Source organism: Stenotrophomonas sp. STEN008, assembly GCF_056760435.1.
The window spans coordinates 1-41,413 of sequence record NZ_JBRRET010000034.1 but is presented as its reverse complement, the minus strand read 5'-3'; the positions used below and the strand labels follow the sequence as shown (position 1 = coordinate 41,413).

General features: G+C 67.4%; 32 protein-coding genes and 7 tRNA genes. 24 read left to right on the top strand and 15 right to left on the bottom strand.

All coding sequences use genetic code 11. The annotated features are described in order from the left end of the window. Positions 1 to 159: 159 nt before the first annotated feature. On the bottom strand, positions 160 to 2,955 hold the full coding sequence (locus ACVOME_RS14865) for a beta-glucosidase family protein (protein WP_111185970.1): 2,796 nt from the start codon (positions 2,953 to 2,955) through the stop codon (positions 160 to 162). A gap of 334 nt (positions 2,956 to 3,289) precedes the next feature. Between ACVOME_RS14865 and ACVOME_RS14860 the strand changes: the two genes are divergently transcribed. The 5 genes from ACVOME_RS14860 (at position 3,290) to ACVOME_RS14840 (ending at position 9,673) form a co-directional block, all read left to right on the top strand. Beyond that, complete coding sequence (locus tag ACVOME_RS14860; protein ID WP_053517644.1) at positions 3,290 to 3,724, top strand: VOC family protein; 435 nt, start codon at positions 3,290 to 3,292, stop codon at positions 3,722 to 3,724. A 210-nt stretch (positions 3,725 to 3,934) separates the two neighbouring features. Next, the gene (gene imuA, locus ACVOME_RS14855; protein WP_193396818.1) at positions 3,935 to 4,549 is read left to right on the top strand and encodes a translesion DNA synthesis-associated protein ImuA; all 615 of its coding nucleotides are present in this window, start codon (positions 3,935 to 3,937) and stop codon (positions 4,547 to 4,549) included. Between the two features lie 9 nt (positions 4,550 to 4,558). Continuing rightward, complete coding sequence (locus ACVOME_RS14850) at positions 4,559 to 5,968, top strand: Y-family DNA polymerase (protein ID WP_481505228.1); 1,410 nt, start codon at positions 4,559 to 4,561, stop codon at positions 5,966 to 5,968. A 6-nt stretch (positions 5,969 to 5,974) separates the two neighbouring features. Next, complete coding sequence (locus ACVOME_RS14845; RefSeq protein WP_481505227.1) at positions 5,975 to 9,085, top strand: error-prone DNA polymerase; 3,111 nt, start codon at positions 5,975 to 5,977, stop codon at positions 9,083 to 9,085. Positions 9,086 to 9,166: 81 nt separating this feature from the next. Continuing rightward, positions 9,167 to 9,673, top strand: coding sequence for a hypothetical protein (locus ACVOME_RS14840; protein WP_180876978.1), 507 nt, complete (start codon positions 9,167 to 9,169; stop codon positions 9,671 to 9,673). Between the two features lie 14 nt (positions 9,674 to 9,687). Here the strand turns inward: ACVOME_RS14840 and ptsJ are convergent, their stop codons facing one another. Next, positions 9,688 to 10,971, bottom strand: coding sequence for a MocR-like B6 salvage transcription factor PtsJ (gene ptsJ, locus ACVOME_RS14835; protein WP_164151872.1), 1,284 nt, complete (start codon positions 10,969 to 10,971; stop codon positions 9,688 to 9,690). 76 nt (positions 10,972 to 11,047) lie between these two features. Here ptsJ and ACVOME_RS14830 point away from each other — a divergent pair, with 76 nt between their 5' ends. From ACVOME_RS14830 to ACVOME_RS14795, 8 genes are all read left to right on the top strand, one after another. Continuing rightward, on the top strand, positions 11,048 to 11,821 hold the full coding sequence (locus tag ACVOME_RS14830) for a YggS family pyridoxal phosphate-dependent enzyme (protein ID WP_481505226.1): 774 nt from the start codon (positions 11,048 to 11,050) through the stop codon (positions 11,819 to 11,821). Then, positions 11,818 to 12,519, top strand: a complete 702-nt coding sequence (locus tag ACVOME_RS14825) for a glutamine amidotransferase (protein ID WP_053517657.1) — start codon at positions 11,818 to 11,820, stop codon at positions 12,517 to 12,519. The genes ACVOME_RS14830 and ACVOME_RS14825 overlap by 4 nt, the downstream gene beginning before the upstream one ends. After that, positions 12,516 to 12,740, top strand: coding sequence for a hypothetical protein (locus ACVOME_RS14820; protein ID WP_053517658.1), 225 nt, complete (start codon positions 12,516 to 12,518; stop codon positions 12,738 to 12,740). Before ACVOME_RS14825 ends, ACVOME_RS14820 begins: the two co-directional genes overlap by 4 nt. 134 nt (positions 12,741 to 12,874) lie before the next feature. Beyond that, positions 12,875 to 13,384: an RNA polymerase sigma factor gene (locus tag ACVOME_RS14815; protein ID WP_053517659.1), complete on the top strand. Its 510-nt coding sequence runs from the start codon at positions 12,875 to 12,877 to the stop codon at positions 13,382 to 13,384. Then, the gene (locus tag ACVOME_RS14810; RefSeq protein WP_481505225.1) at positions 13,381 to 14,307 is read left to right on the top strand and encodes a FecR family protein; all 927 of its coding nucleotides are present in this window, start codon (positions 13,381 to 13,383) and stop codon (positions 14,305 to 14,307) included. The genes ACVOME_RS14815 and ACVOME_RS14810 overlap by 4 nt, the downstream gene beginning before the upstream one ends. A 64-nt stretch (positions 14,308 to 14,371) precedes the next feature. Beyond that, positions 14,372 to 16,843, top strand: a complete 2,472-nt coding sequence (locus tag ACVOME_RS14805; protein WP_263174742.1) for a TonB-dependent receptor — start codon at positions 14,372 to 14,374, stop codon at positions 16,841 to 16,843. A gap of 10 nt (positions 16,844 to 16,853) precedes the next feature. Further along, a complete protein-coding gene (locus tag ACVOME_RS14800; protein WP_053517664.1) occupies positions 16,854 to 17,630 on the top strand; it encodes a ChaN family lipoprotein in 777 nt (258 codons plus the stop codon). After that, positions 17,623 to 18,336, top strand: coding sequence for an energy transducer TonB family protein (locus ACVOME_RS14795; protein WP_481505224.1), 714 nt, complete (start codon positions 17,623 to 17,625; stop codon positions 18,334 to 18,336). The genes ACVOME_RS14800 and ACVOME_RS14795 overlap by 8 nt, the downstream gene beginning before the upstream one ends. Before the next feature lie 126 nt (positions 18,337 to 18,462). On the opposite strand, the gene ACVOME_RS14790 is transcribed toward ACVOME_RS14795, so the two are convergent. From ACVOME_RS14790 to ACVOME_RS14765, 6 genes are all read right to left on the bottom strand, one after another. Continuing rightward, a complete protein-coding gene (locus tag ACVOME_RS14790) occupies positions 18,463 to 20,751 on the bottom strand; it encodes an Orn/Lys/Arg family decarboxylase (RefSeq protein WP_065175308.1) in 2,289 nt (762 codons plus the stop codon). Between the two features lie 20 nt (positions 20,752 to 20,771). After that, the gene (gene adiC, locus ACVOME_RS14785; RefSeq protein ID WP_053517667.1) at positions 20,772 to 22,124 is read right to left on the bottom strand and encodes an arginine/agmatine antiporter; all 1,353 of its coding nucleotides are present in this window, start codon (positions 22,122 to 22,124) and stop codon (positions 20,772 to 20,774) included. Between the two features lie 77 nt (positions 22,125 to 22,201). Beyond that, positions 22,202 to 23,632 carry a DcaP family trimeric outer membrane transporter gene (locus ACVOME_RS14780; RefSeq protein WP_481505223.1) on the bottom strand — a complete coding sequence of 477 codons (1,431 nt, stop codon included), beginning with the start codon at positions 23,630 to 23,632 and terminating at the stop codon, positions 22,202 to 22,204. Positions 23,633 to 24,091: 459 nt separating this feature from the next. Then, positions 24,092 to 24,934, bottom strand: a complete 843-nt coding sequence (gene dsbG, locus ACVOME_RS14775) for a thiol:disulfide interchange protein DsbG (protein WP_180876965.1) — start codon at positions 24,932 to 24,934, stop codon at positions 24,092 to 24,094. A gap of 30 nt (positions 24,935 to 24,964) precedes the next feature. Beyond that, the gene (locus ACVOME_RS14770; protein ID WP_053517677.1) at positions 24,965 to 25,768 is read right to left on the bottom strand and encodes a TlpA disulfide reductase family protein; all 804 of its coding nucleotides are present in this window, start codon (positions 25,766 to 25,768) and stop codon (positions 24,965 to 24,967) included. 83 nt (positions 25,769 to 25,851) lie between these two features. Then, positions 25,852 to 26,925, bottom strand: coding sequence for a GlxA family transcriptional regulator (locus ACVOME_RS14765; RefSeq protein WP_074899185.1), 1,074 nt, complete (start codon positions 26,923 to 26,925; stop codon positions 25,852 to 25,854). 181 nt (positions 26,926 to 27,106) lie between these two features. Between ACVOME_RS14765 and ACVOME_RS14760 the strand changes: the two genes are divergently transcribed. The 7 genes from ACVOME_RS14760 (at position 27,107) to ACVOME_RS14730 (ending at position 28,444) form a co-directional block, all read left to right on the top strand. Further along, the gene (locus ACVOME_RS14760) at positions 27,107 to 27,505 is read left to right on the top strand and encodes a heavy metal-responsive transcriptional regulator (protein ID WP_065175310.1); all 399 of its coding nucleotides are present in this window, start codon (positions 27,107 to 27,109) and stop codon (positions 27,503 to 27,505) included. A 110-nt stretch (positions 27,506 to 27,615) separates the two neighbouring features. Then, a tRNA-Ala gene (locus tag ACVOME_RS14755) sits at positions 27,616 to 27,691 on the top strand. A 54-nt stretch (positions 27,692 to 27,745) separates the two neighbouring features. After that, a tRNA-Glu gene (locus ACVOME_RS14750) sits at positions 27,746 to 27,821 on the top strand. A 180-nt stretch (positions 27,822 to 28,001) separates the two neighbouring features. Continuing rightward, a tRNA-Ala gene (locus ACVOME_RS14745) sits at positions 28,002 to 28,077 on the top strand. 49 nt (positions 28,078 to 28,126) lie between these two features. Beyond that, a tRNA-Glu gene (locus ACVOME_RS14740) sits at positions 28,127 to 28,202 on the top strand. Positions 28,203 to 28,244: 42 nt separating this feature from the next. Continuing rightward, positions 28,245 to 28,320 (top strand) — tRNA-Ala (locus ACVOME_RS14735). A 48-nt stretch (positions 28,321 to 28,368) separates the two neighbouring features. Beyond that, positions 28,369 to 28,444: transfer RNA gene (locus ACVOME_RS14730), tRNA-Glu, on the top strand. A gap of 38 nt (positions 28,445 to 28,482) precedes the next feature. On the opposite strand, the gene ACVOME_RS14725 is transcribed toward ACVOME_RS14730, so the two are convergent. After that, the gene (locus ACVOME_RS14725) at positions 28,483 to 28,899 is read right to left on the bottom strand and encodes a GNAT family N-acetyltransferase (protein ID WP_065182734.1); all 417 of its coding nucleotides are present in this window, start codon (positions 28,897 to 28,899) and stop codon (positions 28,483 to 28,485) included. 77 nt (positions 28,900 to 28,976) lie between these two features. Between ACVOME_RS14725 and ACVOME_RS14720 the strand changes: the two genes are divergently transcribed. Next, the gene (locus ACVOME_RS14720) at positions 28,977 to 29,933 is read left to right on the top strand and encodes an SOS response-associated peptidase family protein (RefSeq protein ID WP_053520435.1); all 957 of its coding nucleotides are present in this window, start codon (positions 28,977 to 28,979) and stop codon (positions 29,931 to 29,933) included. A gap of 40 nt (positions 29,934 to 29,973) precedes the next feature. On the opposite strand, the gene ACVOME_RS14715 is transcribed toward ACVOME_RS14720, so the two are convergent. Continuing rightward, positions 29,974 to 30,354, bottom strand: a complete 381-nt coding sequence (locus ACVOME_RS14715; protein WP_053520434.1) for a response regulator — start codon at positions 30,352 to 30,354, stop codon at positions 29,974 to 29,976. Between the two features lie 140 nt (positions 30,355 to 30,494). Between ACVOME_RS14715 and ACVOME_RS14710 the strand changes: the two genes are divergently transcribed. Further along, a tRNA-Leu gene (locus ACVOME_RS14710) sits at positions 30,495 to 30,580 on the top strand. 205 nt (positions 30,581 to 30,785) lie between these two features. After that, the gene (locus ACVOME_RS14705; RefSeq protein WP_481505222.1) at positions 30,786 to 32,222 is read left to right on the top strand and encodes a GGDEF domain-containing protein; all 1,437 of its coding nucleotides are present in this window, start codon (positions 30,786 to 30,788) and stop codon (positions 32,220 to 32,222) included. Here ACVOME_RS14705 and ACVOME_RS14700 read toward each other — a convergent pair. Continuing rightward, entirely contained in the window at positions 32,219 to 34,054 is a 1,836-nt protein-coding gene (locus tag ACVOME_RS14700; protein WP_346480736.1) for a methyl-accepting chemotaxis protein, read from the bottom strand. The two genes, ACVOME_RS14705 and ACVOME_RS14700, sit on opposite strands and share 4 nt — an antisense overlap. A 424-nt stretch (positions 34,055 to 34,478) precedes the next feature. Here ACVOME_RS14700 and ACVOME_RS14695 point away from each other — a divergent pair, with 424 nt between their 5' ends. Then, the gene (locus ACVOME_RS14695) at positions 34,479 to 35,567 is read left to right on the top strand and encodes a DUF5694 domain-containing protein (protein WP_481505221.1); all 1,089 of its coding nucleotides are present in this window, start codon (positions 34,479 to 34,481) and stop codon (positions 35,565 to 35,567) included. A 9-nt stretch (positions 35,568 to 35,576) separates the two neighbouring features. Here the strand turns inward: ACVOME_RS14695 and ACVOME_RS14690 are convergent, their stop codons facing one another. The 4 genes from ACVOME_RS14690 to ACVOME_RS14675 all read right to left on the bottom strand — a co-directional run bounded on the left by ACVOME_RS14690 (position 35,577) and on the right by ACVOME_RS14675 (position 41,095). After that, on the bottom strand, positions 35,577 to 35,816 hold the full coding sequence (locus tag ACVOME_RS14690) for a hypothetical protein (protein WP_283219418.1): 240 nt from the start codon (positions 35,814 to 35,816) through the stop codon (positions 35,577 to 35,579). A 63-nt stretch (positions 35,817 to 35,879) separates the two neighbouring features. Beyond that, a complete protein-coding gene (locus ACVOME_RS14685; RefSeq protein WP_481505220.1) occupies positions 35,880 to 38,075 on the bottom strand; it encodes a PAS domain S-box protein in 2,196 nt (731 codons plus the stop codon). Positions 38,076 to 38,283: 208 nt separating this feature from the next. Then, the gene (locus tag ACVOME_RS14680; protein WP_481505219.1) at positions 38,284 to 40,671 is read right to left on the bottom strand and encodes a Tex family protein; all 2,388 of its coding nucleotides are present in this window, start codon (positions 40,669 to 40,671) and stop codon (positions 38,284 to 38,286) included. A gap of 208 nt (positions 40,672 to 40,879) precedes the next feature. Further along, positions 40,880 to 41,095, bottom strand: coding sequence for a hypothetical protein (locus ACVOME_RS14675; protein ID WP_005410085.1), 216 nt, complete (start codon positions 41,093 to 41,095; stop codon positions 40,880 to 40,882). Between the last annotated feature and the right edge of the window lie 318 nt (positions 41,096 to 41,413).

Below are 41,413 nucleotides of genomic sequence, written 5' to 3'. Positions count from 1 at the left end.
GGGGGCGGGGGGGGGGGGGGGGGGGGGGGGGGGGTGGGGGGGGGGGGGGGGGGGGGGGCGGGGCGCCGCCCCCCCGGCGGGCGGCGCCGGCGCCCCCTGGCCGCAAACAGACACGGCCCCTTGCGGGGCCGTGTCTGCAAGCGTGAGTACCACGCGGTGTCAGCGCAGCACCTGCTCCACCAGCTGCACGTCCGCGCTCTGCAGCGGTTCGGCGGCATTGCGCGACAGCTGCACCTGGTAGGTGCCACCTTCAATCTTCCACTGGCGGGCCTGCGCATCGTAGTGGGCCAGGGTCTTCGGCTCGGCTTCGATACGGATGCGGCGCTGCTCACCCGGCTGCAACTGCACCTTGTCGTAGCCGATCAGCCGGATCGGCGTGCTGCTGCCCGCCGGCAGCTTCAGGTACAGCTGGGCCACATCGGCACCGGCGCGCTTGCCGGTGTTGCGGATGTCCACGCTGGCGACCAGGCGCGAACCTTCCACGCTCACCTTCAGGTTGTCGTAGGCAAAGGAGGTGTAGGACAGGCCATGGCCGAAGGCGAAGGTCGGAGTCAGGCCCTTGGCGGCCATCCACTTGTAGCCGACGTTGGCGCCTTCGATATCGAAATCGAACACATCACCGAACGGTTTGGCCGGCTTGAAGCCCAGGCCATCGATATGCGGGCGCGGCAGCTGCGACTCGTCCGTCACCCAGGTCACCGGCAGGCGGCCGGACGGATTGGCCTGGCCGGTCAGCAGTGCGGCGATGCCCTCGCCACCGCGGATGCCGGGATACCAGGCCTGCAGCATCGCCGGCACCTGCGCCAGCCACGGCGTGCGCACCGGGCCGTTGGTTTCCAGCACCAGCACGGTCTTCGGGTTGGCCTTGGCCACCGCCGAAATCAGCGCATCCTGATTGTCCGGCAGCTGCATGTCCGGCAGATCCACCGATTCGGCGGCCCACTGCGTGGCGAACACGATGGCGACATCCGCCTGTGCGGCGGCCTTGGCTGCAGCCGCGGCATTGTTGCCGTCCACATACGCGATGGTGGCGTCCGGGCGCGCTGCACGCAGCGCCTCCAGCGGCGAGGACGGATGGAACATCACCGGGCCCGGCCAGGTGGTCGGCATCACGCCCGGCACCGCGTTGGTGCCCTTGGCGGTCACGCCCACCATCGACGAACCGCCACCACCGATCACGCCCTTGTCGGCATGGCCGCCGATGATGACGATGCGCTTCACGCTGTCGGCCAGCGGCAACAGGTTGCCTTCATTGCGCAGCAGCACGCTGCCCTCTTCCACCGTGCGCTGTGCCACGGCAAAACCGGCCTCGGCATCAACCTTCTGGTGCTGCGGCGGGTTGTCGAAGTTGCCGTGCAGGAACATCGTGCGCAGGATGCGCGCCACCATGTCGTTCAGGCGCGCCTGCGGCACCACGCCGCCGTGCACGGCCAGGCGCAGCGGCTCGTCGAAGAACACCGCCGCGTCGAACACTTCACCGGCCGACTGCTGGTCCAGGCCGGCCAGCGCCGCCTTTGAGCCACTGTGCACGCCACCCCAGTCGGACATCACGAAACCAGGGAACTTCCATTCCTGCTTCAGCACCTGGTTCATCAGGTAGCCGTTCTCGCAGCCGTAGGTGCCGTTGATCTTGTTGTACGAGCACATCGCCACGCCCGGGCGGCCGGTCTCCAGCGCGATCTCGAAGGCCAGCAGGTCGGACTCGTGCATGGCCTGTTCGCCGATGCGTACGTCATGGAAGTTGCGGCGGGTCTCCATGTCGTTCAGCGCGAAGTGCTTCATCGAGGAGATCACGTGCTGGCTCTGCACGCCCTGGATCAACGCGCCGACCATCGAGCCTGCCAGCAGCGGATCTTCGCCGGCGTACTCGAAGTTGCGGCCGTTGCGCGGATCGCGCTGCAGGTTGACGCTGCCGGAAAGCAGGATGTTGAAACGCTGCTGCCAGGCCTCGCGGCCCATCGTCGCGCCGCCTGCGAAAGCCACTTCGCGGTTCCAGCTCGATGCGGTGGACGGGCCGGAGGGCATGGCGGTGGCGAAGTCGCCGGGCCGGATTCCGCCGGGGTTGGTCACACCGACGCCGGCGTCGGCCGACTGCTGCGAGGGAATGCCCAGGCGTGGCACGCCCGGCACGAAACCGGCCGAACCGACCGCGCCGTCCGGCAGCGGGCCGCCGTCCTTGCCCAGCCCGAAGTAGCTGTGCAGCATCTGGAATTTCTCATCCTCGGTCATCGCCTTCAGCAGCAGCGCAGCGCGGGCGTCGGCGTTGAGGGTGGTGTCCATCCACGGCGCATCACCCCCCTTGTCGGCGGCATAGGCCAGGGTCAGCAGGGTCGCGCGCAGGGCGCTGCCCTCAACCTTGAACGGCGCACTGCTGGCGGCCTGGAAGCCATCGCTGAAGTAGCTGGCATCGGCTTCCGGGGCCACCCGCGCCGGATCGAAACCGGCAGCCTTGGCGGAATCGCCAGCAACAGCGCCGAGCAGCACCGCCGGCGCACCCAGCCTCGAACGCGACACCAGGGCCGGCAACTGCAGGGCACCCGCGCCGGCATCGGTGTAGACCGCAACGGTGTGGCGACCGTCATCCAGGCGCAGGTAGTTCAGCCCCGGCTGGTCCGGGCCGGATTCCGCCGCGATCGGCAACCGGGTCAGCACGGCCTGACCGCGCTGGGTCCGACCATCGTCCTTCCCGGCGGCGATGAAGCGGTATTCGTAGCCCAGGCCATCAGCCAGCAGCTGCAGCGGATCGACCTGGTCGATGCTGCGCTGCACCTGCCGCACACTCACGGCATCCACCTGCAGGGATCCAAGCTGGGTGGCCAGGGCCGGCATCGCTTCGGCCGGCGGCGCCTGCTCCAGGGTCAACACGGTGAACGCGGCGGGATCGGCCCACGCCGGCGCGATGACGGCGGCGGACACGGCGAGGGACAGGGCAAGCGGCTTTGTAAACGTTTTCATCGACGGGCGTAATTCCGTTGCCAAGGCAATCGGTCCAGGGAAAATGCCGCCGAAGGGTGCAGCGTTCATGCCGTACAGGCGTTGCCGGGCAACACCTCAGGCCGGAGGGCGGACCGGTCTGCGCGCGGGACCCTCCTCCCGGCGTGACAACCTGCCTGCCCGGGCCACGCACGTGGCCCAACCTGTGAAGATTGTGCGAGGGCGTTCATGCCTGTCAACAGGACCTAAGGCACAGGCCAGCCCCTGCACGCCGGTTATCAGTCCATCACCGGCGGTCATCAGTGGGGTGCGCGGCGCTGCCGATAATGGAAGCCCCTGGCCACGGATCACGCCCATGAACGTACATCGCGACTTCGACCATCTCTGGCGCGACCGCTGTGACACCTCCAGCCAACGCAGCCCGCGCGTGCTGATCCGCGTATTCGTCGCTCCCGGCGAACTGGAGCGCAGTGTGGCGTTCTACGAGCAGCTGCAGGGTGTGGTCGCCGATGCCGGGTTTCCGTTTCCCGATGCAGGACTGCGCCTGGCCATGGTCGGTGCCTTCCTGTTGATCGAAGGCAGCGAGACCGCACTGGCACCCTTCACCTCGACCACGGGCACCCTGCTGGTCGACGATGTCCGGCCCTATCACGACAAACTGATCGCTGCCGGGGCCGAGATCATCTTCCCGCTGCAGATCGTCCCGACCGGTGCGGCGTTCAATGCAGTCCATCCCGATGGCACCGTGGTCGAGTACGTGCACCATCGCCCGGATCCGCAGGGGCGGTGAGTGCGGGGCACGTTGATCGATGAACCGCGCCCGCTCTTCAGCAACCTGAAACGCGGCCCCCGAATTCATTAGTAATTCTACTCACGAGGCGAGTAGCATGTCCGGTCTCAGCCTTTGATACCGGCCTGTCGATACTCGCTCCATGCCAGCCGTTTCCGACAACTATTGTCGCTCTCAGCCAGCCCCCACGCGTTTCCGGACGGTGGGCTGATGGGTGCGGTCATTGCCCTCGACCGTCTCCTGGACGGTCGCCAGCTATGGCGCGGTCCGGCGCGGCACGGCCCGGCCAGCGACCATCTGGCCAGTGGCCACCCCGCCCTGGATGCACGCCTGCCCGGGGGGGGATGGCCGGCCAGCGGGCTGTGCGAGGTGCTGCAGGGCGCGCCGGGTGTAGGCGAACTGGCGCTGGTCTGGCCGGCATTGGCAAAGCTGAGCCGCCGCGAGCGGCCGATCGTGCTGGTCGCGCCGCCTTACCGGCCGCATGCGCCGGCCTGGGCCGCGGCCGGGCTGGATCTGGCGCAGCTGCAGATCATCCAGGCCGGGCCGAAGCAGGCGCTGTGGGCCACCGAACAATGCCTGCGCTCGGCGGCCTGCGCGGCAGTGCTGTGCTGGCCACAGCAGGTCGACGACCGCGCCCTGCGCCGCCTGCAGGTAGCCGCCGACAGTGGCCAGTGCCTGGGCTTCGTGTTCCGCGAGGCGCGTGCGGCCCGCAACCCGTCCCCGGCCAGCCTGCGCCTGCAGCTCGACCACGGCCAGGTCCGGGTCCTGAAGTGCCGTGGCGGATTGCCGCCGGCACAGCCGCTGCCACTGGCCATCGCCCACTGAGGCGGCCGCATGGACTGGGCCTGCCTGTTGTTGCCGCAGTTGGCGCTGGATTGCGTGCTGCGCCTGCAAGCGGATCCGCAGCGGCCACTGGTGCTGCTGCAGGGGCCGGCGCAGCGTCGCGTGCTGCGCGCCGTCAGCCCTGCTGCACGTGCAGCCGGCCTGCGTCCGGGCATGCTGTTGTCGGCCGCACAGGTACTGGTGCAGGACCTGCAGCTGCATGACTACGATCCGGCCACCGAGCTGCACACCCGCCAGTTGCTGGCCAGCTGGCTGTACGGCTTCAGTTCGCAGGTCAGCCTCGACTTTCCCCATGCCCTGGTCCTGGAGATCGGTGCCAGCCGTGCCCTGTTCGGCGATTGGCTGGCGATCGAACGGCGCCTGCGTGATGGCCTGCATGAACTTGGATTCCGTCACCGCCTGGTCGCGGCGCCCAATCCCCATGCCGCACGGGTGCTGGCCAACGTGCATGATGGCCTCGGTATCGATGCAGGACAGTTGCCAGCCCTGTTGGCGCAGCTGCCCTTGCCGCGCAGCGGATTGCCGGCCGATGCGGTGACCGTGCTTGGCCGCTCCGGGCTGCGTACGCTGGGGGCAGTGTTCGACCTGCCGCGCGAAAGCCTGGCGCGCCGCTTCGCGCCGGACGTGCTGCAGCAGCTGGACGCGCTGCGTGGCCTGCCCACCGCACCCCTGCGCTACTACCAGCCACCAGACCGTTTCGACGCACGCATCGAATTCGAGTACGAGATCGAATCCAGCCAGGCCCTGCTGTTTCCGCTGCGACGCCTGCTGCTGGATCTGGCGGCCTTCCTGTGCTCGCGCGATGGCGGCGTGCAGCGTTTCGACCTGCATTTCGAACACGACCTGCTGCCTGCCAGCGTGCTGACCATCGGCCTGCTCGCACCCGAGCGTGATGCCGCGCTGCTGTTCGAGATCGCCCGTAACCGCCTAGAGGCTTTCCCGCTGCCGGCGGGCAGCCGGGCCCTGCGCCTGCAGGCCGAACAGCTGCCGCCCTTCGTGCCCGCCGCACGCGATCTGTTCGACACCCGCCCGGCACAGGCGATGCCGTGGACCCAGCTGCGCGAGCGCCTGCGTGCACGGCTCGGCGATGATGCCGTGCAGCCCCTTGCCGTGCAGGCCGACCATCGCCCCGAACGCGCCAGTGGCACCCAGGCACCCGCCAGGCCACCGGCGTACTGGCCGCTGCGCCCCGGCTGGTTGCTGGACACACCACAGGTGCTGCGTGACCCGCGGCTGCGCGTCGTCACCGGGCCGGAGCGGATCGAATCAGGCTGGTGGGACCAGGCCGATGCGCGCCGTGACTACTACGTGGTGGAAACCGCACACGGCCAGCGCGGCTGGGCCTTCCGTGAGCGCAATGATCCACATGCACCGTGGATGCTGCACGGCTGGTTCGGCTGAACCACCATGCACGATGAGCTGCCCGGCTATGCCGAACTGCACTGCCTGTCGGCCTTCAGCTTCCAGCGCGGTGCCTCCACCGCCGAGGAACTGTTCGCACGTGCCCGCGGCCAGGGCTACCGCGCGCTGGCGATCACTGACGAGTGTTCGCTGGCTGGCATCGTGCGCGCCTGGCAGGCAGCGAAGACACAGGGCGTGGCGCTCATCGTCGGTGCCGAGTTCCAGGTCGAAGAGGGCCCGAAGCTGGTGCTGCTGTGCACCGACCAGGCTGCCTACGCCGGGTTGTGCCAGTTGATCACCACCTGCCGGCGGCGGGCCGGCAAGGGCGAGTACCGCTGCCTGCGCGATGACCTGCCCGGCCTGCCCGACGGCCTGTTGTGCCTGTGGCTGGACCGGCAGCCCGCCGCCACCGATCTGCCACTGCTGCGCGCAGCCTTCAAGGACCGCCTGTGGCTGGCGGTGGAACTGCACCATGAGCACGACGACGCGCGCCGCCTGCAGCAGCTGCAGGCGTTCGGCGAACGCCACGGCCTGCCGCTGGTCGCCAGCGGCGATGTGCACATGCATGTGCGCCGCCGCCGCGCGCTGCAGGACACGCTGACCGCGATCCGTCACCGCTGCAGCGTGGCCGAAGCCGGCTGGCGCCTGTTCCCCAATGGCGAACGCCATCTGCGCCCGCGCACCGCGCTGGCCCGGTTGTACCCCCCTGCACTGCTGGCCGAGACCGTGCGCATCGCCGAGCGCTGCCACTTCACCCTGGACCAGTTGAAGTACACCTACCCGCGTGAACTGGTGCCGGAAGGTCATGACCCGGACAGCTGGTTGCGCGAGCTGGTGGAAGAAAAGATTCCCTGGCGCTGGCCGGAGGGCATCCAGGAGCCGCAGCGCAGGCAGATCGAGCACGAGCTGGCATTGATCAGGAAGAAGAACTATGCCTCCTACTTCCTCACCGTGCACGACATCGTGCGCTTCGCCCGCAGCCAGGACATCCTCTGCCAGGGCCGCGGCTCGGCTGCCAATTCAACGGTGTGCTTCGTACTGGGCGTGACCGAGATCGACCCCGCGCGCAGCAACCTGCTGTTCGAGCGCTTCATCTCCGCCGAGCGGAATGAACCACCGGATATCGATATCGATTTCGAGCATGAACGGCGCGAGGAAGTCCTGCAGTACGTGTTCAAGCGCTATGGCCGCGAACGCGCCGCGTTGACGGCGGTGGCGATCAGCTATCGCGGCCGCAGTGCGATCCGTGATGTCGCCCGCGCGCTGGGACTGCCGATGGACCAGGTCAATGAACTGGGCGCGGCGATGGACCATTGGGGTGGCAACATTCCGCTGCCGGAAACCCTGCGCGAGCGCGGCTTCGACCCGGAGACGCCGCTGATGCGGCGACTGCTGTCATTGACCGCCGAGCTGATCGACTTCCCGCGCCACCTGTCGCAGCATCCGGGCGGTTTCGTGATTTCCGAACACCCGCTGTCGACGCTGGTGCCGGTGGAGAACGCAGCGATGGCCGACCGCACCGTCATCCAGTGGGACAAGGACGATCTGGATGCCACCGGCCTGATGAAGGTCGACTGCCTGGCGCTGGGCATGCTCACCGCCATCCGCAAATGCCTGGCAATGCTGAAGCAGCATGGCCTGCACGAAGGACGCATGGATGCGATCCCGCCCAAGGATGCGAAGACCTTCGACATGATCTGCGCCGCCGACACCATCGGCGTGTTCCAGATCGAATCGCGCGCGCAGATGGCGATGCTGCCGCGCATGCAGCCGCGCACGTTCTATGACCTGGTGATCGAAGTCGCGATCGTGCGGCCCGGTCCGATCCAGGGCGACATGGTGCATCCCTATCTGGAGCGGCGGCGTATCCTGCGCGAGCACGGCCCTGATGCACTGAACGATCCACACAATCCGCTCTACCCACCGCGGCTGGAACGCGTGTTCGCACGTACGCTGGGCGTGCCATTGTTCCAGGAACAGGTGATGCAGCTGGCGGTGGATGCGGCCGGTTATACCCCGGGCGAGGCCGATGCCCTGCGCCGTTCGATGGCGGCCTGGAAGCGCCGCGGCGGGCTGGAGCCGCATCGCGAGAAGCTGTTGGCCGGCATGCTGGAGAACGGCTTCAGTCGCGAATACGGCGAGCACCTGTTCGAGCAGATCAAGGGCTTCGGCGATTACGGCTTCCCGGAAAGCCACGCCGCCAGCTTCGCCCTGCTGACCTATAACAGCTGCTGGCTGAAGTGCCATCATCCGGCCGCGTTCACCGCCAGCCTGATCAACAGCCAGCCACTGGGGTTCTACAGCCCCGACCAGCTGCTGCAGGATGCGCGCCGGCACGGCATCATCGTGCTGCCGGTGGACGTGCGCCACAGCGACTGGGACTGCACGCTGGATTTCAGCAGGGGTCCCGCGGCGATCCGGCTGGGCCTGCGCCTGGTCGATGGCTGCAACGAACAGGTGGCACAGGCCATCATGCGCGAACGCGCGCGACGGCCATTCGACGATGTCGGCGATCTGTGCCAGCGCACCGTCCTGGACCGGCGCCATCAGGGCCTGCTGGCCGATGCCGGCGCGCTGCGCGGCCTCAGCGGGCATCGTCATCGTGCGCGCTGGGATGTCTCCGGCGTGGAAAACCGCCTGCCGCTGTTCGATCAGGCCCGCACCACCGCTGAAGCACGCGTGCCATTGCCGTTGCCCAGTGCGTGGGAAGACATGCAGGCCGACTACCGCAGCATCGGCACTACCCTGGGTCGCCATCCCATGTCATTCCTGCGCACGCAGCTGCGCAGCCGCGGCTGCCTCGACGCCGCACAACTGGCCGGCCACGGCCATGGCCGCCGCGTACGCATCGCCGGGCTGGTACGCATGCGCCAGCGTCCCCAGACCGCCAGCGGCGTCACCTTCCTTACCCTGGAAGATGAAACCGGCATGGTCAATGCCGTGGTCTGGCGGCACCTGGCCGACCGGCAGCACCGTGTACTGGTCGATACCCAGTTGATGCAGATCGACGGCCGCCTGGAGCGTGTCGATGGCGTGCAGCATGTGATCGTGCAACGCATGCACTGCCTGGATGAACTGCTGCAGGGCCTGCGCAGCCGAAGCCGCGACTTCCACTGAGGACACACCGCATCACACAGCGAACTGGTCATGGGCGGCCCGCTTCCGTTATCGTCGGCACATCCAAGGAAGGACGATCCGATGCCCCGTGCACTCACGCTGACCACGCTGCTGGTCTCCACCCTCGCCCTGCTCGTTTCCGGCTGGACTGCCTGGAGCCTGCATCGCAGCCAATCGCCGCAGCGGGTGATCGAAGCCCGGGGCCTGGTCATCCACGATGACGCCGGTCAGGCGCGGGTGATCCTGGGCGCCCCGGTGCCCGACCCGCGCAGTCGCGGCCAGGTGCAGGGAACACGTGCCAGCGCCCTGTCCGGCCTGGTTCTGCTGGGTCCGGACGGCTCCGAACGCGGCGGCTACGGCACGACCGACCACGGTGGCGAAGCCCTGCTGACGCTTGACGATGCAGCCGGCACCACCGAAGTGTTCAAGGTGGTCGCCAACCCCGACCGCGGCGCCAGCCTGATGGTCAAACACCAGAACAACACCGGCGCGATGCTCACCTCCTGGCAGGGCAAGCCGGAGTTGATGTTCGTGGATGACAGCGGGCAGTCCTACTACGTGCGCCCCGGCGTCAGTGCCGCGCCCTGAAGGACGCGGGTTCATCATCCCAGCACGGTCGCCAGGTCATCGGCCAGCTGTCGCTGCTGCGGTGTTCCCAGCGCCGCACAGGTGATGCGCAGGCCATGGCCGGGGGCGGAAACCGCGAACACTTCGCCGGCACGCACATGCCAGCCGCGGGCGGCCAGCGCCAGTACCTGCGGGCGGCTGTCATCCGGCAGCGGCAACCAAAGGTTCAACCCCTCCATCGGCACGGCCTGCTGAACGCCCCGCGCCTGCAGCAGCATCTGCAGCGACTGCAACCGCTGCTGGTAACGCACGCCGGCCGAAGCGATCTTCGCCCGCTGCGGGGCTGATTCCAGCACCGAGACCGCCGCGTCCTGCAGCAGGTGGCTGACCCAGCCGGTTCCCGCTGCCAGCCGCAGGCGCAGCCGTACTGCGGTTTCTTCATCGCAGGCCAGCCATGCCAGGCGCAGATCCGGGCCCAACGGCTTGGACAGCGAGCGCAGCAGTGCCCAGCGCCGGCCATCGACGGGCAGCACCGAGTGGTAGGCCTGCTGCGAGAGCAACGCGTAATGATCGTCGATCAGCACCGCCACCTGCGGGTAGCCGGCCAGCAGCTGGCGCAGTGCCCGCGCCCGCTTCGCATCCAGGCTGGCGCCGGTAGGATTGTGTGCGCGCGGCGTCAGCAGTACCGCGCGTGCGCCAGCCTCCAGCGCCCGCCGCAGCGACGCCACCTGCATCCCATGCGTGTCCACCGCCACGGACAGCGGCGTGTGGCCAGCGGCATTGAGCACGTTGAGGCTGCCAAGGAAGCAGGGATCCTCTACAGCGATGCGGTCGCCGGGCAGCAGCCAGGCAGCCAGCAGGCGTTCGATGCCATCGACGGCACCGTGGCTCAGCTCCAGGGCGTAGCCCTGCGGACAATCGGCATCCAGCGACGCACGTGCCAACCGCTGCATGCGCGGGTCGACCGTACCCACGCCATACAGCCGAGGTGGCGCCGGTGCCAGGCGCAGGCTCGGCAACAGCCGTGGGTCCGGATTGCCACCTGCCAGATCGTGCAGCGCCAGCCCCGGCGGACTGCCTTCGCGCGCGACGGGGGCCGGCACGCCACGCACCGTGGTACCGCGCCGCCCCCCCGTACTGGCCAGGCCCGCCGCGTCCAGCCGCTTGTACGCGGCCGCCACCGTGTTGCGGTTGACGCCCAGCCGCTCGGCCAGCTCGCGTACCGGCGGCAGCACGCTGCCGGCGGTCAGCCGCCCGTCGCCGATGCCCTCGCGGATGCTGTCGAAGATCGATTCGGCACTGTGCCCGGTGATTTTCATTTTGTCCTATGCCAAAATAAATCTTGTCCTGTGCCAGTGTATCCCACCCTGGCCACCCTGCATTGGAGGTGCACGCATGCCCCTTGCCGCCGCCGACTGGCCTGTCGCCCAGTCCGTCGAACAGATCGCCCGCAACCTGCTCACGGTGCGCCAGCGCATCGCGCGGGCCAGTGCCCGCGCGGGCCGCGACCCGCAGAGCGTGCGCCTGCTGCCGGTCAGCAAGACCGTGGATGAGGCGCGCATCCGCATGGCCGTGGCTGCCGGCTGCCATGAGCTGGGTGAGAACAAGGTGCAGGAGGCACAGCGCAAGGCCGAGTCGATGGCCGACCTTGGCGTGCGCTGGTCGGTGATCGGCCACCTGCAGACCAACAAGGCCCGCCATGTGGCGCACTTCGCCAGTGAATTCCAGGCGCTGGACAGCCTGCGCGTGGCCGAAGCGCTGCAGCAGCGCCTGCTGCTTGAGGACCGCACTCTGGACGTGTTCGTGCAGGTCAACACCTCCGCCGAACCCAGCAAGTACGGCCTGGAGCCCGGCGCCGTCGACGCTTTCGTGCAGCAGCTGCCCATGTTCGACCGCCTGCGCGTACGCGGATTGATGACCCTGGCCATCTTCACTCCGGAGGTGGAACGCGTACGCGCCTGCTTCGTCCGCCTGCGCACGCTGCGCGACCAGCTGCAGCGCAGCGCGCCGACCGGCATCGACCTGTCGCAGCTGTCGATGGGCATGTCCGGCGACTTCGAGGTCGCCATCGAGGAGGGCGCCACCGTGGTCCGCGTCGGCCAGGCCATCTTCGGAGCACGCGCGACACCGGACAGCGCCTACTGGCCCACCCGTGGAGGGGCCGCATGAAGCACGCAGTCGTCCTGCAACACATCGCCTTCGAAGACCTCGGCACGCTGCAGCCGCTGCTGTTGGCCCAGGGCTGGCAGCTGCACGTGCTGCAGGCCGGCATCGATGCGCTTGACGCGGCCGAAGCGGCTGATCTGCTGGTCGTACTGGGAGGCCCGGTCAGCGTCAACGATGGCCTGCTCTACCCCTTCCTGGCTGACAGCATCGCGCTGTTGCAACGGCGCCTGCACCTGCAGCGGCCGACCCTCGGCATCTGCCTGGGTGCGCAGCTGATGGCACGTGCGCTGGGGGCGGAGGTGGCGCCCAGCGGAGGCAAGGAAATCGGATTCGCGCCACTGCTGCTGACCGACGAGGGCCAGCGTTCTCCCCTGCTGGCATTGCAGGGCATTCCTGTGCTGCATTGGCATGGCGAAGCCTTCGAACTCCCGGACGGTGCGCACCGTCTTGCCAGCACACCCGCCTGCCGCCACCAGGCCTTTTCCATCGGCAAGCATGCACTGGCCCTGCAGTGCCACCCGGAACTGGACGCGCGGCAGTTCGAACGGTGGCTGATCGGCCACACGCTCGAGCTGGCCCAGGCGGGCATCGACCCGAATGGTCTTCGCGCGCAGGCACGCCGCTATGGCGCCCCGCTGGCCGCAGCCGCGACTGCGATGTTCAACCACTGGCTGCAGGAACTACCGGAGAACGCACGATGAACTACCGCCTGCTGGTCCACCGTCACGGCGCCTACTGGGGTCATTTCGACTGCCAAGGGGCAGATGCGCTGCAACGCCTGGAGACCATCGCCGCGCACCTGCCCAACGCAGCGGGATTCCAGCTGCAACGCCAGAAGGGCATTGGCGAGGAACGCATCCTGTCCAGCAATGCCGAAGGCCTGCGTGTGCTCGCTGCACAGATCCAGTACCGCGACCTCTGACGCAGAGCGCGCTGCCGGCCCGCTCGCCTTCGATGCACCGTCACCATGGATGCAAATGATTCTCTTTTACTGTAAGGTGCAGACGCTGCCCTTGCCGCCGCGGGCTGTTCCCTTTCCCAGTTGTAGCCCGCCCCGTGTCCACGCCTGTCGAACCGACGGATGTCGCGCATCTGTGCGCCGCCCATTACCGGCCGCTGCACGCCCACGTCCGCCGCAAACTCCCGCAACGCAGCGATGCCGATGACGTCGTCCAGGAGACCTGGCTGCGTGTCGTCAAGGTCGCCGCCAGTGGCCTGCTCAGCAATGGCCGCGCCTACCTGTACCGCGTCGCCCACAACCTGATCGCCGACCATTACCGGCAACGCCAGCGCCGCCGGGAAGACCCGCTGGACGAAGCATCTCTGACCACTCTCGCCGATCCGGCGCCCCTGCCGGAACAACGCCTGCTCGATCTCGAACAACTGCGTCACCTGGACGCGATCATCGCCGCCCTGCCGCCGCGCTCGCGGCAGGTGTTCCTGCTGGCCCGGGTCGAACAGATGGCCTTGGCCGAAATCGGTCGCCAGCTCGGCATCAGCCGGCAGACCGTGCATGGACACCTGCTGCGCGCGCTGGTCGCGCTGCAACAGGTGCCCGGCCCATGAGCCAGGACACGATCGCACGCGAAGCCGCACGCTGGTGGCTCGACGGCCATGACGGTACGCGCGACGAGCGCGCGTTCGCCCACTGGTATCAGGCAGACCCGCGCCATGCAGCACAGTACCTGCACCTGCAGCAGCTGTGGCAGGCCGGTGCCGGCCTGCCCAGCCTGCAACGCCAGCAGCAGCGTCACCGCCGGCGCGCCCTGCGCGAGGCGGGCATCGGCGCCCTGCTGCTGTGCGTGCTGGGCCTGTCGCTCCGCCAGGACGCACCGCCGACAGAACTGGTGCTGCGCACCACCGTCGGCGAGATCCGCGAGACACCCTTGCAGGACGGTTCGCGCGTCGTGCTTTCTCCGGGCAGCGAGGTGCGCGTCCGCATCGACGGACAGCGCCGGCAGCTGCAGCTCAAGAAGGGGCAGGCCTGGTTCCAGGTTGCCGCCGATGCCGACCGGCCGTTCCAGGTGCGCACGCCGCATGGCAGGGTCACCGCGCTGGGCACCGCATTCGATGTCGCCGTGCAGAACGGCAGCAGCGTGGTGACCGTCACCGAACACCAGGTGCGGGTGGACAGCGGCAGCGGCAGCGGAGAGGCAAGCCAGGGCGAACAACTGCGCTTCGATGGCCAGACACCCGGCCCCCCGTCGGCCGCACCGGCAGGCGTGCTCGCCTGGCGCGAGCGGCGCCTGCACTGGGTATCGGCACCATTGGAGGATGTCGCCCGGGGGCTGGACCGCTGGGACGGTGGGCACACCTGGATCATGGGCGCGCACCTGCGCCAGCAGCGGGTCACCGTGCTGGGCAATGCCACCGGCGCCACCGGCACCCGCGACCAGCTCGCCCGGCAATTGCAGGTCCGCGTGCTGCGCATCGGTCCCGGACTGCAGCTGTGGCTGTCATCAACGCACGGCACCGGCCATGCACCCTGACATCGTCCCTGCCCGTGCGTCTTCCCAGGCTGACGACGCTCTGCGTCACTCCCTGGAGACCTCGATGCTGTCCCACCGCCCCCTTGTCCTGGCCTTGTCGCTGGCCTGCGCCAGCCCGGTTCCATTCCTGTCCGGCCATGCCCAGGCACAGACCGCAACCCGCCACTACGACCTGCCTGCACAGCCGCTGGCCGGCGCACTGGATGCCTACAGCCGGCTCACCGGCATCGATCTTGTAATCGGTGGCGCGCTGCCCCAGCGCCAGATGGCGCCCGCCCTGCGCGGCAACTTCGACGACAGGCAGGCGCTGTCACAATTGTTGGCCGGCACCGGCCTGCGGCCCCGCTTCATCGACGCACGGCGTGCCACCCTCGAGCCGGCGCCTGCCGAGTCCAGCGATGGCAGCCGCCGCACCGGTCCGTTGCGCGTGCAGGGCACTCCTGCACAGGGCCATGCGCCCGGCACCGGCGCCAGCCAGTACGTCCCCGCCACCCGCGATGGCTTCGCGCCAGCCGTTGGCAGCGAACGCGTGGCGATGGCCGAACGCCAGGAGGGCAACAGCCTGCTGCGCTCGATGCCCGGCACGCACAGCTTCCACTCGCGCAGCCAGCCCGGCCTCCAGGTCAACATCCGTGGCATGACCGGCGCCGGCCGCGTCAACACGATGATCGACGGTGTCACCCAGACCTTCCGCAACAACGCCGGGCACGGCTCCGGCGGCCCGTTCGCCTATGTCGATCCATTCCTGCTGGCCGGGGTGGATGTGCAGCGCGGTGCCGTCGCTGGCGGCGATGGCGCTGGCACCCTGGCCGGTACCGCCAACTTCCGCACGCTGGATATCGATGACCTGCTGGGTGAGAGCCGCGACTGGGGCCTGCGCGCCGGCTACCGGCACGGCGACAACGGCTATGGCAGTGGCCGCACCTTCGCCGGCGCCTGGCGCCACAGCGAGGAAGGCGGTGACCGTCAGTTCGGCCTGCTTGCGGCGGCCAGCAGCAGCCGCAGCAGCGAGTACGCGACCGCCAACGGGCAGAAGAACAGCGCCGACCCGGGCAGCCAGCACCCCAGAAGCTGGCTGCTCAAGGCCCGCCTGCAACCCAGTGAGCTGCACCGGCTGGACCTGAGCCACATGCGCTACGAGAACGACTTCTATCACAACTACCCGTGGCAGATTTCGGCACGCAACCAGCGCGCCAGCTATCACTACACGCCCTACACGCCCTGGATCGATCTGCGCGCCAGCTTCGCCGCCAACAAGACGCGGCTGTTCTATCCGCCGGTGGAAGTGTCCAGCTACATCGGCCGGCGTACCCACAGCAGCCTGAGCAGCTGGAACATCGACAACACCAGCCGCTTCGAGATCGGCTCGTTGCAGGCACGCTGGAACACAGGCCTCAAGCACCAGTCGGACATTTTCGTTGCTGATACGCCCACCCTGCGCGGCGCCAACCCGCAGGGGCGCAGCCAGCTGGACAGCGTGTTCAGTACGCTCGAACTGCAGTACGGCATCTACGCACTGACCACCGGGCTGCGCCAGGATCGCTACGGCATCCGCGGGCACATCCCGGCCTGTTCGGATGTGCCGGGCCAGTGCACCCGGATCAACGGCGGGGGCATCGACATCCGCCGCCGCCAACATGCACTCAGTCCCAGCCTCTCGGTTTCGTTGCAGGCAACCGACTGGCTGCAGCTGTACGCCGAGGCCTCGCGAACATCGCGGCCGCCACGCGTGCAGGAGATGTTCTTCGAGAAGATTCCGCTGGAAGGCATGAGCGATGCCGATGGCGTAGGCGCCAATCCATTCCTGCGCCGCGAACGATCGCGCAACCTGCAGTTCGGCGCCAATCTCAGCACCGACTCGCTGCTGCGCGACGGCGACCTGGCCCAGTTGCGGGTAACCCGCTTCGACAACCGCATCCGCGACTACATCAAGCCGCAGTACCTGCTGATCGTGCATCCACCGGAAATCGAGCCCGTCGTGGTACCGATCGACAGCGACCCGCAGCTTTCGGCCTGGACCGATGCGCTGGATGTGGACGACTTCAGCGTCACCACCCGCTGGATGAACGACCCGGGCGTGGTGCGCATGCGTGGCATCGAGCTGGAGGCCCACTACGCCAGCGAGCACTATCACGCGACGCTGAGCTGGACACGATCACACACCAGCGCGCCCACCATCGAGTTCGTCAACCTGGAAGACATCACCGCGCTTCCCGACCGCTACTGGACGCTGGACGTCGGCGGTCGCTGGTGGCAGCAGCGCGTGCAGGCCGGCGTGCGCGCCGAATACTCCGGCCCCACCGAGGAAGGCTACGACTTCTTCCAGACCCGCAAGACCCGCGGCACGGGTGTGCTGCTGGACTTCTACGCCAGCTTCAAGCCACAGGCCAGCACCACCGTATGGCTGAACATCGAAAACCTGCAAAACAAAGCCTATGACAACAATGCCTCGATCGACAGCATCTTCAGCCCGATCCTGGACCGCGGCAACGGCCGCGGCCGCACCGTCTCGATGGGCGTCAACGTGGCGTTCTAGCCGACGCTGGTTGCCGCTGTGCCTGCTTGCCGTGCTGGCGACCGGGCAGGCCCAGTCGATGCCCGGCACGGTGATCGACCTGGCCAGCGGCCGGCCGTTGCAGGAAGCGGCGTTTGTGCAGCGCGTCGCCGCCGCCCGGCACCTGTTGCTGGGGGAACGCCATGACGTCGCCACCGACCATGCCGCCGAACGCTGGCTGTTGCAGGCCCTGCACCAGCAGCGACCACAGGGTGCGCTGGTCCTGGAGATGATCGGCAGTGAACGCCAGCCCCGCCTGCAGCGCGTGCAGCGCTGGCTGGACAAGGGCAACCGTGCCGACGGGCAACACCTGCAGGAACTGCTGGGCTGGGACCCCCGTTGGCCGTGGTCGGCCTATGGCGGACTGGTGCAGGATGCCACCGCTGCAGGCATCGCCCTGCACGGTGGCAACCTCTCGCGTGCGGAGGTCGACGCGCTGCTCGCTTCGTCGGCACCGGCGCGCTTCCCGGTGCCTGGCGCACGCCACCGCCTGTCGAACGTAGTGCTGGCCCAGCACGCCGACGCCGCACCGCTGCTGGAAGGCATGCTGGCCGTTCAGCAGGCCCGCGATTCGCGTATGGCGCAGGTACTGGCGGCCGCACAGACACCCGCGCTGCTGGTTGCCGGCCGCTGGCATGTGCTGCGCGGCACCGGCGTACCGGGCTATCTGCCCGCATCCGCGCCTGCGCTGGTGGTCGCTCTGGCATCGGCGGAAGAAGCCATCGACGCCAGCGACGCCGACCTGCTGTGGGTGATCGCAGATGAGTGAACGCAGGCAACACTGGCAGGCAATGGCGATCACCGTCGGGATCCACCTGCTGCCGCTGCTGCTGCTCGTGCACTGGGTGGCAGCCCCGCCTACGCTGCCGCCGCCAGAGCAGGATGTGCGCATCAGCCTGCGCCTGCTTGCGCCGGCTGCACCGCCACAGCCTGTGGAGGAACGCCAGGCCGAACAGCCCAGCCAGGCGCAACAGGCGCGCGCCGCGCAGCCACGGAAATCGCCGCCGCCACCCGCGCCGACCCACGCGCGTGAAGGCGAACTGGCCGCCAGCGAGATCGCCGGCGCCGGCCGGCAACCCACGCAGGTCGCCCCACCTGCGGCCGCGGCCGATGCCCGTCCCGCATCGGCATCGATCACGGCCGCGCCGCCTGCTCCGGACGCCCAACCCGCGGACGTCCAGGCCGGCGCTGCCAGCGACCAGTGGGAAGCGCGGCTGATGGCACGACTGGAGCGATACCGCTACTACCCCTCCAGCGCTAGATCGCGGCGCCAGCAGGGCACCAGCTGGGTCCGCGCCAGCATCGACCGCGACGGACGCCTTCTGGCGCTGCGCCTGGAGCAGTCCAGCGGCCAGTCCCTGCTCGATGACGCGGCGCTGCAGACCTTCCGCCGCGCACAGCCGCTGCCACGCATTCCCGACGAAATGAAGGCACCGCAGGAACTGGTGGTGCCCGTGGAGTACTACCTGCGCTAGGCGCTGTACGCTTACGCTTCGATCTCCAACAGCATGACGCAGCAGCGGAATCGGCGTGCCCGTGCACCGGGTTCGCCGCCCGGCAGTCCTCCGCACCGCGTTGCGTGCGGAGGACCAGGGAACGGCTCAGGCCTTCAGCACTTCCACCTTGTACGAAACGGTCTCGCCGTCGTGCTCGATGATCAGTCCGTGCACGTCCGACTCGAAGCCCGGGAAGCGCGCATTCTGCTCGCGTGCGATGCGCAGCGACTCGATGATGGGCTCATCGCTGGCACCGAAGCGCTCGCCCGGCATGATGGTGGGAATGCCGGGCGGGTACGGCACCAGCATGGTCGCCGCGATGCGGCCACTGAGCTGTTCGATGTCCACCCGTTCGATTTCCCCCTTCACCAGATGGTTGTAGGCATCGGCCGGGGTCATCACCGGCGTCGGCAGGTCCACGTACATCTCGCGCATCACCCGGGCCACTGCGAACTCCTGGTTGAAGGCGTGCAGCGCATCGCAGAGGTCACGCAGTCCCCAGCCGGCGTAGGCAACGGGATAGTCCGCCGCCAGCGTCGGCAGCGCCTGGCTCAGGGGGGCGTTGCGGTCATACAGCTCCTTGAACGCCATCAGCTCGGTGACCAGCGTGCTCCACTTGCCCTTGGTGATCCCCATCGAGAACAGGAACAGCACCGAGTAGAGGTTGGTCTTCTCCACAGTGATGCCACGACCCCACAGGAACTTGCTCAGCACCGCCGCTGGAATGCCCAGCCGGCCCATTCCGCCATCCATCGACAGGCCGGGGGTCAGCAGGGTCACCTTGATGGGATCGATCAGTACATAGTCGTCCACCAGATTCTCGAAACCATGCCAGTGCCCATCCGGCTGCAGGTACCACTCCTCCCGCTTGGCCACCATCGGCGCCGGCGTGTCGCCCTTGTCAAGGCTGCGCTCGACCTTGGTCGGCTGCCACACGCTGAACCACCAATCATCACGGCCGAGATCGTCGCGCACATGCAGCATGGCGCGCCGGAATGCGATCGCCTCGTCGTGCATCTCCTGCACCAGCGAGCGACCGGCCTCGCCCTCCATCATCTTCGACGCGACATCACAGGCAGCGATCACGCCGTAATGCGGGCTGGTGGAGGTGTGCATCATGAATGATTCGTTGAAACGCTCCGCATCCAGATTGCGCTGTGCCGAGTTGCGCACATGGATCATCGAGGCCTGCGAGAACGCGGCAAGCAGCTTATGGGTGGAGTGCGTGGTGAAGATGATCGCATCCTGCTCGCGCGGCTTGCCCTTGGCCATGCCGTAGTGGTTCTCGTAGAAGGGATGGAATGCGGCGTAGGCATACCAGGCCTCATCGAAGTGCAGAAAGTCCACCGCACTGCCGATCTCGTCGGCGATCTTCTCGGCGTTGTAGCACAGGCCATCGTAGGTGGAGTTGGTGACCACGGCGATACGCGGCTTGGAGCCCGCCGTGTATGCCTTGCTCGCCAGCGGGTTCGCGGCGATGCGCTGCTGCAGCGATTCCGGAGTGAACTGGTCCAGGCTGATCGGGCCGATGATGCCGTGCGCGTTGCGGCTGGGCGTGAAGTACACGGGTACCGCGCCCGTCATGATCAGCGCATGCAGGAGCGACTTGTGGCAGTTGCGGTCGACGAACACCACATCGCCCCGCGCCACCGTGCCGTGCCATACGATCTTGTTGGCCGTGGAGGTGCCATTGGTCACGAAGAACGTATGGTCGGCGCCGAAGTTGCGGGCCGCTTCGTTCTCGGCGTCCTTGATCGGCCCGGTGTGGTCCAGCAGCGATCCCAGCTCCGGCACCGAGATCGACAGATCGCTGCGCAGCGTGTTCTCGCCATAGAACTGGTGGAATGCACGGCCAACCGGCGATTTGGTGAAGGCCACGCCACCGGCGTGGCCGGGCGTATGCCAGGAGTAGTTCGACTCGGCGGCATGATGGATCAGTGCCTTGAAGAACGGCGGCAGCAGGTGCTGCATGTAGTCTTCAGCGGCCCGCATCACCTGCCGGGAGATGAAGTTCTTGGTGTCCTCGAACAGGAAGATGAAGCCGTGGATGTACTTGAGCAGCTTGCTCGGTACCTTCTCGATGGTACGGCGCTCGCCATACAGGAAGACCGGCAGGTTCGCGCGGCGCGCACTCTGCTCGCGCAGGAACGCGGTCAGGCGCTGGAACTCGCCATCGACTTCCTCGCTTCCATCGATCGATATCAGCACGGCCGACGCCGCAACATAGGTGCGTGCTCCTGCACGGGCATCATCCAGGTTCAACCCGCACAGCACGCGCTGGTCGTTGCTGCGCAGCTCTTCCACCAGAGCGCGGATCAGGATGCCGCCGATGCGTGGTGAGTCGTAATCACCGTCGATGACTATGACCGGATAGTCCAATGACTTGAAATACACGTTGTTTCTCCTTGTCCGAATCAGGAATGCTGCGCGCCGGCAGAAATCGCCGCCGCCTCGCGGGCACGCTGCCGCTGCTGGCGGCGCTCCTCGCTGAAGAAGGGATAGAACACGGTGATGAACAGGACGAACAGGAAGGCGTACTGCACGATCGTTCCCGACGAGCCATAGATCGCCCACAGGCAGTACACGACGGTGAGGCTGGTCAAGGTCCAGAACGCGCCGGTATGCACCAGGGTGTGCGAGCGTTCGACCACGAAGTAGCAGGCCACGCAGGAATAGATGTAGGGCAGCAGGGTCAGCACCACCGCGGCCGAGGTGATCACATCGAACTGCGCGGATGCCGTTTCCGAGGTGGAAGTGACCAGCACGGCCAGCGTCATCAGCACCGCCACGATCAGCACGCCCTTGACCGGCACGTCATCCTTGTTGGTTTTGCTGAAGATGCTCGGGAACAGGCCATCATCCGATGCGGCCTTCGCGCTCTGTGCGGTCAGCAGGATCCAGCCACCGAGCGAGCCGGCCGCACCGATGAACGCGCACAGGCTGACCAGCGCACCGCCCCACCCCCCCACGGCCTTGGCCGCCGCCAAGGCGAACGGCGCGTCCGAAGTCTGCAGTTCACCGTTGGGGACCATGCCCATGATCACCGACGAACTGGCGATGTAGGCGATGGCCGCAAGGAACACGCCGGCCAGCGTAGCGCGCGCGACATTCTTCTCCGGGTTCTCGACCACGCCGGCGGTCACCGACGCTGACTCCACGCCGATGAACGCCCACAGCGTCAGCGCGGCTGCACTGGAGATCGCACCGAAGTTGGATTCACCGGAGACGTTGTAGGCCCCTTTGAAGATGTCGGCATCGAAGAAGAACCAGCCGAAGATGGCGATGCCCAGGATCGGCACCAGCGCGAAGCTGGTGGTGACGGTCTGCACGCGGCTGACGAAGGCCGGACCGATCACATTGGCGAAACTCAGCGCCCACACCAGCACCAGGACCGCGATGCAGCGCACCAGCGGCTCGGACAGGATCGGGAAGAAGTAGCTGAAGTAACCCACCGCCGCGATCGGGATGGCGACATTGCCGATCCAGTTGGCGAACCAGTAGATGGTATTGGTCTGGAAGCCCATGTAGGGGCCGAACCAGTCGCGCGCATAGGCATAGGGGCCGCCGGCCTTCGGGGCCAGCTTGCCCAGTTTGGCGAACACGAACGCCAACAGCAGCGCACCCGCCGTGGTGATCAGCCAGCCCCAGATCGAGGCGGTACCGATCTTGGCCAGGCTGGAGGGCAAGAGGAATACGCCTGAGCCCATCATGTTGCCCGCGACGAGGAAGGTGGCTCCCACCACACCGATCTTCTTTGCTTCTGCCATGACAATCTCCTGTACCGGCATCAGCCCGGTTGCGCCGGGCATGGGGGTTGGCTGCGCTGGCGTGCTGCCGCTGGCGCCTATTTGATGAAGTTGTACTGCAGGCTGCCCTGCACTCTTACTGTGTCGCCGCGTGCACCGTCCTGCTGCTGCAGGCGGCCGTAAAGCAGCTCCATGCCCATCGTCCACGAGGGCGCGGGGCTCCAGATCAGGTTGAAGACGCCGTAACGGCTTTGCCGGAACGCGTCACTGGCAAGAGCGGCGTTCCGCTCCAGCGTGAGCTGTCCGAAAATCAGATTCGAGCGCCACAGATCGGACCAGTAATGGGTGTAACCGACGAAGCCGCCGTGCAGATCCAGTGCCTCCAGGCGACCGTCCGCATCCACCACGGCATCCAGGCCGGAGCCGGTCAGATCAGCGGTGTAGCGGCTCAGGCCGCGGCCGCCCAGCACGCCGAACAGCAGCAGGTCGCGCGCGCCCACGGAAGCAGAACCGCTGAGCTGCAGGCCGCCGGCGATGCGCCGGTCGCGCTGGTCCTGGCCGTCATAGGCCAGACTGCGGGCCACCGCACCCATCTGCAGGTGGCCCCAATCGCGCTCCATGCGCGCGGTTACCGTGACATCCGGCAGCCGGTTCACCGCCGCCAGCGTCTCGCTGGCCCCGGCCAGTTCCGTCTCCGGGTCTTCGGCGGCGATCGTCAGCGTGCTTCCCTTGCCCAGCGCGAAACTGTGGTGGATGCCGGCCACCAGCAGGTAGCCAGCACCTCCCGGGCCTGCGAAATCCAGCGTATCGGGCAGGCTGTCGGCATCCATGAAGCTGGAGTAGCCATAACCGGCATAGGTATTGCCAAGCTGCCCATAGGCGTGGCGCAGGCGGAACTGGTATACATCGCTGCTGCCGAAGAAATCATTCTCCAGATAGAAGCGCAGGTTGCCATGCGTGGTCGGCCGGCGCGCCTCGAAGCTGAACCGCGTCTGCTTGGCGTGGATGTTGAAGTTGGAAACATCGCGATGGCTGTCCCCTACCGGCATCGATGAAGGGATGAACTGGTCCTCGTCCCCCGCCCGGCGCGAGTCGGCGATGGCATCGAGCTTGGCATAGCCGCCGATGCGGATGACCGTGTCGGTTCCGGGGATGGCGAAGAAGCCTTTCAGATCCGCGTCGGTGGGGCTGGCAGCGTTGTCTGGACGCGAGGCGGCCGTCGACGGGTCCGCCACTGATTCGCGCGCCGGCAGCACCGGTTGCGCCACGCCGGGCACGCGGGTGGGCTGCAATGTGGCGGCCGTCGTCGCCGGAGCTGGGGACACGGGCGTAGCCGTAGCAGCAGGCACGACGCCCGCATCATGCCGCTCGAGCTGGTCCAGGCGTTGCTGCATGCCTTCCAGGGCCTGTCGCATCGCCGCAATCTCACGGCGCAGCGCCTGCGCGTCGTCGTCGGCAACCGCCTGCGCCTGCAGCGGCGCAGCGGCCAGCGCGGCCAGGCAGGCAAGACTCAGTACTGCCATGCGCATTGCATCCCCCGTGCACGAACACTCGCCACGCGATGCCGGACCGCACGCGTGCGCCGTCCTGGCTTCGCTCCGCCGTTGCTGGAAATACGGATACTGCGATTAAGACAGACGGTCGCCGGCAGGTTCGTACCGCCGATGAGGCAGCGACCGGAGCAGTCTGGGTAGCAAGCGCAGAGTGAGAGTGTCGTGAATTGCGATGCAGGCATGCTCTGGGTAGAGCCCTGCGTGTGCAGCAGTGCAGAAGCGATATCGCTGTATTTCATGCGTCACAGGCTAGTGCGCACGTCGTTTTTGGCCTTGATTGGAATCAAGGCACGATGCTTGATCTCAGTCACGATTCAGACGTGACGGCGAGCAAGCACTGCGCAGCCGTTCACACCGTTATGGCCGTACGAACGCAGCAGGCCCGCACGTCTCCGCGCGGGCCTGTCGATGACAGCCTGCATGCAGGATCGCTTTTCAGCGTGGACCCAGCACCGTCTGCAGATCGGCACCCTGTGGAAGACCGGAGCGGCGCTGCACCTGGCCCTGCGCATCCTGGAACAGGATGCCCGGCGTACCCTGGAAGCCCATCTCGATCATCAGGACCTGGTTGGCATCCAGCTTCCCCGCGATCTCGCGGCTGATGTTCGGCAGCGGCTTGATGCCACCGCGGTCGAACTGGCGCTCGTTCTCCAGCAGCGCCGCGCTGGGGTCGCGTGCGGCCAGAATCGCGGCCGCCTTGGCCGGGCTGTCCTCGCGGATCACACCGACCATCACATGACGCAGCTGCACCTTGCCGGCATCCACCCATGGGCGTGCCGCCTCCCAGAACTTGTGGCAGTACGGGCAGTTGGCATCACTGAATGTGTAGACCACGCGCGGTGCGTCGGCCTTGCCATCCCGCACCCATGCACTGGCGTCCAGCTTGCTCCACATCTTGGCCGACATCGGCGCGGCCACCAGCTTTTCCACTGCATCAGCGGCGATATCGTTACCCTCGGCATCGAACAGACTGCCTACCACCACGTGCTTGCCGTCCGCGGTCACGTAAGCGGCGGCAGGCTGCTGGCCACCGACCACGCCGGCAAAGCCGCGCAGCCCACCCGGTGCGTCGAACTCGGCGACGACCTCGAAACCATGCTTCTCGATGCCTTTCAGGACCGCCGGGCGATCCCCCTTGGCGGCGGAGGCCGGCGCACCGGCTGCCGGCGCAGCTCCTGCCTTGCCCGGTGGCGTCTGCGCCTGGCTGCAGGCGGCCAAGGCCAGCAGGGCCGGCAGCAACAGCACCGCAGGAACGGTGCGCAGGGAAATCAACGACATGGGAACTCCATAGTGGGATGCCAGCGCAGGCTACCGCAGCCGGCGCAGTTTGTGTTCAAGCCCTGCCATGGTCAGTTCACCCAGATGCAGCTCCTGCAGGCGTCCTTCAGCATCGAAGAACAGGGTGGAAGGATACGCCTGCACCCCGAGCGCCGCAGATGCGGCAGCATCGTCATCCAGCAGCACGTTGCGCAGCTGCAGGCGTTCGCCGGCAATGAAACCCTGGACCTCGTCCAGACTTTCTCCCTGATTGAGGAACACGAACCGCACATCGTCATGTGCGTCCTGCGCGGCTGCCAGCACGGGCATTTCACGTCGGCACGGACCACACCACGTTGCCCATAGATTCACGACCACGGGTTTCCCGCGGAACTGCTGCAGATCGATGACACGGCCCTGCAGGTCCATCACCTCCAGCCTGGGCAGCGGCATATGCCGCGCCTGCCACCCGGACACGCCGTGAGTGGCTGCGCCCCACAGCAGCGTACCTGCCAGCGCTGCTGCCAGTACCGGTCGGCGCAGCGCGGGATGTCCACGCAGCCGCCACAATCCCCACGCCAACGCAGCCATCAGCACGACGACCAGGTGGTATCCGCCATCGGTGATCTGCAGAACGCTCCATGGCGAGTCGCGATACAGCGCCGCATTGACGGCGACGAAGCTGATGCGGCCACACAGCAGCCCCACCAGCAGCATATCCAGCACCATGCCGGCCGCCGAAGGCTGCGGTCCCTGCGCACGGCGACCGGGCCAGAGCCGGGCGATCGTCATCGCAATCAGTACACAGATCAGAATCAGAACGACCGGCATCGGCACCGGCCCAACGCTGGACATCATTCCACCCACTCAACGATCGACTGACCGCATGGTCGAAGCGTCGCGCCTGCGATGCAAGCGCGACGACCGACCGTCAATCGTCAAGCCGCGCTGCGCCCCATCTGAATGCCCGGCGTCGGCGCCGGCGCCAATCCGCGCAGGCTCCCTGCCACGGAGGGCAGCAGCGGGCGTTCGCGGCGCTTGTTGCTGACGTGACGTCGATAGTTCGCCGGCGTCATGCCGACGATGCGCAGGAACAGACGCCGGAACGCACTCTGATCGGCATAGCCGACCCCCCAGGCCACCTCATCGATACCCGCCCCCTGCTGCAGCAATGTCTGCGCCTTGGCCACCCGCAGTCGCTGGCAGTATTCGATCGGACGCAGCCCGGTCGCTCTGAGGAAGCGGCGCTGCAGAGTGCGCGGCTCCAGCCCGGCCACTTCGCAGATCGAAGCAAGCGTGGCGCCGCGCGCCGCCGTGGTGTGCAGCCAGCGCTGGGCCTTCAGCACGTCGCGGTCCCCATGGGCGAAGTTGGCGCTGAAGCGCTCCAGATCCTGCTGGATCGGTTCCGGAACGGTGATCGCGAGCTGCGTGGCCACCGCGCTGGCCACGCCCTGACCGAACAGCCGGTGCAGCAGTCGCAGGCCAAGAAAGCGCCATGCCTGCACGCCAGCGACGGTCAGCAGATCACCATCGTCCACCAGTGCGCGTTCGCTGGGTACCCAGCTGGCAGCCTGCGCCACGAGTCCGGGATGGCGGCTGAGATCCGGACCCGACACGGTCCGGCCCGCCAGCAGGCCGGCCCGGGCCAATACGCTCACCCCATCCGCCGCGGCCGCCAGCAGACTGCCGCCGTCGTAGTGCGCACGGAGCCAGTCGAGCAGGATTTCATCGGTACGAAGAGAGGCCGTCGAACTGACCTGGCCCGGAACCGCGATCACCGCGGGAATGGCCGCGTCCAGCATGTCCGCGCCCGCGATGCGATGTACCCCGCTGCGGCTGGCCGGCACGATCCAGCGGGTCACCAGCACCCGCTTGAACGGGCGCCGCTGCTGCTGCGCCACGCGGTTGGCCACATGTGCCATTTCAGCCAGTACCGATGCTGCCGACGGGTCGCCACCGGGGTACTCGACCACCCCCACTTCAACGAACCCCTCGCTCCTGATTCCCTCCACGGTGCACCTCCTCGGTTCTGGCCAGCGAATGACCGGTTCAGGTGCAGGGTAGAAAGTGCTCCATCGGCGAGGCTATGAAGAAAGTTGCAAAGTGCACTGGATGCGTATCTCACACATCGCATTGACCCTGGACCAGACTCAAGGGTTCAGAATGGCGACCGGAAACCCGAGGAATTCCGCCATGAACATTGGTCAGCTGGCGCGCCGGGCCGGCGTCCCGATCGATACGGTCCGCTACTACGAGCGCCAGCAGCTGTTGCCCACCGCGGCACGTTCGGCCGGTGGCTACCGCATCTTCGGCGAGCAGGACCTGCGTCGCCTGCGTTTCATCCGCCGTGCGAAGGCGCTGGGTTTCAGCCTGGAGGAGATCGCTGAACTGCTCGCACTGAGCGACCAGCACCAGCACGACATGGGCAGCGTGCGTGACACCGCACGGACGCGCCTGCGCGACATCGAGCAGCGCATGAACGAACTGCAGCGCATGCATGCGGCACTGTCGCAACTGGTCGAGGCCTGCCCTGGCCACGGTGCGCTGGTGCACTGCCCGATCCTGGCGGCGCTGACCGAAGACGGCGAGTGACCAGGCACCCGGCGGAACGATGGCGCACCCGGCCGCGGACGTGAAGAAAAGTGCAACAAATGCTTGCCAACCCCAGGGGGCATCGCTATTATTTCGCTCCTCAGCGACGTGGGGCCATAGCTCAGCTGGGAGAGCGCCTGCATGGCATGCAGGAGGTCAGCGGTTCGATCCCGCTTGGCTCCACCAATCTTTCGGCATTAGGCCGTCGAAAGGTCGCTAAAGAACATTGATGAGAATTGCGTCCCCATCGTCTAGAGGCCTAGGACATCACCCTTTCACGGTGGCGACCGGGGTTCGAATCCCCGTGGGGACGCCACTCATCACGAACAACGAGGACCCGGCCGATAACCGGGTCTTTTTTGTTCACCGCCAACCGGCATTCAGGTTGTGGCGTCACGGTGGTCTCCCGGATCGTATGCGGGGCGCCGGAACGAAAAAAGCTCAAAAGGCTTCCACAAACGTGAACACGCAGGTATGATAGGCGGCTCGGTAACACGGGGCCATAGCTCAGCTGGGAGAGCGCCTGCATGGCATGCAGGAGGTCAGCGGTTCGATCCCGCTTGGCTCCACCACTTTCGACATTAGGCCGTCGAAAGTTCTACAACTTGAAGTTTTTCGTGCGTCCCCATCGTCTAGAGGCCTAGGACATCACCCTTTCACGGTGGCGACCGGGGTTCGAATCCCCGTGGGGACGCCAGTTTCAGAAGGACCCTGCTCCCGGCAGGCATCCTGGTTTCATGGGGCCATAGCTCAGCTGGGAGAGCGCCTGCATGGCATGCAGGAGGTCAGCGGTTCGATCCCGCTTGGCTCCACCACTTTCGACATCAGGCCGTCGAAGGTTCTACAACTTGAAGTTTTCGTGCGTCCCCATCGTCTAGAGGCCTAGGACATCACCCTTTCACGGTGGCGACCGGGGTTCGAATCCCCGTGGGGACGCCAATTTCTGAAAACCCTGGCTTCGGCCGGGGTTTTTCTTTTCAGAAGCGTCGATACATTCCGATCGAGGCTGGCGCCGTCGGCGCGAATCCGTACTGCGCATACAACCGATGTGCCTCGCCATCGGCGAGCAGGCTCACATAGGCCGAAGGCGGAAGGTTGGCCTGCATCCATTCGTCCAGACGCCGCATCACCTCCTTGCCCAGTCCCTGCCCCTGCAACGGCGGCAGCACGGCGATATCGCAGACCTGCAGGTGGCAGCCGCCATCGCCGACGATCCGGCCCATCGCCACCAGCTCACTGCCCTGATAGGCGCAGACACCGAACAGGGTATTGGGCAGCGCACGTGCAGCCGCTTCGGCGGTCTTGGCGCTGAGCCCGGCCAGCGCCCGGAGCTGGCAATAGGCCTCGACCGTGGGCACGCCTTCACGGAAATGGCAATGGGCAGGATCGTTCATGCGGAATCTCCCTGAGTGTCAGGCTATCCTGCCGCATCCGCGTCGCAGCCGCCGCGACCCACCCCGGCAGATATCGCATGTGCTACTCCGCTTTGATCCGGGCCGACTACGCCAAGCTGGTGCGCGAGTTCGGTGCCGTGCTGTCGCTGGAGGAGTTCGCCGCGCTGTACGCGTACGACCCCGGCAAAAAGCAGCCCAGGACGCCCAAGGCCATGGATGACGGCTTCGCTGGCGCGCGCACGGAGCTCGGCCGCGACATCGTGGCCCGGATCCAGCGGTGGCATGCACAGGAGCAGGCCACGCTGGAAGCCGAGCTGGCCCAGCAGCGCGAACGCCGCGACATCGCAATCGCAGCCCTGGCCACCCGTCCCACACTGAAGGCGCGCAACGAGCTGCGCATCGCCGGCAACCGCATCGATCGCGCGCAGACCCGGCTCGACGACCTGCATCGCGTGCAGCTGCTGCCTCGCGACAACCGCATTTTCCCCGGCACCTACGCGCCGGTGATGGTGAGCGAGAACGGGCAACGGGTGATCAAGCCGATGCGCTACCGGTGCCGTCTGCCGGATGCGCCCGCGCGCAACGACGTGCTCTATCCGGGCAGTTACAACGCCCGCCGTGACAGCCTGGAAGGCTACTGGCGCGGCGCTTTCGGGCAGCGTCATGGCGTGGTCGTCATCCAGGCCTTCTACGAGCATGTGTCCCGGCACGCGGTTGGCGGACGCGCACCGGCCCCTGATGACAGGACGGGAGATGTGGTCCTTGAGTTCCGCCCCGACCCGCCCCGCGACCTGTTGGTAGCCTGCCTCTGGTCCGAGTGGGACGGCCCCGAAGGACGCCTCCTCTCATTTGCGACCATCACCGATACGCCGCCGGCCGATATCTCCGCCGCCGGCCATGATCGCGGCATCGTGCCGATCCGGCCCGAGCACCTCGATGCATGGCTCAATCCGGAACCTGGCGATCTGGCCAGCCAATACCGCATCCTCGACGATCGCGAGGAGATCCGTTACGTCTTCGAGGAGTCCGCCTGAGCACGCACTGCGGCCGGATCGTCCGGGCACCGCGCCTGGATCAGGCGCGGGCGCTGGAATGCCCGACCGCGCGGGCCAGCGCCTGCGACAGCTCCGCCGACAGGTAGGGCTTGACCAGCAGCACACCCGACTGCATGGCCTGTGGCAGCTGCTCCGCCGACATGCCGGTCGCGAGCACGAAGGGCACGCCGCGGGCGGCCAGCGCCGCCGCGACCGGCTCACTGGTTTCCTGGTGGGCCAGGCGATAGTCCAGCAGCGCCACGTCCGGCGTGGTTTCTTCCAGCAGCCTCAGTGCTTCGCCGACGCTCGCAGCCAGCCCCACCACCTGTGCACCGGCCTGCACCAGTTGCATCTGCAGCAGGGCCGCGCTCATCTCGTCGTTCTCGACCACCAGTACCCGCAGGTCCTGCAACGCCGCCATCGATTCCCGCTCCTGTGCATATCACGCCGGCGCAGTATAGCGATCACGGGGGCAATGCCGGCAGATTCGGCCGCAATCGTCCCGCGCCGGGCAGCCTCTATGAAAGTGCGCTCGACCTCGGGTAAAATCACCCGCTGCCTGCCGGTGTGGCGGAATGGTATACGCAGCTGACTCAAAATCAGCCGGGGGCAACCCCATGAAGGTTCGAGTCCTTTCACCGGCACCATGCATCAAAGGCCAGGTCCACGACCTGGCCTTCTGCATTTCCGGCCCGTCACCTGCGTCGCCCCTCCCGCGCGGCGACCGCCCAGCGCCGCCGCCGTGCGCGCCGCAGCTGACAACGTTGCCAGCAGGCCAACGCTGTGGAATTCTTGCAAGGCGCATGCGCATCTGCCTATCGTGACTGGCCGTACCTGGGGGCGGGGGAATGCATGACGCTGCAGGCTGCACTGTTTTTTCTGGTCACGCATGCATTCGTCGTCGGCCTGGCAGGCCCTGGAGATCCGGTGGGTTCGTTCCTGATGTCAAGCGCCGCGCCGCTGCTGGCGGCCATGGCATGCGTGCGCCGTGCGCGTGACAGCCACGCCGCCTGCAAATGGAGGACCTTCGCTTTCGCCGTCAGCCTGTTTCCGGTCGCACTGCTGCCACTGCTGTTTCCAGGCATCACCGATGCCTGGCCGGCGCAGGTCGCACTGACATCGTTGATCCTCTACGTGTTCTATCGCATCCCGCTGACCTACGTGGCCGCCAGCGCCGACAGCCGGAACCGCCATGTCCGCAGCGTCGACCTGTCGATCATCGGCCTGCTCTGGCTGCTGTACTACACGCATGCGCAATCGACTGCGCAGCTGGATACCGCGCTGTGGACGCATGGCCTGAACGCCATCAGCACCACGCAGAACAGCCTGCTGTTCAGCTTCGCGCTGATCCGCTACCTGGCCGAGGACAACGCAGATCGCCGCGACTTCTTCCGCACCCTCACCCTGTTCCTGCTCGGCTACTTCCTGATCGAGCAGTACGTCAGCCGGTATCGGCCGCAGACCCCGGACGGCGGATGGGCAGATCTGCTCATCAGCGGCCTGTTCCTGCTGCTGGCCGTGATCGCCGGCAGTCCGCGGCGCAGGACCGCGCCGCCTGTCCCGCGCAACCTGCGGCGTTTCGTCGAGGCCAGCGTGCCGTTGATGCTGCCGCTTCTGCTGATGCTGGTCGCATTGCTGATGGCGCGCACGAACCAGACGATGGCAACGGTGGGCTTCATCGGCGCCATGCTGGGCTATGCACTGCGCAGCGTGCTGAGCCAGGTGGACATCCAACGCCAGCGCGACGAGCTGGCAGCGCTGGCCCGGCGTGATCCGCTGACCGGGCTGGGCAACCGCCGCAGTTTCGATGAATCGCTGCCGGGTGCCCAACGGCGCGCGCGGCGCCAGGGCCTGGGCCTGGCGGTGCTGATGATCGACATCGACCACTTCAAGCGCCTCAACGATACCTACGGACACCCGGAGGGCGATCGCCGCCTGCAGGCGGTGGCCGCGATCATCGATGGCTGCCTGCAGCGCGGTGACGACCTGCTCGCCCGCTACGGCGGCGAGGAATTCATCGCTGCGCTGCCTTCCTCCGACGTGGCCCATGCGATGGCCATGGGCGAGCGCATCCGCGTGGCGGTCGAAGACGCCGCGCTGCCGTCCGGCCCGTCCAGCGTAACCGTCAGCATCGGCGTGGCATGGTTGGCTGCCGATGCTCGGCAGGAACCGGACAGCGTGGTCGAACGTGCGGACCAGGCCCTGTACCGGGCCAAGCGCGCGGGCCGCAACTGCGTCCGCGGCGAGGCTTTGCCGGAACGTACAGCGGCCCCTGCCCTGCGCGCCTAGACCACGCGCAGGGTCGGCACGCCATGCTGCAGGGTACCGCCGCCCGCCGCCCCCTGCACACGGAATCCGGCGACGGTCTGCAGCAGGTGGGCCGACTGTTCTTCCATGCTGCGCGCCGCGGCGGACGCTTCCTCGACCAGCGCCGCGTTCTGCTGGGTTCCCTGGTCGATCAGGTCCACCGCGTGGTTCATCTGCTGGATGTCATCGCTCTGCTGCTGCGAGGCGCTGCTGATCTCGGTGACCAGGTCACTGACCCTGCGCACGTTGAGCACGATCTCGTCCATCGTGCGGCCAGCACTTTCCACCTGCGCCGTGCCCGCACCGACATTGGCCACCGATGTGTCGATCAGCTGCTTGATCTCCTTGGCGGCGCTGGCCGAGCGCTGCGAAAGTTCGCGGATCTCGGTGGCGACGACCGCGAACCCACGGCCGTGCTCGCCGGCACGGGCCGCCTCCACGGCAGCGTTCAGCGCCAGGATGTTGGTCTGGAATGCGATGCCGTCAATCACCCCGATGATGTCGACGATGCGACGCGAGGAGGCGTTGATCAAGGCCATCGTCGCCACCACCTCGTGCACCACGCTGCCGCCGCGCGCAGCCACCTCCGCTGCGCCGCCGGCCAGCTGGCTTGCCTGGCGCGCATTGGCCGCCGTGCGCTGCACCGTATCGGCCAGGCCCTTCATGGACACGGCGGTTTCTTCCAGCGAGGCCGCCTGCTGTTCGGTGCGCTGCGACAGGTCGCTGTTGCCCTGCGCGATTTCGGTCGCGCCGACCGCGATGGTATCGGCAGCGAACTTGATCTGGCCGATGATGCCCGCCATGGCTTCGACCAGCGCGTTGACGCCATCGCACAGCTCGGCGATGGGGCCACTCTTGTCGGCAATGGCGACGGTGCGAGTCAGGTCGCCCTGCTTGGCCGCCGCCACGACCTCCCGGGTCTGCGCCACCGCACGCTGCATGGCCTGGTTCTCATGCACCTGCGCGGTGATGTCGGTAGCGTATTTGACGACCTTGAACGGCCTGCCGTTGCCATCCAGGATGGGGTTGTAGGAGGCCTGGATCCAGATCTCGCGGCCGCCCTTGCCGAGCCGCCGATACTGCCCGGCGTCGTACTCGCCGCGCCCGAGCTTTTCCCAGAACCGGCGGTACTCGGCGCTGTCGCGAAGCTCGGGCTCCACGAACAGCGCATGGTGTTGGCCGCGCACCTCTTCCAGGCTGTAGCCGGTGGCGGCGAGGAAGTTGGCGTTCGCCGAGAGAATGTGCCCGTCCAGGCTGAACTCGATCACCGCCTGCGACTTGTCGATGGCGGCAAGCTGCCCCGCCGAGTCCGCGGCCTGCAGCTTCTGCGCGGTGATGTCGGTCGCGAACTTGACGACCTTGAAGGGCCGGCCCTGCGGGTCCAGCACCGGGTTGTAGGACGCCTGGATCCAGATTTCGCGCCCGCCCTTGCCCAGCCGTCGGTACTGTCCGGCGTCGAACTCGCCACGTCCCAGCCGGGCCCAGAAGTCCCGATACTCGGCGCTGGACGCCTGATCGGGATCGACGAACAGCGAATGATGCCTGCCCTGGATTTCGTCCAGACGATAACCCACCGCCTGCAGGAAGTTGTCGTTGGCCTGCAGGACGGTGCCATCCAGATCGAATTCGATCACCGCCTGCACGCGATGCAGTGCGGCCACCTGGGCGGCCAGCTCGGCATGACCGCGATCGCTGTCGACCCTGCCGGGCCGAGGCTGTCCCGCCAGCGCCCCCAGCAGGGAACGCCACGGCGACCAACGGGTGTGCAGCTCGGCTGGCGCCTGTGCGCCTGCCGTAAGGCCTGGAATGAGCATTGTCTGATCCTCGGTGTCCGGTAAGCGGTTGCGATCCGCCAGGCGGGATGCCCGACGGCGACATCAATTGCTTGGACTACAGCTGCCGGCAGGCACCTCTCGAGCAACGGGCAAGAACATCTGGGGGCGGGTGCGATCGACATCCGGGAGCGGCGGAACACACTGCGCGGGCCGCCCGACGGGGCAGCCTGGGGTCCTGCAGCGGGTGACGGGAGCGGGATCCAGTGAGGTTATCGGCACCTCCGTTCCGGGCTTTAGGCCCCTCCGCAGCGGGCCCTGTCCAGCCCCCTCCCCCTGCAGCGCCTGACGGGCCCCTAGATGCAGCCTGCAACGAAAAGGTTGCCATGACCATCGGGGCTGTCGGCAAGGGGGTGGACAGGCAAGGATGCGCCCACCACGGACCGTCCATCGACACGGAGATCGCATGTTTTCACGCCTGGCTGCTCTTTTCGCCCTCGGCCTGTGCAGCAGCGGCGCGCTGGCCGCCGATGCAGGCTATCGGCCGAGTTTCAACCCCGCACAGCTCAAGGGCCCGCCCGCCGGCCGCGTCAACGAAGTGCTGGTGCTGGGCTCACCGCACCTGTCCGGCCTGCCCCCGACCTTCCAGCCGGCAATGCTGGAGCCGCTGCTGCAGCGCCTGCAGGCATGGCGGCCGACGGCGATCGCGGTGGAGAACCTGTCCGGACTGCAATGCGATTTCATGCGCCGCAATCCCGCCCGCTATGCCGAGAGCGTGGGAAGTTACTGCGTCGATCCTGCACCTGCCCAGGCCGCCACCGGTCTGGATGTTCCAGCGGCCAATGCCGAAGTCGATCGCGTGCTGGCGGCATGGCCCGCCACACCGACGCACGCACAGCGTCGCCGGCTGGCCGCACTGTTCCTGGCCGCAGGTGAGAACGGCTCTGCGCTGGTGCAGTGGCTGCGCCTGCCGCCGCAGGAGCGTCGCGCCGCAGACAGCCTGTCACCGCAACTGGTGCAGTTCCTCGACAAACGCGCCTCGCGACGCAACGAAGTCAGCCTGATCGCGGCCGAGCTTGCCGCACGCCTGGGCCTGGAACGCCTGTGGGCAGTCGATGACCACACCGCTGATTCGCCCACGCCAGCGGCACTGGAGAAGGCGGCTGGCGAAGCCGTCATGAAGGCCTGGGACAATCCCACCACCCAGGCACGACGGGCCGCCGATACGGCCCTGTACGCCGAACTCGGCAGCACGGACGGCCTGCTGGCGCTCTATCGGAACTACAACGCGCCCGACACCGTCGCCCGGGTCTACGACAGCGATTTCGGCGCAGCCCTGGTCGAACCATCGCCAGAAGGCTTCGGCCGCCGCTATGTCGGCTACTGGGAAACCCGCAACCTGCGCATGGTCGCCAACATGCGCGAGGTGCTGGGCCAGCACCCGGGCACCCGCATGCTGACCCTCGTCGGCGCCTCGCACAAGGGCTACTACGAGGCCTACCTCAACCAGATGCACGACGTGCGGCTGGTTGATGCCAACAGCGTGCTGGACTGAGCGCCAGGGCTAGCAGCGTGCCGGCGCATCCCCGCGCCGCGACCGCCACAGCAGCACGCAGGCGGCCACGATGGCACCCAGGGTCAGCATCAGCAGCACCACCACGCCGCCCTGCAGAGTGGGCAGCAGCGCCTGCGCCCGGGCATCGCCGTGCAGTTGCTCCAAACGCAGGCAGGCGGCTACCGCCAGCCACCAGCCGACCATTGCCGGCGCGAAGGCACGCAGGGCATCCGGGGTCCAGAAAGGCATGTCGTTCTCCAACGGGGATGAGTGTGCGCGAAGTATTCGCGGCCGCCCTCTCACAGACTGAGATCAGCCGCCACCGGCGTCGCTGTCCACGCCCTCGGCCGGCCATTCGCCGGCTTCCCCCTGCACCTGCACGTTGTTGCGTCCCATTGCCTTGGCCCTGTAGCACTGCGCATCGGCCGCAGCCACGGCCTGGTCCACCCCCATGCCGCCCAGCAGCGGTGCGATACCGATGCTGGCGCCCACCCGCAGGCGGTGCTGGTCCCAGGGAATGGAGAGGCTGGCCAGGGTCTGCAGCAGTTCGCCGCCGATCCGCGCCGCGCGGCGCGGCGTGCAGCCGGACAGGATCACCGCGAACTCGTCCCCGCCCAGCCGGGCCACCACGTCCGAATCGCGCACGCCGTGGCGCAGCACGCTGGCCACCGCCCACAGCACCGCATCGCCGGCCAGGTGGCCCCAGGTATCGTTGACCGGCTTGAAGCGGTCCAGGTCGATGTACATCAGCGATGCCGCCTGGCCTGTCCGCTCGACCCGGGTGATGGCCTGCTGCAGATGGACTTCGAAGCCCCGCCGGTTGCTCAGTTCGGTCAGCGGATCGATCTCCGCCAGCTGGCGCGCTTCGCGCTGCCGTGCGCGCTGCTGGGTATCGTCGCGCAGCACCCACACCGCACCGCGCACATGGCCTTCATCGTCGCGCAGCCAGGCGCGGGTCAGGTCCACCGGCACCGTCGCGGTGCCCAGCCGCAGCAGCAGGTCGGCATGCAGGTCGACCGCGTTGCTTTCCGGGTCCAGCAGTACGGCCACGTCCAGCATCGAGCCGGGGGCGTACTCGGTGGTCAGTTCAAGCACGTCCTGCACCCTGTACCCGGCCAGCGCCTGTGCGCCGTCGCCGGCCAGCATGCGCACGGCAGCGGCATTGGCATATTCGATGCGTCCCTCCAGGCTGACGCTCAGCACCAGGTCGGCGACGGCGTCGAGGGTGATGCGGCTGCGCTGCTCGCTTTCAAACAGGCGCTGTTCACTGCTGCGTTGTGCGCTGATGTCCTGGATCTGCGAGACGAAATGCACCGGCTCACCGCGTTCGTTGCGCACCAGCGATACCGACAGCCGTGTCCAGATCACCCTGCCGTTGCGATCGAGAAAGCGCTTCTCCAGGTGGTAATGGCTGCACCGGCCCGCCAGCAGGTCCTGCACCAGGGCCAGGTCGGCCTGCAGATCGTCCGGGTGGGTCAGCCGCTGGAAATCGACCTGCAGCAGCTCCTCGCGCGCATAGCCCAGGATGCGACACAGCGCGTCATTGACATCCAGCCAGCGGCCTTCCAGCGAAACCAGCGCCATGCCAAGCGCAGCCGAGGTGAAGGCGCCTGCGAACTTCTCCGCCGCCATGCGTGCTTCCGCACGTGCCTGCAGGATCTCGGTGATATCGATGGCCATGCCGACATAGCCGATGCGCGTGCCATCGGCGCCATCCATGCGGCTGATCGAAAGCCGCACCTGGCGTTGCCGGCCATCCTTGCGCAGCAGCGTCCATCGCCGCGAATAGGTCTGCCCTTCGGCATGCGCACTGAGGGCCTCGAACACGTCCGGCAGGTGACCCTGCGGGTCGGCCAGCGGTTGCAGCCAGGCCTTCAGCTCATCCGGCTCATGGAAGGCATCCAGCCGCCGCAGGCCGACCACCTCGGCGGCGCTGTAACCCAGCAGGCGCTGCGCCCCCGTGTTGAACAGGGTGATGGTGCCATCGGTATCGGTCGCGATCACCGCGACGTCGTCGGAGGCGTCCACCACCGACTGCAGGCGCTGGCGGCTCTCGGCCGCGTCCTGTCGTGCCTGCTGCAGCTCGGTGACGTCGGCGTGGGCACCAGCCATCCACAACGGCCGCCCCTGACCGTCCCATTCGAACACGCGACCACGGTCATGGACCCAGATCCACTGGCCGTTCTTGTGGCGCATGCGCACCAGGCAGGCGTAGTTGTCGCTGCGCCCGTCGAAATGCTCCTGCAGCGCGGCGTCCGACAGCGCGATGTCGTCCGGATGCACCAGTGCCGCGAAGGTCTTCTGGCAGATCGGCTCCAGCTCTTCCAGCCGGTAGCCGACGATCTCGGCCCAGCGCGCGTTGACCCGCATTTCGCCGGTCTGCACGTTCCACTCCCAGGTGCCCGCAGCGGTGCCTTCGATGATCATCGCAAGCCGCCGACGTTCCTCGGCCAGCGCATGCAGACGGCGTTCGAGCAGATCGTTGCTGTTGTTGCCCTGACCCGCCATCAAACCCTTCTCCGTCCCGGGCAGGCGTGAGCGAGCCGCAGCAATCCGCTGCAGCTGTCACGGAATCGGACGGGGCGTGCTGGCGTCATGGTCCTCCCCAGCGACAGCGGGTCGGCCACGCGCCTCCCCAGATGCGCAAGTGTGCGCAATCACGGGGAAAATCGACAAGTCCCCCGTCCCGGTTCAACCGTGACGGGGGACACGCTCCTCAACTGCGCTTGGCGCGGGCGAAGGCTTCAGCCAGTGCGTTGTTGGCCGGGGCTGCCGATGGGGCGGGCCGACCGCCGTTGCCCTGGCCCCGGCCCGGGCTCCGGCCCGGCCCGCCTGCGTCACGCCGCGGCCCTTGTCCCTGACCACGCTCGTCACGGCTGCCGGGGCGGCTGGTGGCCTGGCCGGGGGTATCGTCCAGGCGCCGGGTCAGCGCGATGCGCTTGCGCGGCACATCCACCTCAAGCACCTTCACCTTGACGATATCGCCAGCCTTGACCACGTCGCGCGGGTCCTTCACGAAGGTGTCGGAGAGCGCCGAAATGTGGATCAGGCCGTCCTGGTGCACGCCGATATCGACAAAGGCACCAAACGCGGCGACGTTGCTGACCACGCCTTCCAGCACCATGCCCTCGCGCAGGTCCTTGATGTCTTCCACGCCCTCGGCGAAACGTGCGGCCTTGAACTCCGGGCGCGGGTCACGGCCGGGCTTTTCCAGCTCCCTGAGGATGTCGCGCACCGTCGGCACGCCGAAGGTCGCATCGGTGAACTGCTCGGCCTTCAGCCCACGCAGGAAGCTGCCATCGCCAATCAACGCCTTGATCGGGCGCTGGGTACTGGCGACGATGCGCTCGACCACCGGGTAGGCTTCCGGATGCACGGCCGACGCGTCCAGCGGCTCGTCGCCGTCGGCAATGCGCAGGAAGCCGGCGCACTGCTCGAAGGTCTTCTCACCCAGCCGGGCGACTTTCAGCAGGTCCTTGCGGCGCTTGAACGGACCATTGTCATCGCGATGGCGCACGATGTTCTCGGCCACCGTCGCCGACAGGCCGGACACGCGCGACAACAGCGCGGCCGAGGCGGTGTTCACGTACACCCCGACCGCGTTCACGCAGTCCTCCACGCGTGCGTCCAGCGCGCGCGCCAGGCGGTACTGATCGACGTCATGCTGATACTGGCCCACGCCGATGGCCTTCGGTTCGATCTTGACCAGCTCGGCCAACGGATCCTGCAGGCGGCGCGCGATCGACACCGCGCCGCGCAGCGACACGTCCAGGTCCGGGAACTCCCTGGCTGCGAGCTCGGAAGCCGAGTACACCGAAGCACCGGCCTCACTGACCACCACCTTCTGCAGCTTCGGGTTGCCGACCGCCTTGATCGCTTCGCCGGCCAGCTTGTCGGTCTCGCGGCTGGCGGTGCCGTTGCCGATCGCGATCAGTTCCACGTTGTGCCGGGTACACAGCTGCCTGATCGTCTGCAGCGACTGCTCCCACTGGCGCCGGGGCTCGTGCGGATAGATCGTCTCGGTGGCGACCAGCTTGCCGGTGGCATCGACCACTGCGATCTTGCAGCCGGTGCGGATGCCTGGATCCAGCCCGAGCACGGTCTTCGGGCCCGCCGGCGCAGCCAACAGCAGATCCTTCAGGTTGTCACCGAACACGGTGATCGCGTCCGCTTCGGCCTTTTCGCGGGCCTGGTTGAACAGATCCAGCAGCAGGTGCATGTGCAGCTTGGCACGCCAGGTCAGGCGGCAGGCATCGAGCAGCCAGCGGTCGGCGGCACGGCCCTGGTCGGCGATGCCGGCCTTGCGGGCCACGCGCCCCTCTGCGTACTGATGGCCTGCCTCGGCATCGCTGCCCGGGTCCAGCTCCAGGAACAGGATCTCCTCGCGACGCGCGCGGAACAGCGCCAGCAGGCGATGCGACGGAATCTTCGCCAAGGCTTCGGCGTGCTCGAAATAGTCGCGGTACTTGGCGCCTTCGGTCTCCTTGCCCTCGGCCACGCGCGCGCGGATCACGCCGTGTTCGCCGAGCCAGGTGCGCAGTTCGCCCACCAGCGCGGCATCTTCCCCCCAGCGCTCCATCAGGATCGCCCGCGCGCCCTCCAGCGCCGCCTTGCTATCGGCCACGCCCTTGTCAGCATCGACAAAGCTGGCCGCGAAGGCCTGAGGGTCCTGCGTCGGATCGGCGAGCAGTCCATCGGCCAGCGGCTCCAGGCCGGCCTCGCGGGCAATCTGCGCACGGGTACGGCGCTTGGGCTTGTACGGCAGGTACAGGTCTTCCAGCCGGCTCTTGGTATCGGCGGCGAGGATGTCGTTGCGCAGTTCGTCGCTGAGCTTGCCCTGCTCGTCGATGCTGGCCAGCACCGCCGCACGGCGGTCTTCCAGTTCGCGCAGGTAGGTGAGGCGCACTTCGAGATTGCGCAGTTGGGTGTCGTCCAGGCCACCGGTCACTTCCTTGCGGTAGCGGGCGATGAACGGAACGCTGGCACCTTCGTCAAGCAGGCCGACCGCGGCGCGCACCTGGCTGGGCTGGGCACCGATTTCCTCGGCGATGGTCTGGGCGATCTGCTGGGCGAGCGCGCTCTGGGCGTTCTTGGCGTCGTGCATTGCTTCAGGTCTGTGCCGCGTTACGGGAAGACCCCATTCTGGCAATCCGCGACGGAGCCGGACAAGACATTGACAGCAGACGAGGTTCAGCGGCGTGGCCGGTCTGGACGCCGGCATCCTGGCAGGGGGGGGGGCTCGGACTGGCCCGGGGCTGGGATGCCGGCGCGGGCGCGCGATGGTGGGCGCGCCCTGCCGCGTGTTGGGAGGGTCAGCGGTAGTGGCGGGCGGCGCGCTGCATGACGATCTCGTCACGCATGCCTTCCAGTGCCATCAGCCTGACCTTGCCGACACCCTGCAGTTCCATGAACCGCTCGGTGTAGAACTCCGGCCCCAGCGCGGTGTCGGCGCGCGATTTGCTGAAGCCATAGGGCACCACGCCCTTCTCGCCATCCTTGCTACCACCGACATAGAGAACGATTGCCATGTGATGTATTCCTCCAAATTGCTACTGCGTACTGCACTCGATGAGCGATGCTGCGAGCCCATCGGAGAGGAGCTTACCGCGTCGTACCTGACTGGAACGTCACGCAGGCTAATGACGATCGGTTGCATGCAGATGACGGCGGGATCGCAGCAGAATGCTTACGGATCCTTAACTTCCAGCTAACGAATTTCCAAGGGAATTCCCGCCAACGGCGCAGCCCTCGTGGGCGGTCGTGTAACGCGTTTCATGTGATTGGGCCGGGCGGGGGGGGGGGGGGGGGGGGGGGGGGCCGCGCCCCCCCCCCCGCGGGGGCGGGGG

Excerpts from the sequence above, each read along its gene's own strand:
- ACVOME_RS14865 (WP_111185970.1), bottom strand. The coding sequence starts at position 2,955 with ATGAAAACGTTTACAAAGCCGCTTGCCCTGTCCCTCGCCGTGTCCGCC.
- ACVOME_RS14860 (WP_053517644.1), top strand. The coding sequence starts at position 3,290 with ATGAACGTACATCGCGACTTCGACCATCTCTGGCGCGACCGCTGTGAC.
- imuA (WP_193396818.1), top strand. The coding sequence starts at position 3,935 with ATGGGTGCGGTCATTGCCCTCGACCGTCTCCTGGACGGTCGCCAGCTA.
- ACVOME_RS14850 (WP_481505228.1), top strand. The coding sequence starts at position 4,559 with ATGGACTGGGCCTGCCTGTTGTTGCCGCAGTTGGCGCTGGATTGCGTG.
- ACVOME_RS14845 (WP_481505227.1), top strand. The coding sequence starts at position 5,975 with ATGCACGATGAGCTGCCCGGCTATGCCGAACTGCACTGCCTGTCGGCC.
- ACVOME_RS14840 (WP_180876978.1), top strand. The coding sequence starts at position 9,167 with ATGCCCCGTGCACTCACGCTGACCACGCTGCTGGTCTCCACCCTCGCC.
- ptsJ (WP_164151872.1), bottom strand. The coding sequence starts at position 10,971 with ATGAAAATCACCGGGCACAGTGCCGAATCGATCTTCGACAGCATCCGC.
- ACVOME_RS14830 (WP_481505226.1), top strand. The coding sequence starts at position 11,048 with ATGCCCCTTGCCGCCGCCGACTGGCCTGTCGCCCAGTCCGTCGAACAG.
- ACVOME_RS14825 (WP_053517657.1), top strand. The coding sequence starts at position 11,818 with ATGAAGCACGCAGTCGTCCTGCAACACATCGCCTTCGAAGACCTCGGC.
- ACVOME_RS14820 (WP_053517658.1), top strand. The coding sequence starts at position 12,516 with ATGAACTACCGCCTGCTGGTCCACCGTCACGGCGCCTACTGGGGTCAT.
- ACVOME_RS14810 (WP_481505225.1), top strand. The coding sequence starts at position 13,381 with ATGAGCCAGGACACGATCGCACGCGAAGCCGCACGCTGGTGGCTCGAC.
- ACVOME_RS14805 (WP_263174742.1), top strand. The coding sequence starts at position 14,372 with ATGCTGTCCCACCGCCCCCTTGTCCTGGCCTTGTCGCTGGCCTGCGCC.
- ACVOME_RS14795 (WP_481505224.1), top strand. The coding sequence starts at position 17,623 with ATGAGTGAACGCAGGCAACACTGGCAGGCAATGGCGATCACCGTCGGG.
- adiC (WP_053517667.1), bottom strand. The coding sequence starts at position 22,124 with ATGGCAGAAGCAAAGAAGATCGGTGTGGTGGGAGCCACCTTCCTCGTC.
- ACVOME_RS14780 (WP_481505223.1), bottom strand. The coding sequence starts at position 23,632 with ATGCGCATGGCAGTACTGAGTCTTGCCTGCCTGGCCGCGCTGGCCGCT.
- dsbG (WP_180876965.1), bottom strand. The coding sequence starts at position 24,934 with ATGTCGTTGATTTCCCTGCGCACCGTTCCTGCGGTGCTGTTGCTGCCG.
- ACVOME_RS14770 (WP_053517677.1), bottom strand. The coding sequence starts at position 25,768 with ATGTCCAGCGTTGGGCCGGTGCCGATGCCGGTCGTTCTGATTCTGATC.
- ACVOME_RS14760 (WP_065175310.1), top strand. The coding sequence starts at position 27,107 with ATGAACATTGGTCAGCTGGCGCGCCGGGCCGGCGTCCCGATCGATACG.
- ACVOME_RS14725 (WP_065182734.1), bottom strand. The coding sequence starts at position 28,899 with ATGAACGATCCTGCCCATTGCCATTTCCGTGAAGGCGTGCCCACGGTC.
- ACVOME_RS14720 (WP_053520435.1), top strand. The coding sequence starts at position 28,977 with ATGTGCTACTCCGCTTTGATCCGGGCCGACTACGCCAAGCTGGTGCGC.
- ACVOME_RS14715 (WP_053520434.1), bottom strand. The coding sequence starts at position 30,354 with ATGGCGGCGTTGCAGGACCTGCGGGTACTGGTGGTCGAGAACGACGAG.
- ACVOME_RS14705 (WP_481505222.1), top strand. The coding sequence starts at position 30,786 with ATGACGCTGCAGGCTGCACTGTTTTTTCTGGTCACGCATGCATTCGTC.
- ACVOME_RS14700 (WP_346480736.1), bottom strand. The coding sequence starts at position 34,054 with ATGCTCATTCCAGGCCTTACGGCAGGCGCACAGGCGCCAGCCGAGCTG.
- ACVOME_RS14695 (WP_481505221.1), top strand. The coding sequence starts at position 34,479 with ATGTTTTCACGCCTGGCTGCTCTTTTCGCCCTCGGCCTGTGCAGCAGC.
- ACVOME_RS14690 (WP_283219418.1), bottom strand. The coding sequence starts at position 35,816 with ATGCCTTTCTGGACCCCGGATGCCCTGCGTGCCTTCGCGCCGGCAATG.
- ACVOME_RS14685 (WP_481505220.1), bottom strand. The coding sequence starts at position 38,075 with ATGGCGGGTCAGGGCAACAACAGCAACGATCTGCTCGAACGCCGTCTG.
- ACVOME_RS14680 (WP_481505219.1), bottom strand. The coding sequence starts at position 40,671 with ATGCACGACGCCAAGAACGCCCAGAGCGCGCTCGCCCAGCAGATCGCC.
- ACVOME_RS14675 (WP_005410085.1), bottom strand. The coding sequence starts at position 41,095 with ATGGCAATCGTTCTCTATGTCGGTGGTAGCAAGGATGGCGAGAAGGGC.